The organism is Candidatus Beckwithbacteria bacterium (assembly GCA_012797845.1).
In the GTDB taxonomy this organism is placed as follows: domain Bacteria; phylum Patescibacteriota; class Microgenomatia; order UBA1400; family UBA1449; genus JAAZOH01.
Genome location: JAAZOH010000002.1, coordinates 1 through 57,671, shown reverse-complemented (window position 1 = coordinate 57,671; position 57,671 = coordinate 1). Strand labels below are relative to the sequence as shown.

The following is a 57,671-nucleotide window of genomic DNA, read 5'->3' as shown; positions in this document are numbered from 1 at the left end:
TGAGCTAAGTTTTGATAATTACCAGCTGTAAATAAAAAGCCGTTTTTACCTTCGATAATTTGCTCAGTTAGGCCACCAATCTTAGAAACCACCGTTACTGTTTGGCTCATTAAGGCTTCTTGAACTACTAAACCATAAGGTTCTTCCCAAACCGAAGGAACCACTAAAATATCGATTCCAGCCAACATTGTCGGCAAATCGCGCAATTGATAAGGGCCATAATACCTAATTTTTTTAGATCTTTGAAACAGAGTTTGATAGTTGGAAGTAGCAGGCCCATATATAGCTAATGTGACATTTTTATTGCTAAGTTTTGCAAATGCTTTAAGCAAAATCTCAATTCCTTTAGCTTGGGAAACTGTCCCAATAAAGCCAAGTACTATCTTATTTTGATTGGTTTTAGCTAAAGCTTTAAAAGGTTGAATTCCACAGGGTACAACTTTGTTAGCAGTAAAACCATGTTGGCGATAGAACTTTTGGATATGCAAAGAATTAGTCAAAACCATGTCTACAACATGATTGATAATAAAACGCCAATAATATTGGTGCCAAATGACCATACCTCTAGCATAGGAGTATTTTAAAAAGGGAATGTTTTGAACAACTAATCCTAGAGCTGTTAATTCCTGTTGCCAAAAACAGTATTGGCTACAAAAGCTTAGCTGTCCATAACAGGGGTAGGTAATAGCCGGGCACAAATACCAGTAATCAATCAGGTCTAAACAGGTTTTTTTACCTAAGATTTTAGTTATAACCGGAAGCAAGCCACTCAAACCAAGTAAATGGCGAAAATGAACTAGCTTGGGTTTTTCTACTAGTAAAATTTTTATAAAAGCCATGCATAGGATTGGTTTGAAAAGCAAAGTCTGCAAGAAGAACTGAAAGCGGTTGTGTGGAATTGGCACTAGTAATCTATAGATCAAAACTCCTTTGGACTGTTTCTTTTCCAGGGCAAATTTTCCCAGCTTTGTTTTTTTAAGGGTAAATAAAACCACTTCTTGATTTTTGCTTTGAGCCAGGGTTTTACAAATTTGGATAGTGTGGTTTTCTAAGCCACCCCTACCATCAGGAGGAATTCGATAGGCTACTTGCAAAGTTTTCATAGACTGTTATCACTGCGGATTCGGATCAAATAATTCCAGTTGAAAAGTCCGACAACTAGTACAATAGCTGCAATCAAAACCCGAGCCCAAATAGCTCCCAAGAGCCCAAAATAAAAGATGGCAGCGTACAAAATCAGGATAAAGAAAATTTGCGGAATAACGCTGGTTGCATATAAAAAGTTTTTAGGAAAAAGAGTGACTTTTGCCTGACCAAAAGCCTGTAGTAGGAGAGCCGGCAAACGGAAAATAAGGGCCAGCATGGACAGCTGGGAAATGGTAATTGAGCTTATGTATTTTGGGAAAAATATTTTAAAAAATGGAGGAGCCAGTAACCAATACACTATGACGCTAAAAGCACCAACCACCATGAGCTCTACTATGCGCCTTGGCAAGCTGAGTTTAATTTGACCCAAGGTTTTTTCGGCAAACTTGGGTAGAGCTAAGGCGGTGATGTTACTAAAAACCAGCAGGACTTTTTCCAACGGCAAAATACCCAAAGAGTAGATGGCTAATTGAGCCGGGCCTAAAAAAGTAAAAAGCAAAATCCGATCAATTTGTGAAGAAATAATGCTAACAGCATTTAAAACGCTTAAATGTCGACCATAAACAATCATAGTTTTGGGCCGAGTTTTATCTTTGGCTGGAAATTGCTGGTATGTTTTGTAAAGAAAAAATAGTTTGAGCACTGATTGGGTAATCACATAAATAGCAAAAAAGATAATTGGGTTAGAGCTTATTTGTAGAGTAATAACAAAAAGTAAGCATAAAATAATATTAAAAATTGATTCATATATGGCAGTAGTTTTAAATCGTTTTTTGCCGTGCAAAAAAGCTTCATAGAGTTGGGGTGAAAAGTGAATGGGGAAAAAAAGCGCCATAACCAGCAAACCAAAAACTAGTTCTGGCTGGTTTTGGAAATAATAATAAATTGCCAAAGCTAAAGTAGCTAAACTGCCTAATAAACTCCATTTAACTTTGTCCCAAAAAGCAGGCAGTAAAATGTTGGGTTCTTTTTTGGCTGAAGCTTGGGTCACAGCCGCATTCATACCAGGTAAAGAAGCTAAAACTACAATTCCCAACACCGACATTAAATAGTTGTAGGTACCATACGCTGATTGGCTCAGCTGTCGGGCCATTAACACTGCTACCACTAAAGAGGTTAGGTTGTTGACTACTTGCCGACCAATTTGCCAAAACGAACCAGAGATGACATAGTCTAGGTCGATAGTGATAAATTTGGACAAAAAAGGTTTGAGAGTTGTAGTATAAAATGCTCGTGCAAACATATGGTAAGATTATTGTACTATGGTAGCGTAATTAACGCGAAAGGAGGTAAAGGAGCATAAAAGTAGCACGAGCGCAAGGCCCCGAGTTCATCTAGGGGAGACGAGGAAGAAGGTCCCGAGTTTATCGAGGGAAGTCGGACAACTAGCATAAGCTGGTTAGCATCTGCGGAAACCTTCTGGGTCAGACTTAGCCCACAATGTAATAATTAAATCCAAAAGTAATTTTGTGACAAAGTTATTACTAAAAGTCAGGAATTTACTCCAGTTCCAATTTCTAATTTCTATCTAATTATTTTTAATACATCAAATTGTGATTTGATATTTATTTTAATATTTGAAATTTGCAATTTGAAATTTAAGGTATGTGTGGCATATTTGCAATTTTTAATGATTCAAAAAGTCAAGCTGGCCAAACGGTTTTGACTGGCCTTAAGGCCTTGGAATATCGGGGTTATGACTCTTGGGGTTTAGCAGTTTTACAAAATGGAAAACTAAAGTATGAAAAGCATGTGGGCAAAATTGGTCAAGCCGAAACTAAATATCCTCAAGGTCACATTGCTTTAGGTCATACCCGTTGGGCTACTCATGGTGGGGTAACCATAACGAATGCTCATCCGCATTTTGATTGTAGGGGCCGGATTGCAGTAGTGCACAACGGCATGGTTGAAAATTACAACCAGCTGAAAGCAGGGTTGGAAAAACAAGGTCATAACTTCACATCCCAATCAGATACTGAAGTCATTGCTCATTTGATTGAGGAACAGCTTAAACATAAACCTGATTTTGTTACAGCTACTTTGGAAAGTTTTATCAAGCTGCAAGGTTCCAATGCTATTGTGGTTTTTGATACTCAAAGTAAGCAGCTGATTGGCTGCCGTGATGGCTCGCCCTTGCTACTCGGAATTAATGGTAAAGAGCAGTTTTTGGCTTCTGATCAAAATGCCTTAGCTGGCAAAGCTAAAGAGGTAGTTTACTTGGATGATGGTGAAGCTGTAGTTATATCTGAAAACGAAGTTGTTTACTTTAAAGTGGCTGATAAAAAACCAATCCAAAAGAAAAAGCAGGCAAATCACCTGGGCAACCAAAAAATTGCTAAAGAAGGCTACCGGCATTTTTTTATCAAAGAAGTGAACGAACAGGCTACGATTTTGCCAAAAATTGCCAAATCTGAAGGTAAAACTTATCAGCTCGCAGCCCAGCAAATTAAAAAAGCTGATCAAGTATTGCTAACTGGCTGTGGCACCGCTTATCATTGCGCACTGCTAGGAGAGTATTTACTAGCCAAACAAGGTGCCTTTGGTAGAGCTTATATGGCACATGAGTGTCGGTCTTTTTTAGACTTTACTACTGAAAAAAGCGTGATTATAGCTTTTTCTCAAAGTGGTGAAACTGCTGATGTACTTCTGGCAATTAAAGCCGCCAAAAAGAAGGGTGCTAAAGTAATTGCTTTAGTTAATGCTCAAGGTTCAACTTTGCAACGTCTAGCTGATTTGACTATTCCAGTAGCTGCTGGACCAGAGATAGCTGTAGTTTCAACTAAAGCCTTTACCTCGCAACTAGCTCATATGGTTAGAATTACTCAGTATTTAAACGGAAAATTTCAGCTATCTGACTTTTCTAAAATTAGCTCATTTTTGCAGGCAAAGCAGATGAATCAATTGCAAAGCTTAGCTAAAAAACTAGCAAAAAACCACCATATTTTTGTGATCGGCAAAGATTTAAATTATCCAGCTGCTTTGGAATTTGCTTTAAAAATTAAAGAAACCAGCTACATCCATGCAGAGGCTTTTGCAGCCGGTGAGCTCAAGCATGGAGTTATTAGTCTGATTGAAAAAGGCACCCCGATTTTTGTCTTGGCTAATTTTGATCAGTACTTCAGTGAAATTTGCTCTTCAGCAGCTCAAGTTAAAGCTAGGGGTGGGCAAGTAATTGGCGTTGGCCCTAAAAACTCAGTTGAGTTTGATACTTGGATCCAAACCCCAGACTTAGGCGAGTTGAGTGTTTTTGGCAATATTATGGTGGGGCAATTACTTGGCTATTACTTGGGTTTAGAACGAGGGGCTGATCCGGACAAACCTAGAAATTTGGCAAAAAGTGTGACAGTAAAGTAGAGGTGATAATAAGGGGCCGCGTGTTGCGCGGCTCTTATAAATCTATTCCAACTTAGAAGCTTCAAATTGTCTTTGTGCGTCCTTTTGAGCTTCTGGTGATTGTTTTAATCTTTCAATTTCTTGCGAAATAGCTGTTCTTTCTTTAGGGTCACTCACAAAAAGAAGTTTTGCTAATAAATCTTGTATTTCACTACTTACTGCAGAACCTTCAAAACCAATTGGTTTTTGACCTTCTTGAGAAATAGTATTCATATATATTTATCTTTGTACTATCTGCATAGTTACTTCATCATAACACTCTGGCACCATATCTACCGGAAAGTTGTAGGGGTCAGTTTTTTGACAAGAAATAGTACCATTACCATCTTGAACAATAACCCAAGCTCCATTTTCTTTAGCTCCTAAAAACCAACCACCACCCATTTCCCCAGCAAATTTAACTCCACCAGAAGCATAGTCACCATCAAATTTGCCAATAGTTAGATTCACATCATCATAGACTTTATTATGAAGCTGAGCCATGGCTTGAGTCAGAGCTATTTGGGCAACTTGTTGCTTAGTTTCCATTCGAGCCTCTTCACCAGGCTGCTCATCATCTTGAGCTTGTTCATCTTCAAAAGTAACTTCTTCTGGGGTTGAGCTGGGAGCGGGAGTTGCTTTAGCTGCTGATTCATTTGCATCTGAAGCCGCTTTTGGAGTCATATTGACAATTACATCACATGAAGCCAACATCAAACAACTGATGGCTAGAATCCAAAAATAGCTTATCTTTTTCATAAAAATCTCCTTTTCTAAAAATTACATTTTTACATGTTACTCTTTCATATTATCATATAACTTATTGGCGAATACATAATTATCTTAAAAATAAAGATATGAATGAAGCTCCTACAGTTGATACAGTTAGGTTTGATGAATTTCCTTGGTCTTTAGAAGTCGATGGTAGTATTCATAATCTTGTTTTTACTGTTTTTGATATGGGTTACATAGTAATAGATCATCAAGAGCAAAGTCAGATATCTGAATCACTTAGAACTATGTTTAAAAAAAACCTGATTCGTTTTCTAGAAAAACCTTATTTTGCTGATGATTTTCCATCACAAGCTAAGAGAGAAGTTTTTTTTAAAACATTAAATACATTTCCTACTTTACAAACCTATCTTCAAAAAAATCGCATAAAGACAAACTCTATATCTGTATTATTAGCTGGAATTAATGTAATTGAGGAGACTGAGCCAGGTTTTTTAAATGAAATTTCTGAAAAATATCCAGAGTTATTGGAAAGGATCAATAATTTTAGAGAGGGTTTTAGAGGAAAAAGAGAAGAGAGGACTCAGGAAGAATGGTGTCAAGAAACTACTCAACTAGTAAAAGATATACTTGAACAAGTTTTTGGATGCACTGTTATCCAAAATTCAGCTAATTCAAGCGGGTTTTTAGAAGGCTTAAAAAAGGCCCTAGAACAAGATAAACCATAATTATTTTATAAATTTATAAAAAAGAAAAAGTTTTATGCTTGAGGCAATAGCAAACGCAAATACTGGAAATAGACCAGAGTCATATTTAAGCGATCATGGGGAAATAGAATATTCAGATTTTGCTGATCCTGATAAAGTGGGTTTAGTTATCCATGATAGAGGATATTGTTTTCAGGGTAAAAGTAACTATCCAGGAATTAATATGTTATGTACTTTTCTGAGTTCGTGTTTAATTTCAGATAATCTTGCAGGAAATCATCAAGCGCGTCTAACATGGCGGCATCAACAATCTCCTCAACCCGAAGATGCTCTTGCAAACAATAGAATGACATTAAATTCACTAGGTGGTCTTTTAATGGCGCTAAAACAAATTCATTTTATAAATGATGTAAAAATTCTAGAGCAATTTAAAGATATAAAGCTCAAATACGAATTTCTTAAAGAAATAGTAAGCAAAAGAACTAAGTATGATCGATTTACTACAGCTCAAAAACTCGTTTTAGTAAAGTATTGGAGCCAAGTTATTGTTTCCTTTTTAGAACTTCATGGTATTCAAGCAACTCTAATCCCTGCTCCAGAGAAGCCTAGTTCTCAACAATTTTTACAGTCTGAACAAGAGTTGGAGAAAGTGGCTTAGAAAGTTCTCCCCCGGCTCCAGCTGTCACTTCTGAGGTGGCAATTTGGTCAACTATATCCATACCGTCAGTAACTTTACCAAAAATCACATAATTTTTTGGTAAATCATAATCCTGATGCATGATGAAAAATTGGCTACCATTAGTATTTGGACCAGCATTAGCCATTGCTACAGTTCCACGAGTGTACTCACCTTCAAACGATTCATCATCAAATTGATAGCCTGGTCCGCCAGTCCCATTCCCGCTAGGATCACCGCCTTGGATCATAAAACCTTCAACTACCCGGTGAAAATTTGTACCATCATAAAAACCTTTTTTAGCAAGACTAACAAAATTATTGACGGTAATTGGTGTAGCTTTAGCATTTAAAGCAATTGTAATATCGCCTTTATCAGTTTTTAAAATAGCGGTGTAATTTTTTTCTGCATCAATTTGCATGGCTGGTGCTTGACTCATAGGTATCTCCTTTGGGCTTGGACTGGGAACTTGGTCTGCATCAGTCACTGAAACAGAACAAGCGGTTAATAATAAAGTAGCAGCAAAAGCAATTAGGGTTTGCGGTTTCATAGCTAGATTTGCTTTAATAGTATTTGACAATAATATCCTAATTCATTTTTGAGAACAACTGCCCATGAAATTTCGCCCCAATCCTACTTTGTATGAAATTAATACTCGTGTTTGGCTGAGAGAAATTACCAAAGAAATCGGTAAGTCTATCACGCTCAATCAGATTCCTGATAAGTATTGGCAACGTTTCAAAGACCTAGGTTTTGACTATCTTTGGCTAATGGGAATCTGGAAACCAACCAGATTGGGTGTCAGTGTTTCAGCTTCGCTAACATATTTGCATGAAGATTATTACCAAGCTTTGCCAGATTGGACCCAAGAAGATGTAATTGGCTCACCATATGCCATCCGGGATTATGACATCAACCCAAATTTAGGTGACTGGAATGAACTTGATCAAGTCCGGGAAAAACTACACAAGCTAGGTATTGGAGTAGTTTTGGATTTTGTACCCAATCATACGGCTTTAGACCATAAATGGGTCAAGGATCATCCGCAGTACTACATTCAAACTACAGCTGAAATAGCTGCTCAAATGAAGGATGATTATTTCCCCGTTAATCTTGGTGACGAAGAGTTTTATATTGCTCATGGCCGTGATCCCTATTTTCCACCTTGGACCGATACTGCTCAACTTAATTACTTTAACCCCGAAACTAGAGAAGCACTACTTTTTACGTTAAGCGAAATTGCCAGCCATTGTGATGGCTTACGCTGCGATATGGCTATGTTGGCTCTTAATGATATTTTTGCCTCTACTTGGAAAGCTCAATTAGAACAAGGTGGCTGGACATATCCTGACTGCGAGTTTTGGGACACAGTCATTAGCGATGTTAAAAAAGATTTTCCTGATTTTGTTTTTATTGCTGAAGTCTATTGGGAGAGAGAGCAACAGCTTCAGGGATTAGGTTTTGATTTTACCTATGATAAAAAGCTTTACGATATGCTTAAAACCGATCATGCCTCAGAAATCAGTATGTATCTGCAAACCGAAAGAATGAGCTCTAAATGGACTAGGTTTGTCGAAAACCATGACGAGCCTAGAGTTGTAGCTGAGTTTGGTTATATCAAATCACCTGCTGCTGCCACACTAACAGCTACGCTACCTGGTATGCGTTTATTGCATCAAGGTCAGTTAGAGGGCCGCAGCCATAAAATACCAGTACAACTGGCTCGAGCTTACGAAGAACCAGTACACAAAGGTTTATTAGCATATTATGAAAAAATATTAGGACTTTTAAATCAAGATGTGTTACACAGTGGTAACTGGCAAAAGCTCACTGCTCAAAGTGTGGGTAAGTTAAATCATCTAGATATTATTGCCTATCAATGGGAAAAAGATGGGCAGCGGGTTATTTTTGTGATCAACTATTCTTCCCATGATAGCCAAGCCAATATTAGATTGCCGGATATAAATAACCAACAAGAGAAAACAAAGTTTTTGGAAAAACTGTCTGAAAAAGAGTTTGTATATAAAACCCAAGATATTATTACCCATGGTTTGTATATAGACTTAAAACCCTGGCAGGCGCAGATTTTTGAAATTAGCTAATAAAGATGATAAAGTTATCTTTGTATTTAACTTATGGATGAATATTAAAAAATAATTTTATTAAAAAGAATATTTATGAATTTAAAAGATAAATTTTTACAATTAAAAACACATTTTGGGATTTTCAATAAATATAAATATTTATTTGTTTTTTTAACATTTTTTTTAATTGCGTTAATATTATATTTTTTATTTTTTAATAAGAAAACCGAAAAACAAGCTGAGGTTTTTTACCAAAATTTGGAAGGAGAAACGATTATTGCTAGTGGATTTAATAATGATTTGAATGGCTGGGCAATTAATTCCAATGATGAACAACAAGTTTCATTTGATAGTCATATCAAAAACGAAGGTGATTTTTCTTTAAAACTCACTTCTGATGGAAGTGCTGCTCAGGTAATTAAAACCTTTGAATTACCACAGCAAGGTATTTTTTCCATAAAGTTTTATGACCCGGGAACCAATGATGTTGGCGGTTTTTTAATGGCTAGAGATGAAAACAAATATGTGATGCTGGGAGTTCATCCAACACTTGCACCAAATTACTATTATTACAGAACTATAGATAATAGTAGCACTAAAGGAATTTTTACTGGAGTAAAAAGAAGTACAGGCTGGCATAGTTTTGAAATTATCACAACGGATAGAGGCACTTATGCACGTATTGATGAAGTTAATTTGAGTATGGCTACAGCATTAGAAGGCAATCAAGCAATTAAACCTGATATGACTAAAGTTTCTAGTTTGGTTTTAGCAATAAACTGGGCAAAAAAAGATAAAGCAATTTATTTTGATGATTTTAAACAAACTCAAATTACTGCCTTTGATCAAGATATGCGTGGCCAAGCTTTATCTTATATTGACAAATATATTGAAGATTATGCTAATAGCAGTAGAAAGTTCACAACTAATTTTATAGATAAAGACAACGAAAAGATTGTTGGTGGCCAAAAAGATTTGAGTATAAAAAATGAGTTTAAAACACCGTTGCGAATCTTGTCTGATTCAGCTTTAGTTTTTGCTGTCAAATATCGTGAAAATGAAGATCCTATAAATTTAAATAGGGCAATTAATAGTTTATCTGAAGCCACTAAAACTTTTAAAACATTTGATTATCAAGCAAATTGTACTGACATTAACGTAGCCAATTGCAACACACTCCATCTTCAAGCTTATTCTTATGGCCTTGCGGCTTGGCTGTTGTGGCCAAAATTACCTGAAGAACTAAGACAAGATATTAAATCTTCACTACAACGTAATGCAGAATTTATTCTAGATAATGTTCCCCCGTTAAGTAATAATAAAGATACATTTGTTAATGATTCTAAAGGTGAAGAAAATGCTGGAAGAGCTGCAATTTTAGCTTTAGAAGGATTAATGTTTGACAATAGTAACTGGCAAGAAAAAGCTAAGGCTTACGCTTTTCATTCACTAACTAGAAAAGGTGATAATAATTCTTATGAATCGATTAGTACAAATAATGTTTATTCAAATTATTTATTAGATAACCATAATTATCATCCTCATCCTCAATATACCTGTGTAACAATTGATATGTTGGGTCAAGGAGCTCAACTTTATTATAAAATGAATAAGGATATTCCTTCTGAATTTAAACATAATGTTGAACCTGTTTATCGAGCACTTAAGCCCTATATTGATCCCATTCGCTATATTTTTATAGGAACCAATATGCCTAGTAGCTTTGGAGGTAGAGATGATTGGAATATTGATGGGACAGAATGTATTAATCAATATTCTTATTTAAATTTTCTTGATTCTGAAAAATATCATAACGATTACATTGATATTATGATGTTTCATCACTTGGTCAAGCCAGACTATCTCGCTTTTCCTCAAGATTCAATTCCTTTTTGGTCAGCACAAAATCGCTATATGACTGATAATGAGATTTGGCTGTTTAATGCAATTCGGGCTAAAAAGTTTGCCATAGAATATCTTTGGTACAGCAACGATATGGTTTTATCTTCTGTATCTGGCGAAGAAGCTCCTATTTCCACACCAACTCCGATGCCCACACCAACTCCGACTCCTATTTCTACATCAACACCAATGCCAACACCTACTACATCTCCGGTTACAACTAATCTTCTTCCAGCTATTCAGTGTGTTTATAATTTCGGAAGTAGTTCAGTAGAAGTCCCATTTGTAGCTGTAAATGACTATGTTTATCAAACTAATAATACCAATCAAATAAAAGCAGGAGGAAAAGCTGAAATTATGGTATTTGCTCCTGAAGATGGATATTACCAAATTCTTGCCTTAGTTAAAGCTTCTAGTGAATCATCAAATTCTTTTTACATCAATATAGATCATGAGCCTGAGAGTGACTATATGTTGTGGGATATACCAGTAACAGGTAATACATTTGCAAATAGATATGTTTCATGGCGAGGCGATGGTGACTGGCAAAATAGTGAATTTAATCCGAAAATATTTGGTTTGGCTAAAGGGTGTCATTCATTAACTATTCGTGGTAGAGAAGCTAATACGTTGCTTGATAAAATATGGCTGGAAAAAGTGAATTAAGGAAAGTTAGTAAATACCAAAATTATAATTTGATATAAAGTCAGCAATATTGATCAGCCCGGACTTTACATAGACCTAAAACCCTGACAGGTGCAAATTTTTGAAATGAAGTAATTCTAAATTAATCACCAGGAGGTGTTACAGGTTCTTGATTTAGTTTTTCTGTTGCCAGTTTTATTTGTTCTTCTATAAGGGTGACAGGATTTCCTTTAATTTTACAAACAGCTCCGATGCTATTTAAAAAATTTTGTTCTTCAGGCGTTTGGTCCATTGTTCCTGACACAAGACAAACATGATTAAAACCCACATCTTCTCCAAACAAGGCTCGTGCTTTCTTTAGTGTCTCAATACCACTGATTCCTTTTAACCGTAGATCAGTTATTATTAAATCAGGTTTAATAGAATTATTAGTCAATTTTTCTAATGCTTCTTCTCCACTTTCCGCTACTATAATTACTGCTTCTTCATTAAGTCTTCTTTTAAGAATTGCTTCCATTAGTTCTCTTATATTTAAAAGATCTTCAACAATTAATGCACTTCCAATACTTTTTTTTATGGTTGTTTCTTTTGATTTTCCATCTTCTGGTCCACTCATAATGATTAAATAATTTTTTAACTTAATAGTAATTTTGCTACAATATGATGTATGTGTAAATAATTAATCTAATTATATGACAAATAAATCCTTTAAATTTAAATAAGTATTTTATGTCAATTCTATAAGATACTTCTCTAAGTTAGTAAAAAGCATTGCATAATGTTCTTCAGAACTTCCGATAGATAAATGATAAAGTAATTGCCAAAGACAGTGAATTACAAGCCTTTTAGAAAAAAAACTACGCTCAGAATCTTTTAATATCTGCTCAAAATCTATTAGTCCCGGATATCTCTCTTTTAGTTTATTAAAGCGGGGATGAGTTTTTAAAAGATTAAATGAAGCAACAACATCAAAATCTGTATTTTCTGATGCATCATTCCAAAAACTGTCAGGGTCAGCTTTTTGAGCTTCTCTTGCCTCAAGGTATAAATAGTATTTTAATTTTCCCAACGCAACTCTTAAGTTTGGAGAGTCTTTTATTAATTGCAAAACTATTACTAGATCGTTTCTCGATATAGTTAAATAACCACTAAAGGGATTTGTAGTCTCATTTGGTTCTTTTAACACCGCTAGCACTATATCATGCCCTATTTGATTAGCGTCTATATCTTGATCTGAAATAACTAAGCCATATTTATTTAAATCCAAAATGCTTGAAGGGAACTCTTCTAAGCTTAAAATAGTTGTTTTGAAACCAATTTCTTGCAGACTCAGTCCTAATTCAGAGTCTGCGCTTTGAATTAATAATATTTCTTCATATTGAAAATCTTTTTCTTTACCAGCCTCGCTTTGGTTAAATTGAGTTTCCATATTTTAAGTTTGAAAATAATATACTAATTTTTACCAATAAAATTATAAGATGTCTATACTTTTTGTTATTCAGAGAGTTTTGAAAGTCTTGCTATAATTTATAGATAATAAAGATTTAATTATATGCCCTCAAAAAAACCTAACAACTCTATTCACACTGTTCCTAAAAAATACAAATCAAATATTTTCTTTCCAATTTTCTTGGTTTTTTTACTAATAGGATCACTCTTATTTCTGACAATTAAATATACCAAGGGGGTTGAGGCTGATTTTAACCCCGACTCATTTACCTCTATTTTTAATAAAAAAATTAATGAAGTAGTTGAGGCTTTTGAACAGGCTTTTGCTCCACAGCCAGAAGATGATAAAGCCTCAGCTTTTAAAGCTATTCCGATTCCGCCAACTGGAACTCCAACAGCTACTACAACTCCTAAACCAACAGCAGTTCCAACTATTGCTCCAAAAACTACTAATCAATACCAGTACAACTATCAGGTTCAAGCTACACCGACACCAACTCAAGTTTCTCAAAATAACTCTTCTGATTTTGACTTTGAAAAATACAAAGCCGAGCAAGATAAAGCCTGGGAAGAAAAAGTAGCTGCCCAACACAAAGCCTACGAAGATAGGGTAGCTGAAATGAATGCTAGCCATGATGCGGCCGTCCAAAAAATGCAAGAAGATTTAGAGGTTTGGAAAAAAGAACACGGTTTTGAGTAATACTGACTACTGTATAGTCAAAATAATTATTTCAGAATCTGGTAATGAACCTTCCCAAACTACTTGAGGAGAAAATATATAAGTTCCCATTCCTTGATCTTGACCAGCAGATAAAATTGTTAAAGGTTCATCGCTTGTTTTTATTGGCAATTGATTTAAGCTGCTGGAAGGCATTGTCCCTTCTTCATCTTGTCCAGCAATAATGGTTATAGGCTCTGTATTAGAAATTGTTGGGCAACTTTCTGGTAAGCCAGAACATTGCATTGACAAAGACCATCCTGCTCCGGTTCCTCTAGCATCAGAAACTTTGATATTAAATTCACCTTCTGAAAACGATGGACTTATTTCTAAAAATCCAGGCACTATATCTATAATAGCTGTATTATTATCAGTTGCTGGATTTTGAGCAGAAGCTTCAGAAGCTGGTTGTGCAATACTTAGTAAAATAATAAGTATTGGTTCAGCTATTTTGCTAAGCACTTCTCTTTTTCTGCTTCCTAAAAATGACGTCATTCTTTCCATATGGTCGTGTATTTTATCATCTTGAGATATCAATTAATAATTTATATTATTAAAGCTTGAAAAGCATATGTTGTAAAAAAATAAAAAGTATTATAATAAAACAAAATTTACACAAGTGAAAAAAGCTTTAATACAATACTATTTTCTCTTTTCTCTTTTTACCTTTTTATTTTTTAGTTTATTTGTTTTCCCTAAAAAAACTTACGCCTATCCTCAGAGCGAAAAAGTGTGTTATGCCCAATGCGCTACCTACAAATTTGTCTGGCAAGGTTCTTACTGTTGGGATTTGTTTCAGCAAAATTGTTCTGTCGGTAAATTTGGCAGCATCAGAAAAGCCATTTCTTTAATGAAGGATGTGTATGATGCGGCTAAAAAAGGTGATATTAGCAGCTTTTCGGTAGATACGGTTTTTAATGCTTGGTTTGTCTGCAAGCCTTTGATCGAGAACTGTATCGTGCCTCAGCTGCAAGATTGTCACAATGTCTGCGCTCAAGATGAATTGTATTATGCTCCGGATATTTCCGTCGGCAGTCCGTATGGTAATTTTGTCTATCATGGTGTGGTTTACAATGATCGCGATCACACTCTGACTTTTAAAGTAGTTAACAATGGCAAAGCTTATGCTGCCGATATTGAGGCCGAGGCTAGTTGGGGGCATACCCGTAATCGCGATGGTCAAGTTTCTGGTGGCGGGCAGCTTTTTAAAGAAACTATTCCTGAACTGATTTATTTTGGAGCACGCAATGGTCCGCCTAAAACTGCCGGCGATATTGTGGGTGATTTTTTGATTGAAGAAAGTAATTTTTCCAAATATTTACAATTCTTAAAATCAGATGCTGATAACTACAATGTGCCATTTCTCTGGCTCAAAACCATTCCCTTTACACCACCCGAAGGCGAGCTAACTAAAGTCATTTTTAACGTTGATCCTTCGCAAATGATTCCTGAATATTATGAAACTAATAATACCTTTATCCTAACCATTGATAAGTTGCCAACCCCACCGTCATTCCAAATTGATAATTTTACCCAAAGATTGGAGCAAAACACACTCAATAATTTTTTGATTGATTTTAATATCAAAAATACTGGTGAAGAAAATGGGGCAGTGACAGTTAAAATTTTTGAAAATAAATATAATGGTAATTTTGACCAAACAGCTATTTGGCAAAGCACCCAAACGGTTCAGGGTTTAAACCAGTTTAATTTTAATACTTTTATTGCTCCTGATGTTTCTACTGATAATGCGTACTGCGGCAAAACTAAAAACTATGAGCTGGTCGCTTTTGATAACGGTCAGAAAGTTAGCTCTCATGAATTTTCCTTGCCACTGTATTCTGGCTCGGTCAGAGGCAATGTCAAAGATTTGTTTGGCAAAGCGGTGGCTGGAGCCACGGTTACCGCTAGCACTGGTCAAAGTACCACCACTAGTAAAAATACCGGCTCATTTTATTTACAAGGCATTAATCAGCTCGGCAAAGTTACCATCACTGTGACCCATCCGGACTTTAGCCAAACGGAAACGAAAGAGCTGGAATTTAAAATGGGCGATGGTCTTAACCCTTGTGATGAAGGCAATCTGACTTTAAATCAGGTTGATTTTACCCTCAAAGATCAAGATGTCTTGTTTACTATCACTATTAAAGACCGTAGTGGTAATCTGGTAAATGCCCATGTCATGGCTAGTAATCAGGATTGGCGTTTTGATTCCGATGTGCCTGGGACTGGACCTTTGCCAGGCATGCAGCCCGGTGAGTACTTTTTTACTATCACTGCTCCTGGCTATAAAACTATTGGCCAAACGGTTAATGCTGTGCCAAACAATCAAAATTTGGAGTTTGTAATTGAACCACTTAATGGCCGGCTAACTGACGGAGGGATAAATATTTTTAGTGAACCTCAACTGCTCTGGCAACTTGACCGCGGTGAGGAAATTTTTAGCCAAATGGCTGCTACCAAAGATGGCAAAATGGTTATCCTTTACACGACTAAAAATCAAAATCTTTCCGGCAGTGTTTATTTTTTGGATAGTTTAACTGGCAATCAGATCAGAGTAGTGCGCAATACTATCGCTACTGGTGGTCAATCCCATGCCTGTTTGGATACTTCTTATGACGGCAATACAACCGCTCTGTTTAGTCATATTGGCACTTTTGGAACCACTAAAAATAGTCGTAATTTTTTAAAACTATTTGATAGCTCAGGCCATGAATTTGTTTCTCAGGAAATCAATGATGTTGGCAGCGCCGGTGAGTGTGATGTTTCTCCTGATGGTTTTTATATCTATCCTTTCAGGCTAATGAATAAAGGTATGTACACCTACACCAGATTTGATATTGAAGGCATCAAAAATAGCAAGGCACCTATGTCTTATCCAGGTCTACTTCACTTTACTACCAGTAATAATGTGATAGTTGATTGTCCAAAGGGCGGCGGTGAGTGTCTGCAAACTTTTAATGATACGGTCATTACTAATCTTGGTAACGTTAATGGCAATGTCAGAGTTATTGATAGCAGCCAGGATACCAGTAGTATTGCCATAATAACTAGTGACAAGGCCTATTTGTTTAGAAATGCTAACAAAACCTGGGAAAAAGATGTAGTGACGAAAGGTCACCCTTTAGATATTTCGGTTTCACCTGGAGGAAAATATGCCATTTATTCCACTTATGTAAAAGACCAAAATCACCGCACAATCCGAATTTTTACTGACAATAATCTAGACAAAACTCCGGCAACTTTACCAAGCAATCGCGAAGAAGATGCGCTTTTTGTCCATGCCAATGATAAAGGCTTATTCTTTGCCACCCAGGAGGAGAAAACTATCAAATACTATCAAGTTGGCGATTACTCAACTGATTACAATCCGGCTACACCCGAGCCAACTCCGACAGGCAATCGTACAAGCAACAATATTTCTTATTATGAAAATGGCACTTGGCACAATATGGGTGAAGTGACATACTACCAGCTTTTACCCGGCCGGATTTATATGGCCAACACTACGCTAACTTTAAACGTCGAAGAGCCTTGGGGTCGTATGACCTTTTTGGAAGGGACTGTTTTTGGAACTGACAACTATTTGCACCCAGTGCTTTTAAAAGGCCAGATTACGGCTGACTTTAGTTCTCCTGCCAAAATTTATGCCATCAAGTTTGACCGTTTTGATATGGATTTGTTTGCTAGTAAATTGGCCGCTTTTACCGCTGGGACTTTAGATTCTAATGAATATTTTTTAGTCAAAAATGTGCATACCAAATTTATTGTCAGTAATTATGAAAATGCATTTAACGTCAAAGTTGCTGACGGTGAGGTAGAAGTTTCTGGTAAAGACGTTGCTCAAAAAATTGAGGCTGGTAAACAAATCAGTATTGATCAAGATAATAAAGTCACTGAATCAGTTTACTTAGGTTGGAAACTCTATGCCATCATTGCTGGAGTTTTAGTTTTAATCTCAGGCATTTTATTATTTATCTATCGCAAAACTAAGGTTGGCAAAACGATTATTGGGATTTTAAATAAAACTGCCAAACTAATTTTAAAGTATGGCAAAATTTTAATCATTTCATTTTGGAAATATTTTAAAAAGACTTTAGCTTTACTTTATAAAATAGTTAAAATTAACTTGCAAAAAAATACTAAAAAAAGAATTAAAATATGTCAGTTTTAGAAAATTTTTTCGATTATTTTCTTTCAAAAAGTGAACATCTTAGAGAAGAGACATATAAAAATTATCATGAAACAGTAAGAAGAATTGTTCTAGATGAGAAAAACCCAAAAGCAAATGTAATGTTAGCTATACAGTTAGCAGCAATTTATGAACTAAGATTCTATAAAAAATACTACGATGTAACATTAAGAATCATGGAAATGCAAAACGATGCTTGGAAGAGTAGTGAATGGATAAGCTACTATAAAAAAGAGTTTGAAGAAACAAAATCTTTTATTTTAAAGAAGCAAAATGTATGTAATCAAAAATTAGAATTTTTTTTAAGCATCTTAAAATATTCAACATTCGCTTTTCTTATTTATTTTATAATTTTGGTTATTAATAAATTAGCTTTAATGGGTGTTAACTATTTGTTTAAGTAATTATTTATTAAATGATCAATAAATATTTATTCAAAAAATGTTTTATGAATCTAAAAACAGTCGTCTTTATACCACTTATTTTATTTTCAATAATACTCAGCGCCTGTACTATTCCTCGCGATCAGAAAGAGCAAACTGATGTATCTGAAAATACGAAGCAGGTTTCCAGCCCCACTCCCAGTCCAACTGCCACACCACAGCCAGAAACCCAAACAAAACTAGATACTCAAGTTGATTTATGTACCCAAATCAGTGCTGATTTTGTGAGCCAAGCTACAGGGATTGCTATTGCCAAAGCTAAAAACATCAATGACACGCAGATTAATGCTTGCGATTATTATTTGACCGATGAGAAAAATTCACCCTATATTGCTATTATTGTCAATAAAAATTTGTCGGTTACCAAACAAAAAGAGATTGCTGCCAAAAAATTTGTTTTAAAAACTGATCCCAATATTAGCGGCGATCATTATGCGGTCTGGGCTGATAACGAAAGCAGAATTGTAAATATCAATCTGATTTTGGATGATAATAATTTTATTAGGATTGATAAAAATGTTGAGCGGGCTATTGATAATGAAGGTTTATTAAAATTAGCTAGTGCTGTTGCTAAAAAAATATAAACTGTGTCACCCTGAGCAAATTTGCCGACTGGCAATAACCGAAGGATCTTGTCAAAAAAGATTCTTCACCCACTAAAGTGGGTTCAGAATGACATTAGAAATTATAAAGGAGGAAATATGGATCCAGCCAAAGCCGTGGTTTTTGGACCAATTGTTATTTTTTTTGGAGTTTTTCTGCTTCTAATTATTGGTTTTCTTGCCTTTGTGGTTAAACTGCTTTTAAAAGCCAAAGCCAGTGCTTGGGTAGGCGAAGTAGTCGAGAAAAAACATAAAGTTATTGATGATTTTGATGAAGGTGAACAACATCGTTTTATTGTAGTTTTTAAAACTACTGAAGGTAAAACCTTGAATGTCGAAGTTAGTCATGATATTTGGGAGGATTATAAAGTAGGGGATAAAGCTGAGAAAAAAGCCGGAACGCTTTGGCCAGAAAAACTTAGTGAATAAATATGAAAAAAATTGTAATTGTTATTTTAGTTATTGCTGTTCTCATCATTACTATAGCTTTTTTGCGATTTGCACTTGGCGGAAATGAAGACACTTGGCTTTGCCAAAATGGTCAATGGGTGAAGCATGGCAATCCAAGCTCATTAATGCCTAGTCAGCCTTGTGAACCATAGCCACTCATAAGTTTCACCGAAATTTCATTTTATAAGACTATACTGTAAGTATGGTCAAGCTTCATTTGGTCAATATTAAATGTCAGGGTTGTGCTAGTAGCATTAGTAATACTTTAGAAAAGCTTGGTATGACAGATATTAGCGTTGACCCTGAAAAGCAAGTAGTTCAATTTACTGGTGATGCTCAAACAGCTAAGGTCAAGCTTTTGCAAATGGGTTATCCCGAAGCAAGTAGTCCTGAAGCTAAGAAACTGGGACCCAAAGCTAAATCCTATATTTCTTGCATGATTGGTCGGACTATGTAATTAGTTTTGTTTTTCTTTTTTAATTAGTTCAATTTTATATACTTTCTTCTTTTTATTTATTATTTATAATAAAACGATGATAAAAAAATCTCAGATCAAAGAACTGGTTCGTAGTTCTTATTCTCAGCTAGCTCAGGGTTCAGGTTGTGGTTGTAAATGCAGTTGTAGTCCGGTCAGCAATTTTGCCCTACAGCGTCAAACATTGAAAAATGCCTACAGCCAAACAGAAATGGATTCTACTCCTACCGGAGCAAATTTGGGATTAGGTTGTGGTAATCCTACTGCTATTATTTCCTTGAAAAAAGGCCAAACAGTAGTTGATTTAGGTTGTGGCGCTGGTTTTGATGTATTTTTGGCTGCTAATAAAGTGAGTAAAACTGGAAAAGTTATTGGCGTAGATTTTTCTCAGTCAATGCTTAGTAAGGCTAAGACCAATGCTCAAAAGGGTGGATATACAAACACGCAGTTTTTAAAAGGGGATATTGAAGATTTACCAATCAAAGACCAGGCGGTTGATGTAGTTATCAGTAATTGTGTGATTAATTTAGCTCCAGATAAAAATAAGGTTTTTAGTGAGACCTATCGGATTTTGAAAAAAGGTGGCAGATTGATGGTGTCAGATGTAGTTTTGCTAAAGCCACTGCCTCAAGCTTTAAAAAATGATAAGGAGTTACTGACGGGATGTATTGCTGGAGCAGTGCTCAAGGAAAAATATCTAGAACTGATTAAAAAGGCTGGTTTTACAAAGATTACAGTCCACAGTCAAACCTCTTCAGCAATCACCGAATACGCAGTCAGTATTTCTGTTTCTGCCCAAAAATAGCTAGTTACGGTCCGGTAGAGATGCTATCAATTTTCCATTGGCCATCTTCTTTAATTAAGCCAATCCAACGGATATTGGGATTATCACCCCAGCCATAATTTGGGATTGGAGCCGAAGGATCATCTTTAACATACGCTTCAAGGCTAACTTTATATACTTTCTGGTTATCGGTCCAGTTGGTTTCATCCCAGGCTTCCATATCCAAAATATTGATACTAGTTATGGCATTAAATTGGACTCCCCAAGCTTGCTTAGTACTATCATCTGGTACGGCAGTTTTGGACATCAAAGCAATGGCTTCGGGAATTTGTTTTTGATCAATCAATGAGAAAAATAAGGTAATTAGTTCTTCTTCCGGAGCTAATGTGCCGTGGCTTTGCAAATTTTCTTCTTGCCTAGGCGGCACAATTGTCGACACATCCTGTTGTTTTTGATTTTGCGCCTGATTAGCATTGTCTGTATTGTCTGGACTACAAGAACTAAACAGTACAGCAATAATGAAAATACCGGCGATATAAAAATATGGTTTCATATTATTCCTCACTAACTATGTTTATATTGGCTGGCACTTTAAATTCGGCAGTCGAAAAAGTTTTAGTGGCACAAGATTGTCGATTGGCCTCGATTACTGCAATCACATCTTCTGAACTCCTGATTGATTTACCATTCATGGTAATGTCATTATCTTTATTTAAATTACTCAGATTAGTCAAACTGCCAACTTGTTTATTTTCATCCCAGGTCCACATATTTTGACCTTTGGCTAGCATTTTGTAAGCTTGATCTTCTGGTTCCATTCCCATAGTTTTAACAGAAGTACCTTGAATAAAAGCTTTGATTTTAGTACCAGACTCATCTGCGTAAACACATTCCAGTCCATACCCTTGATCAAGGGCTTGTTTAAGTGTCTTAAAGTTGTATTGAAACTGCGACTCGGAAATGCCTTTAGCCCGCTGCTCATCTTTTTTTTCATTACAACTAGCTAAAACTAGTAAAAATAAGAATAGTAAAATAATTTTTTTCATACATTTTAATCAGAACAGACAACTTGGGCCCAGCCTTTATACACATAAGCCTTGCAACCCAAAACTATCAGCCAATCTGAGCATTGGCCATCAGTTTTAAAAAGCCGGCCTTTCATTCCTTCTCGCAATTCTTCATTAGTCAAATCGGCTAAGCAGACTCCTTCACAGTTATCACTGCTAGTGCAACTTTTACCACCATCTTGGGTTGGTAAATTACAGGAAGCTACAGGCCTGATCCCCATTTTTTTCCAGGTGCCATTTTGGGCCAGACAACTTTGTTCATCTTTGGGGATTGCGATTTTAGTGGTAGTCACATCTTTGTGAATTTGAGTTTCAAGATCAGGCAGATATGGGTGATAAAAATTCCGATCAATCTGCCAAGCCATAATTAAAAGCATCAAAATTAGCAGTAAAACTAGGAAAATAATTTTGATAATTTTAAATATCTTTTTTAGCATTTTAGAAAAGAGTGTATTATTTTTTATAAATCAACCGATTTTCAACCTGACTATCAATATTCTGATGGTTTCGCAAGTATTCTTCAAGTACTGCTTGGGCCGAGCTCGCTACTACTTTGTGATCCGGTAAGGTTTGGATATATTTTTTATCAATGCCTAAGTAGGTACTAGCATTATTGTAGTGATAGCCCTGCATGGCAATTTTGTATAGTTTAGTGTCTAAAACAGTTTGATCAGCAATTTTCAGGCCAATAAGCTGCTGCTTGGCATCACTATAAATAGCTTCAACTCCAACATTGACTTGGTAACATTCACCCTCACCATCACGGTTAGTGGGTCGCATAATGTGAGCAAAAACTTTTTTCAGCTCCTCTCCACTTACACTAAAACGGTGCAAGCTGTCATCATAAGGAAAGCAGGCTCTTAGATCACCAAGGCTGACCATTGGTCCAAGCTCAGCCACTCTGATTGAACCAGAACCCACAAACATGACATCGCATTCCGCATTTTGGGCAAAAATATCAGCTATTAAATTACCAAGTGAAGTTTCAATTTCTCGCTTCGGATGAGTCAGTTTTCGGGCCAATTTACAAACCAAAGCGCTATATTTTTGATCGACTTTCTTTTTGTAATCATTAATATAATCAAGCAGGTTTTGGTCTGGTTTAGCCAGTTTATTATTAATCGGAATCAGCTGCCATGTATACTTGATAATACTATTAGTCTCATCATCTACTTCAATATCAAAGCGGCCAATCTGATTGGTTCCAACTCCAGCTTGAGCTATCAAAATTTTATTGACTTTTTTAGGATGATCTAAAACTGTATGTGAGTGGCCCCCGATAATCATATCCACTCCCCATTCACGTTTGAGCATTTTAGCTAAAGCTATATCTGAGTCAAAACCAATATGAGTTAATAGAATAGTCAGATCAATATCATCTTTTTTATAGGCATCACAAATTTTCCCAACTTCACTACTAGCTTCTTCCAAGGTTACAAAACTACCAACCAGCTTGTCCATAGCTAAAGCATCCATGATTTTTTCCGTGATAATACCAGTAAAGAGAATGTCGAAACCAGCTTTATTGATAATTTTATATGGTTGCATCAGCCGCCGCATATATTTTTTAATATAAAGGTTGGCGTTTACAATTGGGAAGTTAGCCATTTTTTCCAAAAAAAGCAAGTGGGGTAGGCCATAGTCAAACTCATGATTACCCAGCGCTACTACATCAGGAGCTAGATAGTTCATAATCTCCATGGTGGAAATACCTTTATACTCAGCATCAATCAAAGAACCTTGAACCATGTCTCCAGAAATGACGTAGAGGACGTTTTCTTCTTCGCTTCGGACTTTATTAATATAGCCAGATAACAAAGCTAAGCCACCAATGAGTTCGCCTTTTTGGCCTGAAACTTCTGCTAGAAAATCACCATGCATGTCATTACTATGGAGAATGGTAAATTTTTTAGTTTTCATAATAGAAAAATAGATAGTATGTACCAGTATAGTAACATTATTTCAATAATTTTATGTTACCATAATTGTAATTATATATGAGTAAAATATTTAACTATTTTTATAATCTACTCCCATATGTGATCCTACTAGCAGTAATTGCTTTTTTAGCCAAACCAATTTTTCATGCTGGCTTATTTATTACCCATGATGATGTTCAGGTAGTTAGGATAGATTTGATGACCCAGGCTTTGCAAGCTAGCCAATTTCCAGTGCGCTATATTGATCAACTAGCCAATGGTGGTGGTTATTTATTGTTTAACTTTAATTCTCAACTTATTTATTACACCGGAGCTGGCCTACATCTACTGGGGTTAACTTTATTTCAGGTAGTTAAGCTATTGTTTTTATTTGCCTATCTCATTGGGGCTGTTGGTATGTTTCTTTTAGTTTTTAAAATTACTGATAAAAACCAATGGTTAGCTGTTTTAGGAAGCATATTATTTATCACTTCAACCTATCTAAACTATGATTTATTTCATCGGGGAGCTTTAGCTGAGCTAAGTAGTTTTATCTTACTGCCTTGGTTTTTTTGGGCCTTATTTAATTTAAAAGCAAAACAAAGCAAAATCTATTTTTTGATGGTAAGTTGTTTTTGGGCAGCCATCATTTTAGCTCATACTATTATCGGTCTAGCTTGTTCTTTCTGTCTTGGAATTTTTCTGCTTTTAAACTTAAAAAATAAAAACTTTATTATCACTTGTGTTTTGGCTGGTTTTTTTGGGATTGGTCTGGCAGCCTATTTTTTCTTGCCAGCCATCTATGAGCAACAATTTACTATTTATAGCCAAACCGAATTTGGCCACACTGCCTATAAAGCTGCTTTTTTAGAACCACTACAACTAGCTGGTTTAACGCCAAGTGGGTGGGGGATTTTACCTCCACTTCTGGGCATAAACTTATTTATCGGCGGATTTATAGCTTGTCTGGTTTTAGGTTATAAGCTTATGCACAACAAATACCAAGGTGATAAACAGCTAGTTATTTTTGCTATTACTACTTTTCTTACTTCTTTATTTTTTATTTCAGCTCAAAGCCAGTTTCTTTGGGATTTGATTCCTTACCTTCGTTTTATGCAGTTTCCTTACCGGTTTTTGACGGTGACCACGGTTTTTGCAATTATTTTGATCATTTTGCTGGCCAAGAATTTCAAATCTACTGTTTTAAAATATGGTTTACCGTTAGTGCTTATTGTTTCTGTTTTTTTACTTCATCAGGATTATTTCAAGCCAGTTGGTTATAACTATGCTTCGGTTTACCGCGCTGAAGGCCTCTGTCCAACCACCACTTGGCAAAATGAATATTTACCAATCTGGACTAAACAGTGTTTACCCAAGGTTAAGAAATTGGCTTTAATTGATTATGGCAAACAGGATATGCAGATTACTAATCTGCAAAGCTCTCCTGATCAACGCCTTATTTCTTTTACTAAAAAAGGTAATGCCGGAACTATAACTATAGCCAAATATTATTTTCCAGGTTGGAATGTATATATTGATGAGACTAAAACACTCATTAAAGCTAGTGGAAAATACGGATTAATTACCTTTTCAGTAGATAAGGGGACACAACACATTCAGGTCAAATTTGAAAATAGTTTTGTAAGAGATTTGGGTAATATTATCAGCCTTTGTTCGCTGGTCATAGTTGGTTGGATGCTATGTTCAAAAAGGTTTTTTCATTTCAAGTTTTTCTAAATTTTCCTGAGCTTGGGTAAAGTTAGGATCACAGTTTAAAGCTTGCTCAAATAATACTTTAGCTTTAAAGTAGTCACCTTGACTAGCTACAATTGAGCCGTAGTTATTGAATGTTTGAGCAGAACATAAATCTAAATCTAAAGCTTTTTGTAAGTAAGTCTGAGCACTTAAAACTTCCCCATTTTGAAATTGTTTGATAGCTTCTTGATTGTATAAATCAATAAGTGGCGGTAAAGCTTCTTTAGTATTGCGATGCCAAGCTTTTTCATAATAGCCCAGGGCCATGTGAACTTGCTTTTGCTGCTGATGCAAAAGACCTAGGTTGTAATAGACAAACCCCATATCATCTTGCAAAATAAGGGCTGATTTATAAGCTCCAATAGCCTGATCAGCTTGGCCAGCTGCTTGATAAGCTGAGCCTAATTTATACAAAACCATAGGGTTTTGAGCAGAACTTTCAGCTGTCTTTTGCCAAAGCATCAGTTCATTTTGCCAATCTAAATTTCTAAAATAAGTTCTGATTCCAAATAAAATTATCACGACACTAATTACAATAATGCCAAGTTGCTGATTTTTTTTAAGTAGGTAAGTTCCTAAATACGCTAAAGCTAAACAAATACCAAAGGAAGGAATATATAAGTACATTTCCCGAAACAAAGTGTAATTGGGAACTATATTAGCAACCGGCAAAAGTGTCAGAAAAAACCAGATGAGAGAAAAGCTGACAATTGGATTTTTTTTGAAAAAATAAAAAACAGTAACTAAAAATAAAGCTAGAAACCCCAAGCTCAACAAAAAGACAGGCTGATACCAGTGTTGTTGAAGGGCTGCCAAACTTAGTAACTGATAATTAGAAAAAGTAAATAAATTTGGATAAATATGATGATCCAGAGTTAAGTGATAAGGAAATAAAGTGGTTTTAAACGCTAGCCAAAAAGCTTTAATAACCGCCAAAAAGGTGAGATAAAAACTGTTTGCCAAATATTGAGAACGGGCTGGAGTATGAATAATAAAAATTCTGATACATCCATATAGAGCTGCCAATACAAAATAGGGGATTGTAATTTTATAGTCAGCTTTTTTCTTAAACGTAAAAATCAGCAAAAGCAGTAGTAAAGGCAGAGCCAAAGTCATTTCATGACTAAAAAAAGCCAAAAAAACCAAGGCATAGCTTACATAAAGAACATACGCTTTTTTCTTTTTTAAAAAATAAGCAAAACTTGTTAAAGCTCCAAAAAACAGCATAAATCCAAAAGCATCAAAACTGCTGGTTATATACGTAATTGATTCGGTGTGAATTGGATGTAAAGCAAAAAGCAAAGCGCTTAAAAAAGCTAAAAGCGGTTTTTTAAAAAACGTTTTAATAAAAAAATAAGTAAGGAAAACACTAGCTAAGTGAATTATTAGAGAAAAAATATGATAGCCAAGAGGATTAACGTTACTTAAGCTATAAACTAAAACGTAAACTAAACTACGAACTGGTCGATATACTCCCTCATTACCAGCTGGAACCTCGCCTTTTAAAAGCTGAGGAATTTTTTGAAAATTATGAATGCTTTGCCAATTGACAACAAAGTCATAATCATCACCTAGGAATTGATTTGCAAAAATATTGCTATACGCAAAAATGGTAGCCAGAAAGATTACTACTAAATACAGTGCGTTTTTATTCTTAACCATGCAATGCATGATTTTACTATAACGTAAATATAGTTAGTCTTGCATTAGGGTTAGAGGATTAAAAAAGTTTTATTCAACGAACGTTAAGGCTTTGCCTTGATGGTTGGCCCGCCCGGTCCGGCCAATTCGATGGATATAGTTTTCATAGCTCTCAGGCAGATCATAATTGATCACATGAGTAACCCCGTCAATATCCAAGCCTCTGGCAGCTACATCAGTAGCCACTAAAATATTAACTCTGTTTTGGCGGAAACTTCGTAGTGCCCGTTCCCTTTGCGGCTGGGATTTATTGCCATGAATTGAGTCGGTCCGAAAACCACTGTAGTTTAGTTTTTCAGATAGTTTTCTGACTCCATGCTTAGTCCGACCAAATATTAAAACTTTATTAAAACCATCTTGACGCAACAGGTTATTTAAAACCTCTAATTTGTTTTCCGATCCCTTGAATTTAACAATGTCTTGATCAATGGTTTCAGCTGTATCAGTGTATTTAACCGAAACTGTAACTAAGTCTTTGGAAAAACCATGAATTAGCTCTAAAATTTCCCCTGAAGCCGTAGCTGAAAAAAACAAAGTTTGTCTCTGGCTTGGTAAGGAGCTAAGAATTGTTTTAATATCATGAATAAATCCCATATCAAGCATCCGGTCAACTTCATCCAAAACCACTGAGCCGAAACTGGAAATATGTAAGGCCCTTTGGTTGATTAGGTCTTTTAGCCTTCCCGGAGTTCCAATCACAAAGTTATATTTTCTGCTCAGATTATCTTTTTGCTGGTACATACTGGTTCCACCAATACAAAGCACTGAACTAATGCCAGTCTGACTACTGAGACTAAAAAATTCATGTTGGATTTGTAAAGCTAGTTCTCTGGTTGGAGCCATAATAAGCACTTGTTCACTGGGATTTTGCAAGACTTTATTGAGTAAGGGAATCAGGAAGGCACCGGTTTTACCGGTACCAGTATTGGCAATTCCCAGTAGGTCCTTGCCAGCTAAAATGTGAGTGATAGTTTCATCTTGAATTGGCGTTGGTAGGGTATACCCTTTTTTAGAAATATTAGCTTTTAAGCTTTCATCAATAGCTAAGTTTTCAAAATTGGTTTTGGGCTGATAAATCTCATTTTGGCCTACATCTCTGGCTCGGTGAATAAATTTAGAAATATCGGAAAATGTTTTGATATTCCGCTTGCCACCATTGCCATTAAATTTGGGTCTTTGGGAAAAGCGGTAATTACCCGATCGTTTTGATCTTTGATACATATACTATATACAAATTAAAACTAGCAATAAAAATATCACAGTTGTAATCTATACAAAACTGAACTTAGAATATTCTAAGTGGGGAGTAATTCTATTCCAAATGGAATGAACTAATTTATTGAATACAGAAGAATAGGGAATTGATCCAAACTATCTATTTTAAATCAGTCGAAGCAAAAAAAATGCTTAATTACTCGGATTTTTAATTATGAGGTATTATAGCACAGAAATACTAAAATAATTTGCAAATTGAAAAATTGATCAATAAATACTGATAAACTTTATTTAAAAACCAAATTAAACAATTCTCTGGAGGCAGTTCTAAATTTGAGCTCATCTTCGTCTAAAAGATACGTCATTACCAATCCATAAAACATAATTGTAATGGTTTCTTTGGTCCACTTCTTTTGACTGTGATCCAGTTTTCTTCTCACATCTTCAAAGTAAGCATCAAAATCTTTAAGTAATTTATGCTCAAATTTTTTTTCTTGGTTAAAAGCTAGGCGTACCCCGGGTTGTAAAAAGATAGAAATAAGCAAACGGATTACACCTTTATTTTTTACAATATTGTCACAAAATTCCCTTATAGCAAAGTTGATCCGTTCTTCCGGAGTGCCTACAATTTCCTGATTAAAAATTTTTTTGATTTGGGCAATTCTCTGTTCCAAAAGAAATTCCATGATTTCTTTTTTGTTCAAAAAATAGTTATAAATCAAGCCTTTAGAAATTTTAGCTTGGACAGCAATCATCCGCATGGTAGTACCGTGATAGCCATAACGGGAAAAAGCTTTTAAAGCAGCGTAAAGAATTTTTTCTTTTGATTGCTCTCTGATAATTTCGTTTTGAGCTTTTGTTTTTGGCATAAATATTTGACAAATTGCTAATAGTATTATATTATACCTTTTTTGTTGACCAAATGGTCAATGAAAAAATAAATCACTATGAAAAAGAAATCTTTTTTACATAACCCATCTTTATTTTTAAAGCAAACAGCCAGTGCTTTCAAGAACACTATTGTAAAACATTCTATTCCTGCTTTTTTTTCTACGCTTTTAATTTTATTATTACTGGTCATTGGCAGCAGTTATCTTAACCGTTCAGAAGAAGAGCCAGTCAAATCAGCTCAGACTAAAACAGTTTCTGTCTATCATGTTGGTAAAGCTCCTCGTTTAAACTTTCAAGCTAAAGTCGACAAAAAGGGAGTGCTAACAGTTGTAGCTCAATCTGGAGGTATAGTTCAAAATATTTACCATCAAGAAGGTGAGTCGGTCAGTAAAGGTACTTGGCTCATTGCTTTATCCAGTAATTATCAGGGAGCTAGTGTCGCTTCTTTGCAACGCCAGCTTGCTCAAACACAGTACGATCACATCAATGCAACGTATGATACTCAAAAAGAAATTATCGCTAAGCAACGTGATTTAGCTAATAAAAGTGATGAGAACTCCGATGAGTTACGTTCTTTAGCTGATCAAACTCTAACTGATTTAAAAGATCAATTATCTACGAATGAAGATATTCTCAACATTATTAATGACAATATAAAAACACTGGAAGAGCATAATGATAATGCGGTCAATGATTCTTTGATCTTAGAAACTAAAATATTAAAAAGCCAATATTTAGCTGGAGTTGATGAGCTCAAATCAGCTATTCGTACTGCTGAGTATCAAGTAGATGATGATAATCCACCAGCTCAACTTTCTAATATCAGCAAAGATGTTACTCTACGACAATTGGATTTACAGGAAAAAGCCTTGGATTTAAGCAAGGAAGTAAGTCGGCTATCTTTAGCTATTACTCAAGTTGCTGAATCTTTGATGTATCCAGCTGCTCCATTTTCTGGCCGGATTGAAAAAGTGTATGTCCAGCCAGGCCAAGCTGTAGCTGCAGGGACTCCCATTGCTTTAATTTCGGGAGATGTTCAAAACAATGTAGCTCTGATTAGCCTTTCAGATTCTTTGGCTAAATCGGTTTCTCAAATGGAGCCATCAATTTTTACCATTGGCAATCAACAAGTTTCACTATATCCCTCTTACATCTCTAAAGAAGCTACTGACGGTCAGCTATACACGGTCTTTTATAACTTGCCAAATGAATATTGTAGTAGTGTGACTGATGGTCAATATTTGTCAGTTTCTATTCCTATTGGCTATCCGGATACAGGCAGCGCTATTCCATATGTTCCCATTGATGCAGTTTCTCAAACCCAAACAGAAACAGTTTTATATGTGGCTGTAGGGGATAAAGTGGAGTACCGCAACGTCAAGCTTGGCAATGTTTTTGGTAGATTTGTAGAAATTAGTAAAGGCTTAAAAGATGGCGACGTTATTATTTTAGATAGAACTGTCGTTTCCGGCGATACGATTAAGTATGAAAGATAGTACTTCTACATATCTTAAAAACTTACAATTCCATAAAAAACTGGAAGAGATGAGTATTGCCAGTTATTTTAAAAACCCTAGACTACTCATTTTATTGGTCCTGGCAGTAGTTCTGCTCGGTGGCTATAGTTTTGCTAATTTAGCCAGAACCCTTTATCCTAAAATCAATATTCCGGTTGTGGTGGTAACTACTGTTTTACCTGGGGCTAGTCCAGCAGATATAGAATCTTTAGTTACTATTCCTATAGAAGATAAGATTAAAGGATTGTCCGGTTTAAAAACTTATCAATCAACCTCTCGAGACTCAGCTTCTATCGTTTATCTGGAATTTAACTCCAGCATGGATGCAGATAAAGTCAAAACTGACGTTCAATCGGCGATTGATGAAGTCACCAATCTTCCTTCTGATACCCAAGCTCCTCAGGTTGTTAAATATGATTATGAAAATCAACCGGTCTGGACCTTTGCTTTGATTGGTAAAGGGGATAGCGCTAGTTTGATTAGGTTTTCTAAAAATTTAGAAAATAGAATTAAAGCTTTGTCAGCTGTTGATAAAGTCGAAACTACGGGCCTAGAAGAGCAAGAAATCCAAATAGATATTAGACCAGAAGCCATAACCTCATATAAACTAAATCCACTCTCTATAGCTCAGTCTGTCCAAGCTGCGCTCAATGCTATTCCGGCTGGAACTGTGAATACAGATCAACTATCTTTTTCAGTCAATATTGATCAAGGTATTACTTCCATTGATGATTTTCGTCAGCTCAGAATTACTATTGATAATAACAATGTAGCTTTAGGTGATATTGCCGTTATTTCGGAAAGATCAAAACCAGAGCAAATCCAATCGTTCTACATTACTCCAGAAGATAAAAAAGCGCATTCGGCGGTTACCTTCAATGTTTACCGCAACGACAATTTTACGATCAATCAATCGGTTGAAGATGTAAATACTGCAGTCCAGGAAGAGCTATCTAAATATTCTGGTCAGTTTTCTATTGTTTCCACTTTTGATCAAGCTGATGAAGTTAATGAACAATTTAACCGGCTAATGCATGATCTTATTTTTACTATTATTCTCATTGTAGCTACCTTATTTACTTTTGTTGGTTTAAGACAAGCTTTAGTAGCTTCTATTGCTGTTCCGTTATCTTTTTTGATCACTTTTATTGTCATGAAGTTTACCGGCCTTACTTTAAATACGGTTTCTTTTCTGTCATTGCTTTTGGCCCTTGGGCTTTTGATTGACGACACCATTGTGGTGATTTCTGCTATGACCATGTATTACCGAACCGGTAAATTTACCCCTTATCAAACCGCTTTATTGGTATGGAAAGATTTTTTGATTGCTATTATCACCACTACTTTGACAACTATTTTTGCCTTTCTGCCGCTTTTGGTTTCCACTGGGATTATTGGTGAATTTATCAAACCAATGCCAATTGTAGTTTCCAGTTCTTTAGCAGCTTCATTTATCGTGGCTATGTTCATTACCATGCCATTTATGGCAATTATTTTAAAACCGAATTTTCCGCCAAGAGTCAAAACTTTTTTCAATATTATTTTGCCACTGGGAGTAATTGGTACATTTTCTTACTTTTTTCATCAAAGCCCATTATTTCTATGGCAGCTGTTAGCTTTAGTAGTATTTATGCTGATTGCTTACCTAACTAGACCGGTTTTACTACCTCTGTGTCAAAATTGGCTAAAAACTAAATCCAGTAAAAGCAAAATAAATATAAGTAAATTAAATTCGGGATTGATTAGTTTTGAAACTATTACCGAAAAATATAAACATCTCATTGCCAGTATTATTGCTTTTAAAGGCAGAAGAGAAAAAATTATTTTTATTATCTTAGCGTTTTGTCTGTTTTGTTATAGCCTGGCTGGGTTTGGTTTTTTGGAGAGTGAATATTTTCCTAAAACAGATCAAACCGTAGTGTACCTTAATTTAGAATTACCTGAAGGAACTAATTTGGAAAGTACTAAAAAAGAGGCTCTTAGTTTGATGCCTAAAATTTTAAAAGATACTCCTGAAGTTTCTTTTATCTCTTTGGATTTGGGTAAGATTTATACCAGTGGAGTTAACTTTACTGGCACTGGCAATAATAAGGCTTTCTTTACAGTCAATCTAACTCCAAAAGAGGATAGGGGTATTAGTTCTGCAGAAATTGCTAATGGCTTGCGTAAAAGCTTTACTAATTATAGTAAAGGCAAACTAGCAATCGTTGAAAAAGCTTCTGGACCGCCTTCCGGGGGTGATGTAGAAATCAGTTTTTATGGCGATGATTTAGCCCAACTTGATCAGTATGCCCAAAAAACCAGCGAATTTTTAAAAACTCAAAACGGTATAGCTGATGTAAATATCAGCATCAAAACCGGCACCAGCAAAATCACTTTTGTTCCTGATAAAACTAAAATGCAGCAATATGGCTTAAGTAATAGTACAGTTGGATTTTGGCTGAGAATCTTTGCTAGCGGCTATTCGGCTGGAGATATTCGTTTGAATCAGGAATCTGATGAAACCGAAGATATTACTATCAGATTACAATCAGGAATCCAAACACCTGAAGAAATTAGTAAGCTCTATATTCCTACTTCCCTTGGATATATTCCTCTATCTGAATTAGGCAGCTTACAACTCAAATCAAATCCTTCGCTCATCTTAAGAGAAGATGGAGCTCGGACTATTTCGGTATCAGCTAGTATTACCAAAGGCTATTCTATATCTGATGTGAACCAAAATTTATCAGATTATGTTAAAACCAATTTTTCTTTCCCAGATAACTATTCATGGACTATTGGCGGAGTAACTGAGGATAATCAAAAATCAACTCAGTCAATCATGCAGGCTATGATCATCGCCATTATCTTAATCACTTTAACTATGATTGTTCAGTTTAAATCTTTTAGAAAAGCTTTGATCGTTATTACTATTATTCCACTCTCTATTGCTGGAGTGCTTTTAGTTTTCAGTCTTATCAAAATCCCCATGTCTTTTCCAGCCATGATTGGAACTTTAGCACTCTTTGGGATTGTGGTCAAAAACTCAATCTTGGTGGTTGATAAGATCACACTCAACTTGGAAACTGGAATGCCATATACCGAAGCTATTATTGATGGAGCCGCTAGCAGACTGGAAGCTATTGCCCTGACTTCTATTGCTGCTATTTTGGGATTAGTACCAATTACTATTTCAGATCCACTGTGGCGAGGTGTGGGCAGTGCTATTATTTCTGGGCTTAGTTTCTCTGGAATTATTATTCTATTTTTTATTCCTACCGTATATTATTTCATTTTTGAAAAAGATACTTCCCACAAATAAAAAAATTAATTTGAACTTTCTTACTCACTTTGGTTATGAATATGAAGCATAGCTTTAATACTGTGTTTGATTATGATTTGTTTGAGTAAGAAAATTAAAAGCAGTAAATATTAAGGAAGAGGTTTCATTTTTGCTTGACGCTTTTTTTCAAATTTAACTAATAATCTTAATATGAAAGTGGTAAGTGGGTTTGCTTCGCCAAAAACTCAAAAGTAACCAGTTTTAATTGACTTATAACAAATATCCTTTGTTATTATAAATATCTATTTTATATTAATATTCTAAGATTCTTCGAAACTTTCGCCATTATTTACCCTCATTGCTATACTATCAAATAATTCGTCAGGGGTACTATAAAATAGTTCATGATAACCTTTAAGACCATATACGACACTTTGAGTGTAGGGGTCTACTCTCGCCGTAAAGCTAATTTCTATAGGACGTTCTTTTCTTGCAACTGTTTCTACAAGATAATGTTTACCTGATAAAGTTATAAATCCTTTTCCTGAAGGTTTTTTGTATTCAGGAAAGATTCGTTTACCACCATTATAAGTACTCATTCCTCCTGCAGCTAAAGCCGCCTGAATAATTGATGCGGAATCAATAGTCTCTTCAGCTATATTTTCAGGTAACTTAATATTTTCTTCTGGTAAAACCTGCTTACTAGTTATTGGTGCAGGAACGGCATTAGCTTCATAGCAAATAATCCTTATACTAGATTCATCCACAGTTTCTGAAAGATCTGGTGATAAAAGGTGGGTACAAGATGCTATTTCTAATTCTTTTACTAATGGTTTACACCAAACCTGATCTGCTAAATATTCAACTATTTCAACTACTGCACTGCTTTGCAAAAAATCAGCTATTTCGGCATAATTAGGATTCTGCCTAACTCCATCTCTTAACTCTTTAAACAATTTTTCTTTTAACGTAAATTCCCAAATTTTTTGCTGTACTCCTTGTGCTTGTTGTTCTAGAGATAAATCTCTCAGTTTTCTTAATCTTTCTTCAAATAACATACAAAAAAAGCTGCATCGTGGCAGCTAGATTCCTAAAAAATTATTTGACTAATTATAACATAGAATAAGTTTGAACTTGCAGTAATCTTTAGAATAGTTTGATATAGTTGTTTTTGAGATAAAAGATGTGCGGGATTGACGGGACTCGAACCCGCGGCCTTCCGCGTGACAGGCGGATGCTCTAACCAACTGAGCTACAACCCCAAAAATTAATCTTCTACTTGTTCATTTGGGTCAAAAATATGGACGGTAGCTTCGATCAAATGAATGCTAATTCCTATTGCTAAAATCATCTCACTAAATTCCTCAAGTAATTGGTATTTCCATGGTCCATGATGAGAACGAAGCCAAACATACAATACAATTAAAAAGAAGTTTGCAAAAAGATAGGATTTAGGAATACAGATTTTTTTCCAAAGTTGATATTTCTTAGGCAGGATATAGAGGTCTTTACTTATCCAATCTACAAGCCAAGCCAACATTCCATATAGCCCAATTGCAAGATATGCTTTATAAACAAAAGGCCATAACGCTTCTGAATTATGAAGATTGATTTCAGCTTGACGATTATGTTCGGCAATAGCCGCTGGTGTTTGGAAATGAAAAATTCTTTGCCCCCAAGAAATTTCTTCCAAGGAAACAAAAATGAAGCCTATTCCAACTACAATACAAAGAAGGCTTAAAATTTTATGAAACGCAATAGAACGATTAGAGGAGGTTTTTTTGGCTAAAATAAAAGCTGTAATTCCACTAGCAAAATATCCTAAAGCTGTAATATTTTCTACTACTGAATCTTCTTTGACAAGTTCTTTATAAACAAGCGGTTCTGAAAAGTAAAGCAAACCTGCAAAAATACAAAGTGCGCAAGTAACAATTGGCACTAACTGCTTCATATAGGTTTCAATTTTTTCTTTTGAACAATGAACAAAACCAAAAAGCATACATGATAAAGCTATATAGGGAAAAACTATATAATGAATCTTATAGTTGGCAAAAAAATAATTTGGGAATAATGGCCCTAATTCTTCTAGAAAAAACGCAAACGCTCCTAAAATCCCAAAAACTATAGGCAGAAATATTAGGTTACTGGAAACAAACTGCTCCGAAAGTTTAATTTTATATTTCTTGCTAAGAAAAATATGAAATAAAACTATAAGACAAGAAAAGGCCAACGGTGGAAGATAAACATTTTTCTGCATAAATCCTGAATAAGAAAAAAGGTCTGCAAGAAAAGGAAGAAAGCTTAATAAGTAAGATAATTTTAGAAAAAATAGAATGTTTTTTTTAGATTGAGTCATAATTTATCTACCCAGAGAATGCACGTATTATTTATCTTGGAAATATTTATTTTAGGCTAATTGTATTTTCTTACAAGTAGCTGAAATGAAATTTTATACCTATAAATAGAGTATTGATTTTTTGTTTAGAAAATATTGAGAAAAACTATATTTAATTAGGATTTGTTTAAGCAGCGAAATTAAAAGCGGTAAATATTAAGGAAGAGGTTTCATTTTTGCTTGACGCTTTTTTTCAAATTTAACCAATAATCTTAATATGAAAGTAGTAAGTGGATTTGCTTCTCCAAAGACTTGAGGTTTATTGCGAAGATTTAAAAGCAACCAATTTTTGTCATAAACTTCGTTACTTGGAACTACCAATAACAAACCAGCTCTGCCAAGTTCTAAAGGATGATGGCCATCACTACCTGCCGTATATATAGTATTTTGAAATCTAGCCAATGAATTTTCACTTCTCTTATTAAAACCAGGCAACGCTCTTGCATTAAAGATTTCAATTGCTACAGGCACTCCAGCCTCCGTTGCATAAGCTATTATTGCTTCAACTTCTTCTCCAGCTCCATGCCGCCATAATTCAAAAGGATGGGGAATGGAAATAATTCCTTTTTGCTTGGCAACTTCTTGAATTGTTTGGGAAAGATTTAATCCAGAACTTACTGGTTCAGATAAATAATAGGCTAATAATTCTATATTCTTATCATTTTGGTTTGGAGTACCCGTGGTTATTTCTATACCTGAAATAACAGTAATACCAGCAGATTGGCTTAGGATTGCATCTTGAATAGGGGGGATACCATCCATGGTATCGTGATCAGTAATTGCTACAATTCCAATACTTTGCCTTAATAGTTCGGTTACAAAAACATTAGGAGGAGTAATTCCATCTTTGGAAAAATTTGTATGGGTATGCAGATCAGCTCTTAAAAGCCTTTCGTGAGTCATATATATGTATATGAAGACAATATAAGAAGCGGGGTTGACGCAAATTATTTTGAACCACTCCTGGCATTTTTTAACAAATTAATGATCGCTTACGAGGCAGCCGAGGAGGAATATGAAAAATAATCCCTTACCTGCATCAGCCTTGTTTGATGAGCATACTTTTTACAGGCAGTTTATCTATGACTTACAGCATTGTCAAAGGGAAGTTATTATCGAAAGCCCTTTTATTAGCAGTGCTAGAATGAAATTCTTGTATCCGGTTTTTGAATCACTCGTTAACAATGGAGTGAAAGTCTATGTTTTTACCAGAGATCCCAAAGAGCATCGTAGACCTATGGCAGAGCAGGCCGATTATGAAATTACCAGGTTTGAGTATCTAGGAGTGCAACCCTTTATTTGTAAAGGTAACCATCACCGCAAGTTGGCAATTATTGACCGCACTATCTTATGGGAGGGGAGTTTAAATATTTTATCCCAAATAAAAAGCCGGGAAATCATGAGGCGGATTGAAGACGAAGAGTCAGCTATCTACATGGTGAAGTTTATCAATTACGAAAAGTGTATTGGCTCTAGATAGTTTAGGGTTATATAATCGGCACAAATGACCATTATTACTGATTTGCCACCAGCAGAAATTCGAGAAGTTAAAAAGGAAGATGATGCTCAAAAAAATAAGTTTGTTGGCTATTTAGAGCTCTGTGATGATCAAGATCCCAAACCTTTTTATTGCGAACTACCTGATGATTTTTTGAAAAGACCAGAATCTGAGAGAGTGCTTTCAATTACCTCTAGCTCAGTTACTGCTTCTGGAGCTACCACAACCACAACTATGCCGTTTGCATCACCTTCTCCTGGCCCAGATGAATGGTAAATTCTCTGTTTAATTTGGCACTAAATTTTTCTAGCTCCTCATACGTGGGTAAGGTTTGGAAAAGGTAGTTAAATAGCCTTTCTCTACTAACTGTATTATGGTCATTAATAATATGTGTAGGAATCTGATTACTTGGCTGACTAATTTGAGGATGTTTGTTTTTATCATTCCTGGCATTCTTTAGAGTTATGCTTCTCTTGGCTTGTAACTTTTTCTTTTCCCTTTCTAGCTGTCCTATTGTTACCTCAATTGCACTTAAGGCAGTTTTTGAATAGAGCATGTTAACCTTTTCAAGGTTAAGCTTAATTTCTGTATCAATTTCCTGTAACCTGGTGTCAATTAGCAGCCGATGCTTGTTTCGTAATTGTTGCTTTTGCTTCCATTCGCGCTTAAACAGTTTTTGGTAGTAAGAATTATACTTTTTTTTAATCCTGATTCTGCTTAAAAAATTGATTACTGTTTGGTTGAATTTTTTCAGAGGTACACGGTAGTAATGGCCACGTTTGTTGCAATGGTAGGCAGGATAGTATATGCCCAATCTGCCTCTAGAAGCACTGGCAAAGAACGGCTGTCTGCAAATAGGGCATAGCACCAGTCTTTTATATGGATACAAATAGGTTTTGGAACTTTTGACAAAGCGCTTAAGCATGGCTTTACCTTTGATAAGTTGCACCTCACCATTTTGCTCACAGATTAGCATCTTGTCTTTATTAGCCTTATTGAAAAGGTCAATTGATACAAGACCAGGGAACACGCATTTTACTGGCTTATTAGCCGTCCATTTTTCGCAGTTGATACCAGCATAGATTGGTTTTTTAAGTAACCTGTCAAAATTTTTTATAGTTAAGGCTTTGCCGCCCTGATACCCAATTACTTTGCGCTTATCTTGCGTATCCCGAACATAGTATCTTCGTGTCTTAAAACCGGATAAGTTAACGTGTTGGACAATTTCATGATCAGATAAAAAACCTTCAGCTTTTAGCCGGAACATAGCAATAATCCATTTTGATTCAACCGGGTGGGGGACTAAAATATTCCGCCTGCCATGCACTGTCTCAATTTTTTGGTTTTGGTACCCAAGCGGGGCAGCCCTGACATAGTAACCCAGTCTGACATACCTGATTTCAGCCCCTATCATCCGGGTCATAATATCCCTCATTTCATCTTTTCCCCGTTCGGCTTCTAAAAGCTCGGTTTTTTTCGTAGGATTGTACACACTCCAGGAATAAGCTACACTTAAATGTTCCAAGGTGTTAACACTTTGGTTGCTGATGACACCATATAAATCGATTAACTTAACCCCGTGTTTTGTAAGGCGAGTTTTCATCAAGTCATACAGTGATGAACCACCTCTGGTAAATCGGTCAATTGATTTGATGATAAGGAGCTGGATATGATTCTGAGCTTTTATGCAGTAGTTAATAGCTTCCTGGACAGGCTGTTGCTCTTTAGAAGCTGAGTCCATGAAGACAAAATATTTCTTAATCCTGATACTTCTTGCCTGAGCATAACGTTCGATCTGTTGCTTTTGATCCTCAGGTGAATCTCCCCGCATACTTTGGGTTACAGTGGATACCCTAATGACAGCCACAGCATTTTCCATACGTATTATTATATAATTATTGATATGTCAGGCTTAACTATCCATATAGGGATAGAGAGAAAGATTACTGGAGGTCAAATAAGTTATAATATAGCAATGAAAAATAATAAGTCAGTAAAAAATAAGGCTTTGAGTTTAAGTCAAGAAGAAGTTTTCCTCAAAAAGTTCTCGTGTATTCATTCGCAAACATTTAAGAAAATACTGGAAAGTAGAGTAGTAGCTTTAAAATATGCCAAAATAGGCTTAGAGGAAAAAGACCCAGAAAATCTTACGCCAGATAATATTGAAAAAGTGGCTGATATTTTAGAATCAGTAGCCAGAATTATCTTAAAAAAGCGGGAGGGAAAAAGCAGCCAGAAGAAAATCACGAAACACTAAAAAGGTAAGATCTCACTTCCTTTAATTTTTAATACCTTACAAACTTGTTCTAATATTTCTATAGAAGGATTAACAACGCCCCGCTCAATGCGGTAGTAATAACTGACGTGAATACCCACTTTATCGGCAACTTGCTGCTGCGTTAAACTTCTTTTTTGTCTTGCCTTTTTTAGTTTTTTGCCGACTTGAATTAGAGTAGCTGTAGTCATATATAGTTTTAATTATATATGGATAATTTTCATTTGTAACTGCTTTTCAAAAGACAAGCTAATTGGTTATCCGACATTTCTTCCCATAGATACACTTCATACCTAGCATCAAGACTTTCAAGAAAGCTTAAGTAGCCATCAATATCGGTTCTATATCTTTCTGATTCTGCGATGGCTCTTAATTCCAGATGATGTAAGGAATCAACTGTATGGAATTGAGTTAAACCAATAGTTGAAGTAATTAAATTATGGGCAGTTGGTGAAGCATTTAAAAAGTCTTCAGCGCTAGGTATGGTTGCTTTTATTGGATCTTGTCCGGGAATTTCGTAATGAGAATGAAGTAAGACATCAGCATCTGGAGGTATTAACCAAATCGGGATTCCCCAATCACTAGCTTTTACAAGGTACCAGATACTAGACTTGTATACAAAACCTACTTCAATATGTCTCTGTGTTGGTATCCACATCAAAAATTCTTTACTAGGAGCTTGTGGTATTTGCCTAGTTTCTAACTGTCTAAATGGAGCAGCTAAAAATGATTGTAGCTCGGCATAGTCATATAGTCCGATTGATTGCTCACTATCTTTCATGGTAAATAAAAATTAGCATACTTATAGTATTGATTATAAAAAGCTAAACCTAAAAATAGACTTAAATTAGAACCAAATTATATCAGAAGAAGGTGGTAAAGTATAGATTATAGGACTTAATAAACTAACTTACTTAGCTAAGCCTGCAGATAACTCTTCCTTCATTTGTTTGACTATTTTATCAATACTTGATTGCAAGTTTTTTTGTAAACTTCTCAATGTCTGCATATCTTCTTTCGTAAGTTTATTATCATTTGACGGTATTTCTCTAATAATAATCATTTCATTCAATATTTTAGTAATATCTTTAAATTGCTCTTCAATTTTATTGGAAAAATATAATGCGTTAATCCAATAATGATTTTTAGTTTTATGAAAAAAAACACGAGCTTTTCTTACATTAAATAATTCTGTATAGTTTTGCATTTCTTTTTGTAAAGCTTTAGAATCACCCATTAAACTAATGAATTGTTTCAATTCATTTTCTGATGCGTTCCTTTCTTTAAGATATTTCGAAATTTCTGTTTCTGTATATTCTGTAAAATCTGGATATGTCTTTAAAGCTTGAAATACTGCCAAACCTTCTGTTTTTAATAAATATTTATTTAATTTGGCATAGGCTTTGTGTTGTTTAGCAACATAAAGACGATAATGTTCAATTTGTTTAGTGTAGGTATTATCAATCTCTGCTTTATGTTTATCGACTCCCTTTTTTACTTCACCTCTTATTTTATTTTTTAGAATATCCCATGTTATTATTACTATTATTAAAAATAGTCCTATTAATACGATAGCGATTGGACCATATTTTATTACCAAATCATCAATAAGTTTCTGTATATGAGGTTCTAATTCGGATTTGATTATTTTTTCCATAGTTTATATAAAACCTGAGTTTTATATCATTTTAAAATAGTTGTAAACCTAATTATTTTATCAATCTGGAAACTTAATTAATTTGTTTAAACTTCAGCATAAAGTCTTTTTTGAAAGTCAAAATACATATCGCGGATTGTATTAACATCACCCAAAGATTGTTCGGCATTAGCTATAGCTTGATATTTAAGATTTAAAAGAATTGGTAGTTTTTCTTCATCTAATTCTTCTACACCTTTTTCTTCATACTTTGATAAAACAAAGTTTAAAAATTCTATTTGCTTATCATCAAGTCCTTCAAAAATATTTTTTCTGTTTTTATCAATTCTTTCTTGTCTAGTAATTAAGGGTTTGCTAAATGATAAATAAATTAAAACATCAAAAAGATCGCAATTTTGAGCGTTGACTACTTTTTGAATATTTTCTAATTGTTCTAAGTCTATGCCTAACTCAAATAACCGACTCAAAAACTTTTTTCGGGTTGTGGGATTGGACCAAATCTTTCGTAGTTCAGCTTCATTTTTAAATAAATCTGGTAAAGCTCCATAAATCTTTTTGATAAATTCTTCAGAAGACAACGGTTTGCCATCTGCCCCCCAAAATGAGGTGGAAAGCATATGTTGAATATCTCGTTCTTTACCGTCACGTAATTTTATCTTTAACATTTTCTTGGGTTTACAAATACAAGGTGACTGACCACAAACGGGACAAATTCTAGGTGGTTTTTCGCAAATACATGGCGATTGACCACAAACGGGACAAACTTGGGGTGATTTTGGTTCACAAACACAAGGATCTTGACCACATTTTTTACAAATTTCTGGGATCGGTTCACCATCCCATTCTGGATCAGAAAAATGTTTGTAGGCATCAACAAAATCATAAATAGTAAAATAATATTTATTATCAAATAGTCTAGTGCCTCGACCAATAATTTGTTTAAATTCAATCATAGAATTAATCGGCCGCATCAAAACAATATTGCGAATATTTCTGGCATCAACTCCGGTAGATAATTTTTGGGAAGTAGTTAAAATAGTGGGAATAGTTTTTTCATTATCTTGAAATTCGCGTAAATATTGTTCACCTCTGGACCCATCGTCGGCAGTTACTCTGACACAATAAAGGGGATCATGACTCTTTTTCATTTGATTAACTAAATCTCTCACCGCTAAAGCGTGAAGTTGGGTAGCACAAAAAATAAGTGTCTTTTCATTTTGGTTTATTTCATTCAAAACTATCCTGACTCTTTCAGCCTCTCGTTCTTTTATTTCAATAATGCGGTTAAAATCCGGTTCTTCATAAACTTTGCCTTCTTCAACTTCGCCTTCAATTATCTGATCATCAGAAACATACACATAATCATCAAGCGTGGTTTTAATCCGCTTAACTTTAAATGGAGTTAGAAAGCCGTCGTTAATACCTTCTTTAAGTGAGTAAATATAAACCGGTTCGCCAAAATATTTATACGTGTCAATATTATCTTTTCGCTTGGGAGTAGCCGTCATGCCCAGTTGTACCGCGGGTTTGAAGTAGTCCAAAATACCGCGCCAATTACTCTCATCATTGGCCCCACCTCGATGACATTCATCAATAATAATGAAGTCAAAAAAATCTGCCGGATACTCCCCAAAATAAGGAGTGTTATTTGCTCCACTCATGAATGTTTGAAAAATAGTAAAAAAGATACTGCCATTAGTCGGTACGCAGCCTTTTTTACGGATATCCAAAGGATTAATCCTCACCAGCGCATCTTCCGGGAAAGCAGAAAAGGCATTGAAAGCTTGGTCAGCTAAAATATTGCGGTCGGCTAAAAATAAAATTCTGGGCCTGCGACCGCCATCACGGTTTAAATTCCAGCGGGTTTGAAACAGTTTCCAAGCTACTTGAAAAGCCACGGCAGTTTTGCCAGTACCGGTAGCCATGGTCAGCAAAATTCTGGTTTTCTCCTCAGCTATAGCATCCAAAATATTGTTGATTGCAATTTCTTGATAATAACGACTTCCAAAACTACCTTCATTGGGAATATTGGAAAATTTGATTTTCCATTCATTCTGATCCGAAAAACTAGCTTGCCAAAGTTCATCCGGGGTAGGGAAGCGCTCCAAAGTCCATTCCTTACCGGTCTTCATATTCACTTCGTAAATTTCTCTGCCATTGCTGGAATAGGTAAAATCAAGCTTTAGTTTTCTGGCGTAATTTTTGGCTTGATTAACGCCTTCTGATACCGGCAGCTCATCAGCTTTGGCTTCTATAACTGCAAGTTTGCGGTTTTTATATACCAAGATGTAATCGGCAATTTCCGGCTTTCTATCTATTAAATTCCCCAGTATTCTTCCTTCACTTATCCGATATTCCCGTAAAACTTTTGACCCTTCAACTTCTCCCCATCCAGATGATTTTAACTTTGGATCAATATATTCAGCTCGAGTTTCGGCTTCGTTCATATAAAAGATGGTTACAAACTTTCACACTATGTTCTTCCTACTTCTGCTTCTTTCTTGGCCCGCTCCACCATAAAATTGACAGCTTCATTCGTATTTATATTCTCAATTTTTATTTCCGGATATTTATTTTTAAAGACCCGATAAATTTCATCGGTAAATGCCTGACCTACTGTCGGCACTTTATCAAAGTCCATCACGATGACTTTAAATTTTTCCAGTCCTGCCAAAACTCTGCGTGCTTGAGAGCGGGAAATATACACCCCACCCATGGTGTAGAGCCTCACTTTTATTTCCGTTTTGTCAAAACCATAGTCTCCATCATTACTCACATTGGTATACTCTTTAAAAACATCATTGAGATGATGTTTGTTATCAATACCGATTTTAAAAGTAACTCTTGTTCCTTGTTTTTGTCCCTTGGTTTTGCCGACAAACAGATCATCAATGGTATTATCTGTCATAAGTTGGTAACCAAAACTATCCAAAGCAAATTGATCTCCAACTTTAGAAGTAAAGAAGATTCCCTCTCCAGAGTGGAGCTTGGGCGCTGTTGTAGTTTTGCCCTTGAGCAAATCTTGAATCGCTTCCAGCTCAGATTTGAGGCCTCTTTTATTCATGATGCTTCTAAATACTCCTATACCAAAATCATCAATCACAAAGGAAAGCTCTTTCTGATTTAAACTGACTTTTACTTTAATAGTTTTAGAGTGCGAATGCTCAATAGCGTTATTGAGCATTTCTGAAAAAGCGTATTCAAAAATACTTTTGATATTTTCCGGCAATTGATCAAACAAGGAAAAGCTGGTTTTTATCTCATCAACAATCTTATGCTCTTCCAGATTAGTATTTTTAAAAGTTTTAGTGTAAACAGCAGCAGCAGATTGAGGATTTTTAGCTAAATAACTTTCAGTAGCATACAAAGCACCTCTGGTTGAGCCAACTTTGACAATTTCATTTTCAGAAACCAGCTGGGCTAAAAGTCTGGCAATATATTGTCTTGACACACCAAAACTAGCCACCAAATCAGAGCTTTTGACAATGCCTTTATCTTTTATGGTTTTAAGTATTTCTTCTTTGTTTATCATATGTCAACTAATTGTAAACTATGGCTTCTCTTATGTCAACTAGTTGGTAAATAATTGTAAACTAACCCATGTCATTCCGGACAGATTGAAAGCCTGATCCGGAATCTATCTTTATTTTTACAACTCACCACTAAACGCTTTATTGAGAACTGATTTCTTAAGCTCCTCCAAATCCGCCAATTTCTGCCGATAATTTTGTTCTAATTTTTTAGTTTTCTCTGATAAATCATCCAGCTTAGCGACTATTTGCTTTTGCTCAGTAAGAGATTTTGGAAATACAACTTTAAAGTCTTTAAAAACTTTATTCATATTTGCTCTCGGCATTCTGGCTCCTGTACATGTAGAATTAATTCTTTCTGTAGTTGATCTTTTTATAAGCCAGTAAAATAAAAACTTTTTATCCAAACTATTATTTACTCTAATCGGAAATATTTCCGTCGAACAATGTCCTTCAAAATCTGGTATCAGTACCTTATTTAAATAAGGTCTTAATCTACCATATAAAATATGTTTATCATTAAAATAAAAAGATGAACTCTTTACACTTTTTGGTTCAAATGATCCGATAAACTTCCCAGAATTAGATTCAATATCCTCCATCCCAATATATGGAAGGTCTTTTCTACCATTTTTATCTTTATTTATTTCTGCAACCTCAAATAAGTTTTTAGTTAACCATTCATTGTTTCCTTCATAGGAGTATTTCAAATACGATTCAAACAACTCTTTGCTATTTTCCAGATTTTTTTGAGTATTTGCTTTGACTTTCTCAATCTGTCCAAAAACCTCATCCAGAATTTTGACTATGCGACGTTGTTCGGAAAGGGGAGGAAGGGGAACTTTTATTTTATAAATATCATTCCTATTAATCCCAGGCTTCACACCTTTTGCTAATTTTGGGAGTTCAAGATTTTTTAAAAGGTTATATAAAAATTTTAAATCATATTTTTTAGCATCAAAAGTTGTAAAATAAGTAACATCTAATGGCCAAAATTTTTCTTCCACTAGATTAATTTCACCAGCAGAACCTTTCCTGCCAACAATAATAGTGGGCTTATCATAATAAAATTTATTACTCCAGCTTTTAATTCCATTGGCGCCATAAATCGGATATCTACCATCAGTTTTTCTATCAGATTTAGGTAATGGTTTTCCATATTCAAGTTTTATTACTTCGCCTAGTTTTTTTGTTTGCCAGTTAGGATTCATCATATTGAACTGTTATATTTCCTTCCTCGTCTTCAATCATTTTTACATCTGAAATTGTACCTAAAGCCTTTCCCTCTCCAATACGACAACCAAGTTTAAACATATTGCTAAGTATTTTTTTAGCTCCTTTAAGTTTATTTTCTAATGTATTTTTGGATTGTATAACTTCTTTTAATTCTTTATTAAGTTCTCTAAATTCAATATCAACATTTTTAAAACTTACCTTGATCTTTTTAATGTCATTAACTCTGGGACTAATCAAAAGTAAAACTAAGGTTAGAAATGCAAAAAAATAAGCACTGGAATAATAAAAAAAGAAAGTAAAAATTATCAAAATTACAGTTATTATTGTAGTAATATTTTTATTAATCTCGGTTATTATTTCTTGATGATTAATGCTCATACATATTCTTTTTTATTTAGCGTAAAAACGTATATCTTAATTAATTCTTTAGTTATTAAAATTTTTTATAAAAATTAATTAAAACTTTGATATATGTCAATAATATCTTTAAAGATATTAGGTTTTTCTTGAAGTGCTATATCTACATACGCTTGTCTTATTTTCAAAACATCATCATGAAAAACATTGGAACAAAATACAGAAAATATTTCTTTGCCACGGAAATCAATAATCCACTCATCAGCTTGAAGTGAACGTTCTAATTTGAGTTTTTCTGTAGTAATCCATTGGTCTAGTTTTACTTCAGAAAGATCGATATTGATTTTTGACAAAGATTGTTTTACTCCACTTATCATTTCTATTTTTATTTCTTCAGAGCTTTTTTTATCTATGTTCCGAACAGTAGGAATGTCTAGGTTGTGATTAAGTACTAAATAATCTTTTATGCTTTGCAAAAGATTTAAATTAAACATTTTAGAAGCAATTTTTTTTAATTCGGAAATAATATAGGTAGGGGTAATTTGTGGATTTATTGTAGTTAGACACAATCTTTCAGCAACCTTAAATAAGGTTCCTTCATCAAAAAAATAATTTTCTATATGTCTTCGTTTCAAACATTTTAATTTCCCACTTTTTTCTAATTCATTGATCTGATCATTTGCTAAACCATCACGATCCCTAATCATATAAAAGTCTATACCAAAAATTGCATTTCTTATTTGTTCTTCTATGATATTTAGTGTTCCTATACTCTCAACGGAACCTATTGGAATTACTTTAGCATCAGGAAGATATTTTTGGGCTATAGAATGGTAAGTCATTCGATCAATACTTGAACTATCTCCTTCAATAAAAATAAGTTTTTTGCCTACAGCAAATAAACCTAGATTTTCGCCTATAAGTTTTACTAATGTTTTATGACTATGATCAAGCTCACTTAATTTATGAGCCTGGTTTTGTCCAGTTTGTTCTGCATCAATAAAATATACATCTCCGGTCGAATAATAAGTTGAAATAATATCTGCAGAATGAGTGAGAAATATAAACTGATTTGTTTGTTCGCCAATTGTCTTCAAATTTTCTATTAATTTGAAAGTAAGGGTAGGGTGTAAATGTAATTCAGGTTCATCAACAAGAATAACTGAATGTTTAATATCTTTCCTTTCAATATCAAATATTATTTTGATAATTTCCTGTTCACCAGAACTTAATGCCTTGAAAGGCAGTATTATTCCCTCATCAGTTTTGTATTTAAATTCGCCTGGATTAGCTGGGTCTATGTCTTGTAATTCTTTATCTTGTAGTAGTTTCTTGAATATAGCTTTGTATTTATCTAGTGGATGTGGCAATTTTAGTAATATTTCGCGTCCCTTTTTTTCTTGGTTGTTTTTTACTTCCTCAGCTAATTTTGTATTATATGCAGCCACTTTTTGATGAATATAATTCATAAAATCTTGCCATCTATTTGCAAAATTTTGACAATAAAACGTGCTTGGTGAATCTTGGTCATCTGGATCAGAGGTTTGATAATTTATTTTGTTATATTTTGTAGTTGTAATATTTCTATCAGAATCAATCTGAACTAATGATCCAACATATTTACCCCGACCAAAACTACGACTTTGCATGTATTGATTTAATATTTGATTTGACTGTCCCTGAATCACATTAATTGAATCATCATTAAATCTCTGTTTTTCTTCATCTTTAGTGGCTCGAATCTCTAGCGACATTTGAGGACTACCTTGAAAAGTTTGAATAATAGCCTCTTTCAGTCTTGTTTTACCTGAACCATTCGCTCCAGCAATAATTACAACATTACTTAAGTTCTCTATTTTTAAATTTTTAATTGGAGGATAATTTGCAATACTTATCGTTTGTATTCTCATAGAACTATAGTAAGTTTTTAATTTCCAACATTATATTTTTATTTTCTAAGTCTAACTTTTCCATCTCTTCCAAAATCTCATTCGGCTCGCGCAACACCACCTCATCATTTTTATTTGGATTTTTGACTGACAGATCATAGGTTTTTTCGTCTACGTCTTTAATATCTACTGTCCAGGAATTTCGGCTATCAGCTTTGTCTTTTTGCAAAGTCAAAAATTCTGCCAAATCATTTTCATTGATCGGATTGGTTTTGCCTAAGTTGCGGTCAAGGTTAAGCTGGTAAAACCAAACCTTCTGGGTTGCTGAACCTTTTTGGAAAAATAAGACTACGGTTTTGACTCCAGCTCCGGTAAAAACGCCGCCTGGCAAATCCAAAATCGTATGCAGGTTGCAGTTTTCTAAAAGCAGTTTGCGCAGGGAAATGGAAGCATTGTCGGTATTGGACAGAAAAGTATTTTTAATTACAATCCCGGCTTTACCTCCTGCTTTTAGAGATTTTATAAAATGTTGCAGAAATAAAAAGGCGGTTTCACTGGTTTTGATCGGGAAATTCTGCTGGACTTCTTTGCGTTCTTTGCCGCCAAATGGGGGATTGGTCAGCACCACATCAAAGCGGTCTTTTTCCTGGATATCCAAAATATTTTCAGAAAGGGTGTTGGTATGCAAAATATTGGGGGCATCAATGCCATGCAGGATCATATTCATAATCCCGATGATATACGCCAGCGATTTTTTCTCTTTACCAAAAAAGGTTTGCTTTTGCAAAGTTGTGACGTCATTGGTCGACAGTGGCCGCAAGTTGCGCATATACTCAAACGCCTCGATCAAAAATCCGGCCGAACCAACCGCCCCGTCATAAACTTGATCTCCAATCTGCGGATCAACTACTTTGACAATAGTTTTAATCAGTGGTCTTGGTGTGTAGTACTCGCCACCATTACGGCCGGCATTACCCATATTTTGGATTTTGGCTTCATAAAGATGCGACAGTTCATATTTTTCCTGCTGGGAGCGGAATTTCATCTGGTCGATAATGTCTAAGACATTTCTTAGGGTATAGCCACTTTGAATTTTGTTTCGCAGCTGGGAAAATATTTCTCCGATTTTATATTCGATTGTATCTGGGCTTTCAGCTTTTTCTCTAAATTTTTTGAGATAGGGGAACAGTTGACGGTCAACAAAGTCTCTAAGGTCATCACCAGATAAAGCCTGATTGTGATCCAGTTTACCATCTTGAGTTTTTGGACAAGCCCAAGATTCCCAACGAAATGCTTCATCAATTAAAAATCGATATTGCTTCCCAGCCAAGGCAGCTTCAGTTTTTTTATCTTTTTCATAATCATCCAAATATTTTAAAAACAAAATCCAGGAGGTTTGCTCGATATAATCAAGCTCGTTACTCACTCCTGCATCTTTCCATAAAACATCATCAATATTTTTGAAGGCTTGTTCGAACATGGCTACTCCTTATAAAACTTTTCATATACTTGTTTAATTAAAAACATAGCATAATCGAAGTCATTTTTAGATAGGATAGTATATCTACATAACTTACCCCAATTATTTTCTTTCCATGGTCGTAGTTTTATTTTATTCTCTGGATCATTTAGATCTTTTTTATCAACTCTTACCAAGTCTAACTCCAGTTTAGATTTATAAACATTTAACGTACAAAGATTATATGACCCAATTTTGTATCCTACATAAAATTTATTAAATTTTTCTTCAATTCTTTCATCTATTTCTAGAATTCTAGGTCTTAAAGATTCAAATAAATCTCTTGAGTTTCTCCAATCTACTTTAAAAAGATCGCTAATTGTATACTTTTTAACCTCTTGTGAAACTTTGCTTATGGTTTTATTTTTACTAATTGTCTTAATCGATTCTGAAGCTTGGGGTGATTGAAGTTGGTTATATAAAAAAGTGTTATTGCTGTATTTTTTAACTTCCCAAAGTTCAATTGGTAAATCTTGAAAGTTAATAGCCTGCTGTTGATATTTGGTAAAAGAATTAGCGATAAAGATAACCCGTGATTGTGACCAATCTATATTCTCTCGCTTAAGATTTTGATTAGTCTTTTCATTGTATTCCAAAATAAAGTCAGCTTTATTATTTAGCATTAAAGCTAAATAAGCATAGCCTTGATCAATAACAGAAAAACTTCGATCTTTTTTATATTCAATAATCACAAAGGATTGAGTTTCTTGATCGTAAGCCAAAGTATCAATACGTAAGTTATTATGAGTAAATTCAGAACAAACAAATTGAAGATTAAAAATAGTAGTCAGATTATTTTCCGTAAGAGTTTGTATGTCTTTTTCCAAATCAATTTTAACTTCCTTAATTGATTCCAGCTTTTGTTTGTTGACTTTAAAGATTGGCATAATCCCTATAATTCTATATCCAAAGTTATATTTCCTCAACTAATAATAAAAATATAGTCTCTTAGCTCACTGCTTTTCTATTGTGTCACACGGTCAAGGCACAGCATCTGCATCCTTCAAAAAATCAGGACACAAATGCCGCACCTTGACTTCGTGTGTAGTAGGAATGGTTGAGCAGTGAGCTAGCTGCAAGCTTGGTGCTTAATTACTATTCCTGCAGTAGAGAAGGAGGATAGGGTTTATGAAATTCTCTCCTAAGGTTAAACAAAGTCTCGATCAGGTGGTCGAGAAGTTTAAGAATGGAGATTTATCTCCCATTACTAATACCGTCAGGATTCGGTTAGATCCCCAAGCTCCAGCTCGAAACTGGAGCTTAAGTAACCGGGTTCTAGCCTATATCCAGGCTGAAGAATTAGATTGCAGAGGTTTTAGACAATGGCAAAAGGCAGGTAGATTTGTCCAGAAAGGTAGTAAGGCTGTATATATCATCAGACCACATATGGTCAAAGATATTGATGGAGAAGCTGATCGGGAAGAATATACTTGTATAGGTTTTTATCCAGTACCGGTTTTTCCAGCCTCTGCTACCAAAGGGGAAACTCCTATTTCTCTATACACTCCTGCCAAATTACCCCCGCTTATGGATCTGGCTGAAAAACTAAAGATTAACGTTAGTTATACCCCTACCATAGAAGATAGGTATGGAGATTGTACTACTGATGGGACAAGGATCCGTTTAGCTAGTTTTGACCCCTCAGTCTTTTTCCACGAACTAGCTCATGCTATCCATGCCCGGATAAAAGGCAAATTGACAGCTGGGCAAAATGTTGATCAGGAAGTGGTAGCTGAATTTACAGCTGCAGTCTTAACTAATCTTTATGGATATGAAGACCATTCAGGCAGTAGTTGGAAATACATTAGCCTTTATGCCAAAGACCCACTGCTAGCTATTACTAAGGCTTTAGCTACAGTTGAACAAGTTTTGGAATATATCTACAGCATGCATGACATATCCAATATGTCTAGCATACATATGTAGTTGATATAGAAAGAGATTTATATTTTATTATCAAAAATTAAATAAAATTTACCTGTTGTTACTTTTGTAGCAGCAGGTATTTTTTTGTTCACTAACTAATATTTGCCTTGGGAACAAAGCATAAATTGGAGTTCCAGGTAGCCGTTTTCTAAAACCTGCCGTTGCATCGATAATCCTTGCGGTAGCAGAAAAATTTATCCAGGGATCCATCCATGTTTTATTAACACGAATTAAATAATGTCCGTTAGGATATTTTTTTGAACGTTTTATAAAGACAATGACCCCATTTGTATAAATTAGTTTTTTAAGTCTTGGTTTTAAGTATTTATAGTTATAGTTATAGCCTAAGTAAGATAGAATAGATACTAATTCTTTACAATAAAATCCCTGAGTTTGAGCTTTTTGATGATCGACTAATTTTAAAATTGCTTGATAGGATTTGTGGGTTAGCTGGGCAATACAAGCAAGACTACAACCGAGACTATCTTCTTGGGTAACAGAGTTCATAAACATTGCAAGAAACCCCGCCCTGTAAGGGCGTGGGAGGAATGCAATCCTTGTAAGCACAAAAACGAATGTTTTGGCAATTTGATAAACTTGAGAATATGGAAATTAAACATATTACTCACACTGCCTATGATATTACGTATCACTTTACTTTTATACCCAAGTATCGTAAGCGAAAACTGGTAGGAAACATTAAAAAACGTTTGGATGGCATGATTCGTTTTTGTGCGCAGATTAACAACTTTGAGATTGTGGAGCTTAACATCCAACCTGACCATATACACCTGCTGCTTGGAGCCAAACCCACATACAGTCCGAGTAGGATTATGCAGCTGATCAAAGGTGGTACCAGTAAAAAGCTGCGAGAACTGTTTCCAAGCTTGGAAGAAGCTGTCTGGGCAAATAGCTTTTGGTCTGAAGGGTACTTTGTTGGTACTGTTGGCCATAGGAATCTGAGTTCTGTGATTAAGTATGTACAAGATCAATAACATGTTTAGGAAACCACGGACTTTAGTCCGTGGAGGGTTCATATTGGTTCAACTCAAGTGTATTTTCTAAAATTCTAACGATTTCTCTAGATGGTAGCCTATTATTATTCTCTTGAAGTAATTTAAGTGCAGCTAATTCAAATTCAAAAATCCGATCAGTTGATATTTTTCTCATAACAATAAATATTTTTAGTATTTAAATATATAAACACTATATCATTTCTTCAAAAATACATTAACTTTTTCTAGCTCACTGCTTTTTCATTGTGTCACACAGAAAAAATTATATAGGGGAGTGTAAAAGGAGTTTGAATATATTATAGTTAGTGTAACTTAATCATTATCTACTATACAGGGAACTCCTATTTCTTCTAGTGTTAATCCTTGCGATATTCCTTTAAGTACCTGGTAGTGACGATGCATATATCCTATTATTTGTTCAGTTATTGGATGAATTTGTGTATCCATCTGTAAGACTGCCTCAAAATAAGAGAGTGACCAAGGAATATGATAAAGTTTTCTTTTTTGTTTAAACTCAGGAGATATTCTCCTTTTCATACTATAGCCGTGAAGAAAAGCAGGCAATACGGTTTTAAATGCAGTACTAAACTCAGGAGATAAATTAAGTTGACTCTCAATGATTGCCAAATCTACTTCAGCATCACCAGCATGTGCATCTTCCATATCCAGTATCGCAGATATACCCCATTTCTTTGTTGAATTAGCCATAACATTGAGAAAATGGCAATCACCATGTACTAAAACTGGAGTTGTGACTGAATCTAATATACCAATTTCTTGTTGCACTTTTTTTATTAAGATAGGCAATAGTACTTGGATATCAATGGCTTGATAGGGTCCAACTTGAATGTCCGAAGGAAGATTTGATACTGATTTTGCTCTTCGTAAAAATCTTTCCCAGAAAACATCACGCCATTCAGACCTAGGAGACAACTGATCCCCATTAATTTCTCCAAAACAAGGAAAATAACATTGGTGAATTCTAGCTAAATAATTTCCAAGTTGCAGAGCAATAGATTCTAAATCAATCTTAGATAATTCAGGTAACCGGTTATGTAAAACTGAATATAAGGTATCACCCGGAATAAGTTCTTTCACCATATACGTTATAAGTTGACCATCAATAAAAGTATCTCCTGAATCTAGGAGCGTTGGCACAGGTATTCCTGGTTGTTGCATAAGGATTTGCCTAATAAATAATTCCTTATCTCTTCTCTCTGGAGCATTAATGTAAATACTAGCAACTACTGGCTGACAATCGAAACAAGGAGAACAGATAACTTCGTTGATATTAATAATCCCCCCAGTTAAAGGATAGATGGTCGGTTCTTCACACTGAGTACATACGATATCTTTTTTATGTATTAGTGTTTGTGCTAGATGTTCAGGTGTTTCCATTTTTCAAATAAATAATATGTATATATTTATTGCGTATTATAATTTTCGTATTATAATAACACTAATTTAGTGTCCTATAAAGATAGTTATGAATAAAGAAACTCTTGCTGATACAACTGCTAGAGTTGCATTATGGCCTTATTGCAATTTATTTTGTAATTACTGCGGTGGTTCTTCTTATAGAAACGATGCGTTTCCAGCTGCTATGGAAGACTTTCGGAAAGCACCTATGCATGAAGGAAACCTCAGTTCTGATGATCTTCTAACTATACTCAGACAGCTACATGAACAGGGTGGAATGACTAAAATGAGAGGCACAGGAGGAGAACCATTATTGAGACATGATTGGGATAAAATTATTACAGAAATAAGCGAAATGGGATATAAAGAAGTGGATATTACTACTAATGGAATATTGTTAACAACTTACTTAGAAAAGAATGGTGGTTTACCAAAAGGATTAAATGTGCTTAAAGTGAGCCTGGACACATGTGATCCAGACAGTTTTCGGGAAATTACAGGAGGTGGAGATTTACATAAAGTATTGGAGGGAATTCGTGCTTCTAGCCAATTAATATATACACGCATAAACCGGGTATTATTACGAAGTGAAATGACCCCCTCAGAAATGGAACGTTTTATTGATTTTTGCCAGGGTTTAGGTGTTAAGCAAGTCCAATATTTAGACTTGGTACATTATCCAAACTTGGACAGAAGTGATAAATCGTTTTGGGAACGAGAGTTTGTTGCGTATCCAGAATTCCAAACTACAGTAACACAACTATATCCAAAGGCAAATTTTCATACTACTAGAGATCAATTTGGTGTTGCTTTCCATCGAGCACTATTACCTAATGGTTTAGTGCTTTCTTTTAAAGATAGTCGTTACACTATGAGAGATTCAGAGTGTTGGGATTGTCCTATTTTTTGCCAGGAGGGAAGATGCCTTGTTCGAGTAGCTACAGATGGCAATATAACTCTTTGCCCTGATTACCAAGGGGAGTTACCTAGTTTTAATGCAAGACAAGCACTACAAGATCATTCATTTCAGGATAGGGTCCAAGAACTTCAAACTATAATTGAAAGATCAGAAAAAGTTCGTACAATTGAATTGTTTACTCATAAACATAATTTAGAATTACCAGCTATTCACCAATATGAAAATTAAAGCCATTATCTATGATTGTGTTGGTCCGCTGCTTATTAAAAAAAAGAGTTGGAGACCATCAAAAATAGTTCTAGCTATTGATCATAAATGCGGTAGCGCTTTAAATGACAAGATTTTTTGGGATGAAATAAAAAATGGATACGGTAATAAAATAATTGATGTACAAGCATTAGCTGACAAAATTGCAGATGGATATAAGAAAAATATACAAATGTGGGAGTTTCATAACCAGATAAAAAATATCTATAAAACTGGGATTATTAATAATGGTACATTTACTATATTTGATAAATGGAGTCATAAATTTAAATTTGCTGATAATTTTAATGTCATGCTAAATTCTGCTAAATTAGGAATTAAGAAACCGGATAAAAAGATTTTCGATATTATGTATAGACGATTAGGTGTTAAGCCAGGTGAATGTGTATTCATCGATGACAGTAAACCAAACGTTATTGGTGCTAGAAAAGCGGGATTACTCTCAATTTTATATAATCCTACTAATCATCCTCGTTTTATAAAGGAATTTAAGAAACTGAAATCTAATTCTCTGTCCAAAATTTAATATTATGCCACTGGGTAGAGAAACACTTCACCCAAATACTGAACAACTAGTTCAATCTATTGTTGATGGGGAGAGAATTAATTCTCCGTTTGTAGCTTCTGCAATATTCAATCTTGCCAGAATACAGTGTGAAAGTTTCAGTAAAGAAACGATAGTAAGACAACCACCTAAAGTTGCTTTAGTCATCCCTTATCATCCTTTATATGAGATTGGAGGATTAGAAATTGGCACAAGAAAATTGGCACAAGGTCTTAAAGTACTCGGCCATCATACAGAGATTATTGCTAAAGGCATATATGAACATTCGGATCAAAGAGGGACACAAATTAGCCCCGAAGGAATAGTCGTACATGGCGTAGGAGCAGGGATTGAAGATATAATCAGCTATCTTTTAAAAAGACGTAGTGATTTTGATATTGTGCAATGGATGGAAGTATTTCCACCCATTCCAGAAACCCCTGAAACATATAATGATAAAGCTGAGCAACAATATCTAGCTTCAATATTATTAAGAACCTTAGGGATTAATACATACCTAAGTACTGCCACAAGTGGATCAATAACTAGAAGGGGAGTAAATCAAATTACTTGGCAATCGTCAAAAAAGCATCAACCTTTAAATGCATTACTCAATTGTGCTATGACAGGATACATAGGAGCTAATTCCGATATAGCTTTAGAGTATTCTGAGGCTGGTTTAACTAAACCTCAGATGAATTTTGAGATGGTACCATTCGGAGTTGATGATGAACATTTTAAACCTTGTTCAAAAAAAGAAAAGCAACACATACGTACTAGATTAGGAATTCCAATAGATAAAACCGTTATATTATTTATAGGTAGGTTTGTTCAACGAAAACAACCAGATGTGTTAATCAACATATGGAAAACCTTACCCTTAGATATCCAAGAAAAGGGCTACTTGGTTTTTATAGGTGGCGGAGCAGGACAAGGACAGCCAGATTCTATTTATAATGAAGTATGTATACAAATAGACAATTATAATAAACAAAGAATAACTCAAGGTCTTGGGGTTGGTATACATATTTTTAACAAAGTACCTCATGATCAAATGCCAACTTATATCCAGGCCTGTGACAGTTTTTTCTTTCCCAGTACAAGAGAAGGTCTCCCTTTGGTTATTCCAGAGGTCATGGCTTGTGGAAAACCAGTTTTTGCATCTAATATTCCAGGAATACGTGAAGTAATTTCTGATCCTGAAATAGGAATTATGTTTGATCCTAATAATCCAAAGCAAATTAGAGACTATTTAATTGACTTTATTTCCAATCCTTGTAAATATGCTAGTTTTGGAAAGACTGCTAGAGAGCATGTAAAAAGATATTGGAATTGGCATTCAATAGCTTCTAAATTAAGCAATGTGTATTGCAAACCTAATAAACTACACACGGTCTAAAGACCGTGGTTTTAATCCTTCTCTGGCATAATTTCTTTATTGTCTTTAATGTACTTTTTTATTTGTAAGTAATTGGTTTTACCTATGGTTTCAGCAAAGTAGCCATCAGCCCAAAAAC

The 57,671-nt window shown here is 34.9% G+C and carries 56 protein-coding genes and 1 tRNA gene (1 of these 57 running past the window's edge); 24 read left to right on the top strand and 33 right to left on the bottom strand.

Annotated elements, in window-relative coordinates; translation table 11 throughout:
• Positions 1–1,103, bottom strand: partial view of a glycosyltransferase family 4 protein gene (locus tag GYA49_00445; protein ID NMC35494.1) — the 5' portion only. The gene continues 148 nt to the left of window position 1, outside the view; the window shows 1,103 of its 1,251 coding nt (coding positions 1–1,103); it begins with the start codon at positions 1,101–1,103; its stop codon lies beyond the left edge, outside the window.
• Positions 1,100–2,389 carry an oligosaccharide flippase family protein gene (locus tag GYA49_00440; protein ID NMC35493.1) on the bottom strand — a complete coding sequence of 430 codons (1,290 nt, stop codon included), beginning with the start codon at positions 2,387–2,389 and terminating at the stop codon, positions 1,100–1,102. The genes GYA49_00445 and GYA49_00440 overlap by 4 nt, the downstream gene beginning before the upstream one ends.
• Positions 2,390–2,751: 362 nt before the next feature.
• On the opposite strand from GYA49_00440, the gene glmS reads away from it, so the two are divergent.
• Positions 2,752–4,500, top strand: a complete 1,749-nt coding sequence (glmS, locus tag GYA49_00435; protein ID NMC35492.1) for a glutamine--fructose-6-phosphate transaminase (isomerizing) — start codon at positions 2,752–2,754, stop codon at positions 4,498–4,500.
• Positions 4,501–4,542: 42 nt separating this feature from the next.
• Here glmS and GYA49_00430 read toward each other — a convergent pair whose 3' ends face one another.
• Both GYA49_00430 and GYA49_00425 read right to left on the bottom strand, forming a co-directional pair.
• The gene (locus GYA49_00430) at positions 4,543–4,752 is read right to left on the bottom strand and encodes a hypothetical protein (GenBank protein ID NMC35491.1); all 210 of its coding nucleotides are present in this window, start codon (positions 4,750–4,752) and stop codon (positions 4,543–4,545) included.
• A gap of 6 nt (positions 4,753–4,758) precedes the next feature.
• On the bottom strand, positions 4,759–5,277 hold the full coding sequence (locus tag GYA49_00425) for a hypothetical protein (protein NMC35490.1): 519 nt from the start codon (positions 5,275–5,277) through the stop codon (positions 4,759–4,761).
• A 98-nt stretch (positions 5,278–5,375) separates the two neighbouring features.
• Here GYA49_00425 and GYA49_00420 point away from each other — a divergent pair, with 98 nt between their 5' ends.
• Positions 5,376–5,978 (top strand): hypothetical protein, encoded by a 603-nt coding sequence (locus GYA49_00420; protein NMC35489.1) that lies wholly within the window; start codon positions 5,376–5,378, stop codon positions 5,976–5,978.
• A gap of 34 nt (positions 5,979–6,012) precedes the next feature.
• A complete protein-coding gene (locus tag GYA49_00415) occupies positions 6,013–6,615 on the top strand; it encodes a hypothetical protein (GenBank protein NMC35488.1) in 603 nt (200 codons plus the stop codon).
• Here the strand turns inward: GYA49_00415 and GYA49_00410 are convergent.
• Entirely contained in the window at positions 6,563–7,054 is a 492-nt protein-coding gene (locus tag GYA49_00410; protein NMC35487.1) for a peptidylprolyl isomerase, read from the bottom strand. The genes GYA49_00415 and GYA49_00410 overlap by 53 nt on opposite strands.
• A 193-nt stretch (positions 7,055–7,247) precedes the next feature.
• Between GYA49_00410 and GYA49_00405 the strand changes: the two genes are divergently transcribed.
• Positions 7,248–8,735 (top strand): alpha-amylase, encoded by a 1,488-nt coding sequence (locus tag GYA49_00405; protein NMC35486.1) that lies wholly within the window; start codon positions 7,248–7,250, stop codon positions 8,733–8,735.
• A 75-nt stretch (positions 8,736–8,810) separates the two neighbouring features.
• Entirely contained in the window at positions 8,811–11,285 is a 2,475-nt protein-coding gene (locus GYA49_00400) for a hypothetical protein (protein NMC35485.1), read from the top strand.
• Between the two features lie 121 nt (positions 11,286–11,406).
• On the opposite strand, the gene GYA49_00395 is transcribed toward GYA49_00400, so the two are convergent.
• Together GYA49_00395 and GYA49_00390 are read right to left on the bottom strand one after the other, a co-directional pair.
• Positions 11,407–11,880, bottom strand: coding sequence for a response regulator (locus tag GYA49_00395; GenBank protein NMC35484.1), 474 nt, complete (start codon positions 11,878–11,880; stop codon positions 11,407–11,409).
• Positions 11,881–11,991: 111 nt separating this feature from the next.
• Positions 11,992–12,693, bottom strand: a complete 702-nt coding sequence (locus tag GYA49_00390; GenBank protein ID NMC35483.1) for a hypothetical protein — start codon at positions 12,691–12,693, stop codon at positions 11,992–11,994.
• Positions 12,694–12,816: 123 nt separating this feature from the next.
• Here GYA49_00390 and GYA49_00385 point away from each other — a divergent pair, with 123 nt between their 5' ends.
• Positions 12,817–13,413 carry a hypothetical protein gene (locus tag GYA49_00385; GenBank protein NMC35482.1) on the top strand — a complete coding sequence of 199 codons (597 nt, stop codon included), beginning with the start codon at positions 12,817–12,819 and terminating at the stop codon, positions 13,411–13,413.
• A 6-nt stretch (positions 13,414–13,419) separates the two neighbouring features.
• On the opposite strand, the gene GYA49_00380 is transcribed toward GYA49_00385, so the two are convergent.
• Positions 13,420–13,935 carry a hypothetical protein gene (locus tag GYA49_00380; GenBank protein NMC35481.1) on the bottom strand — a complete coding sequence of 172 codons (516 nt, stop codon included), beginning with the start codon at positions 13,933–13,935 and terminating at the stop codon, positions 13,420–13,422.
• Between the two features lie 115 nt (positions 13,936–14,050).
• Here GYA49_00380 and GYA49_00375 point away from each other — a divergent pair, with 115 nt between their 5' ends.
• The 7 genes from GYA49_00375 to arsM all read left to right on the top strand — a co-directional run bounded on the left by GYA49_00375 (position 14,051) and on the right by arsM (position 20,398).
• A complete protein-coding gene (locus tag GYA49_00375; GenBank protein ID NMC35480.1) occupies positions 14,051–17,605 on the top strand; it encodes a carboxypeptidase regulatory-like domain-containing protein in 3,555 nt (1,184 codons plus the stop codon).
• Complete coding sequence (locus tag GYA49_00370; protein NMC35479.1) at positions 17,593–18,027, top strand: hypothetical protein; 435 nt, start codon at positions 17,593–17,595, stop codon at positions 18,025–18,027. The genes GYA49_00375 and GYA49_00370 overlap by 13 nt, the downstream gene beginning before the upstream one ends.
• A gap of 44 nt (positions 18,028–18,071) precedes the next feature.
• The gene (locus tag GYA49_00365) at positions 18,072–18,650 is read left to right on the top strand and encodes a hypothetical protein (protein ID NMC35478.1); all 579 of its coding nucleotides are present in this window, start codon (positions 18,072–18,074) and stop codon (positions 18,648–18,650) included.
• Positions 18,651–18,767: 117 nt separating this feature from the next.
• Complete coding sequence (locus GYA49_00360; protein NMC35477.1) at positions 18,768–19,097, top strand: hypothetical protein; 330 nt, start codon at positions 18,768–18,770, stop codon at positions 19,095–19,097.
• A 2-nt stretch (positions 19,098–19,099) separates the two neighbouring features.
• Positions 19,100–19,270: a hypothetical protein gene (locus GYA49_00355; GenBank protein NMC35476.1), complete on the top strand. Its 171-nt coding sequence runs from the start codon at positions 19,100–19,102 to the stop codon at positions 19,268–19,270.
• A 50-nt stretch (positions 19,271–19,320) separates the two neighbouring features.
• On the top strand, positions 19,321–19,575 hold the full coding sequence (locus GYA49_00350) for a heavy-metal-associated domain-containing protein (protein ID NMC35475.1): 255 nt from the start codon (positions 19,321–19,323) through the stop codon (positions 19,573–19,575).
• Between the two features lie 76 nt (positions 19,576–19,651).
• Positions 19,652–20,398 carry an arsenite methyltransferase gene (gene arsM / locus GYA49_00345; protein NMC35474.1) on the top strand — a complete coding sequence of 249 codons (747 nt, stop codon included), beginning with the start codon at positions 19,652–19,654 and terminating at the stop codon, positions 20,396–20,398.
• Positions 20,399–20,402: 4 nt separating this feature from the next.
• On the opposite strand, the gene GYA49_00340 is transcribed toward arsM, so the two are convergent.
• Genes GYA49_00340 through GYA49_00325 form a run of 4 tightly spaced genes read right to left on the bottom strand, consistent with a single transcriptional unit; the run spans position 20,403 to position 23,364 of the window.
• A complete protein-coding gene (locus GYA49_00340; GenBank protein NMC35473.1) occupies positions 20,403–20,930 on the bottom strand; it encodes a hypothetical protein in 528 nt (175 codons plus the stop codon).
• Position 20,931: 1 nt separating this feature from the next.
• A complete protein-coding gene (locus tag GYA49_00335) occupies positions 20,932–21,423 on the bottom strand; it encodes a lipoprotein (GenBank protein NMC35472.1) in 492 nt (163 codons plus the stop codon).
• 5 nt (positions 21,424–21,428) lie between these two features.
• On the bottom strand, positions 21,429–21,881 hold the full coding sequence (locus GYA49_00330) for a hypothetical protein (protein ID NMC35471.1): 453 nt from the start codon (positions 21,879–21,881) through the stop codon (positions 21,429–21,431).
• Positions 21,882–21,897: 16 nt separating this feature from the next.
• Positions 21,898–23,364 carry a bifunctional metallophosphatase/5'-nucleotidase gene (locus GYA49_00325; protein ID NMC35470.1) on the bottom strand — a complete coding sequence of 489 codons (1,467 nt, stop codon included), beginning with the start codon at positions 23,362–23,364 and terminating at the stop codon, positions 21,898–21,900.
• Between the two features lie 77 nt (positions 23,365–23,441).
• Between GYA49_00325 and GYA49_00320 the strand changes: the two genes are divergently transcribed.
• The gene (locus tag GYA49_00320) at positions 23,442–25,100 is read left to right on the top strand and encodes a hypothetical protein (GenBank protein ID NMC35469.1); all 1,659 of its coding nucleotides are present in this window, start codon (positions 23,442–23,444) and stop codon (positions 25,098–25,100) included.
• On the opposite strand, the gene GYA49_00315 is transcribed toward GYA49_00320, so the two are convergent.
• From GYA49_00315 to GYA49_00305, 3 genes are all read right to left on the bottom strand, one after another.
• On the bottom strand, positions 25,068–26,780 hold the full coding sequence (locus GYA49_00315; protein NMC35468.1) for a hypothetical protein: 1,713 nt from the start codon (positions 26,778–26,780) through the stop codon (positions 25,068–25,070). The genes GYA49_00320 and GYA49_00315 overlap by 33 nt on opposite strands.
• A 69-nt stretch (positions 26,781–26,849) precedes the next feature.
• Positions 26,850–28,040, bottom strand: coding sequence for a DEAD/DEAH box helicase (locus tag GYA49_00310; GenBank protein ID NMC35467.1), 1,191 nt, complete (start codon positions 28,038–28,040; stop codon positions 26,850–26,852).
• 281 nt (positions 28,041–28,321) lie between these two features.
• Positions 28,322–28,903: a TetR/AcrR family transcriptional regulator gene (locus GYA49_00305; protein NMC35466.1), complete on the bottom strand. Its 582-nt coding sequence runs from the start codon at positions 28,901–28,903 to the stop codon at positions 28,322–28,324.
• Between the two features lie 78 nt (positions 28,904–28,981).
• Here GYA49_00305 and GYA49_00300 point away from each other — a divergent pair, with 78 nt between their 5' ends.
• Together GYA49_00300 and GYA49_00295 are read left to right on the top strand one after the other, a co-directional pair.
• Positions 28,982–30,421 (top strand): hypothetical protein, encoded by a 1,440-nt coding sequence (locus tag GYA49_00300; protein ID NMC35465.1) that lies wholly within the window; start codon positions 28,982–28,984, stop codon positions 30,419–30,421.
• Positions 30,411–33,746, top strand: coding sequence for an efflux RND transporter permease subunit (locus tag GYA49_00295; GenBank protein NMC35464.1), 3,336 nt, complete (start codon positions 30,411–30,413; stop codon positions 33,744–33,746). Before GYA49_00300 ends, GYA49_00295 begins: the two co-directional genes overlap by 11 nt.
• A gap of 281 nt (positions 33,747–34,027) precedes the next feature.
• Here GYA49_00295 and GYA49_00290 read toward each other — a convergent pair whose 3' ends face one another.
• The 4 genes from GYA49_00290 to GYA49_00275 form a co-directional block, all read right to left on the bottom strand.
• Positions 34,028–34,765, bottom strand: coding sequence for a hypothetical protein (locus GYA49_00290; protein ID NMC35463.1), 738 nt, complete (start codon positions 34,763–34,765; stop codon positions 34,028–34,030).
• Positions 34,766–34,895: 130 nt separating this feature from the next.
• Positions 34,896–34,969, bottom strand: a tRNA-Asp gene (locus GYA49_00285).
• A gap of 5 nt (positions 34,970–34,974) precedes the next feature.
• Positions 34,975–35,964, bottom strand: a complete 990-nt coding sequence (locus tag GYA49_00280) for a hypothetical protein (protein NMC35462.1) — start codon at positions 35,962–35,964, stop codon at positions 34,975–34,977.
• A 294-nt stretch (positions 35,965–36,258) separates the two neighbouring features.
• Entirely contained in the window at positions 36,259–37,005 is a 747-nt protein-coding gene (locus GYA49_00275; GenBank protein NMC35461.1) for a PHP domain-containing protein, read from the bottom strand.
• Positions 37,006–37,117: 112 nt separating this feature from the next.
• Here GYA49_00275 and GYA49_00270 point away from each other — a divergent pair, with 112 nt between their 5' ends.
• Complete coding sequence (locus GYA49_00270; protein ID NMC35460.1) at positions 37,118–37,582, top strand: hypothetical protein; 465 nt, start codon at positions 37,118–37,120, stop codon at positions 37,580–37,582.
• A 24-nt stretch (positions 37,583–37,606) separates the two neighbouring features.
• Entirely contained in the window at positions 37,607–37,876 is a 270-nt protein-coding gene (locus GYA49_00265; GenBank protein ID NMC35459.1) for a hypothetical protein, read from the top strand.
• Here GYA49_00265 and GYA49_00260 read toward each other — a convergent pair.
• Positions 37,833–39,479 carry a recombinase family protein gene (locus tag GYA49_00260; GenBank protein ID NMC35458.1) on the bottom strand — a complete coding sequence of 549 codons (1,647 nt, stop codon included), beginning with the start codon at positions 39,477–39,479 and terminating at the stop codon, positions 37,833–37,835. The genes GYA49_00265 and GYA49_00260 overlap by 44 nt on opposite strands.
• 24 nt (positions 39,480–39,503) lie before the next feature.
• Between GYA49_00260 and GYA49_00255 the strand changes: the two genes are divergently transcribed.
• A complete protein-coding gene (locus GYA49_00255) occupies positions 39,504–39,857 on the top strand; it encodes a hypothetical protein (GenBank protein ID NMC35457.1) in 354 nt (117 codons plus the stop codon).
• Here the strand turns inward: GYA49_00255 and GYA49_00250 are convergent.
• The 10 genes from GYA49_00250 to GYA49_00205 form a co-directional block, all read right to left on the bottom strand.
• On the bottom strand, positions 39,854–40,066 hold the full coding sequence (locus tag GYA49_00250) for a helix-turn-helix transcriptional regulator (protein NMC35456.1): 213 nt from the start codon (positions 40,064–40,066) through the stop codon (positions 39,854–39,856). The genes GYA49_00255 and GYA49_00250 overlap by 4 nt on opposite strands.
• A 29-nt stretch (positions 40,067–40,095) precedes the next feature.
• Entirely contained in the window at positions 40,096–40,656 is a 561-nt protein-coding gene (locus GYA49_00245) for a hypothetical protein (protein ID NMC35455.1), read from the bottom strand.
• A 129-nt stretch (positions 40,657–40,785) separates the two neighbouring features.
• Entirely contained in the window at positions 40,786–41,532 is a 747-nt protein-coding gene (locus GYA49_00240) for a hypothetical protein (GenBank protein ID NMC35454.1), read from the bottom strand.
• Between the two features lie 86 nt (positions 41,533–41,618).
• Entirely contained in the window at positions 41,619–43,979 is a 2,361-nt protein-coding gene (locus GYA49_00235; GenBank protein ID NMC35453.1) for a DEAD/DEAH box helicase family protein, read from the bottom strand.
• 26 nt (positions 43,980–44,005) lie between these two features.
• Positions 44,006–45,064 (bottom strand): DUF4325 domain-containing protein, encoded by a 1,059-nt coding sequence (locus GYA49_00230; GenBank protein ID NMC35452.1) that lies wholly within the window; start codon positions 45,062–45,064, stop codon positions 44,006–44,008.
• A gap of 117 nt (positions 45,065–45,181) precedes the next feature.
• Positions 45,182–46,276, bottom strand: a complete 1,095-nt coding sequence (locus GYA49_00225) for a hypothetical protein (protein NMC35451.1) — start codon at positions 46,274–46,276, stop codon at positions 45,182–45,184.
• Positions 46,263–46,676 carry a hypothetical protein gene (locus GYA49_00220; GenBank protein ID NMC35450.1) on the bottom strand — a complete coding sequence of 138 codons (414 nt, stop codon included), beginning with the start codon at positions 46,674–46,676 and terminating at the stop codon, positions 46,263–46,265. Before GYA49_00220 ends, GYA49_00225 begins: the two co-directional genes overlap by 14 nt.
• A gap of 74 nt (positions 46,677–46,750) precedes the next feature.
• Positions 46,751–48,565: an AAA family ATPase gene (locus tag GYA49_00215; protein NMC35449.1), complete on the bottom strand. Its 1,815-nt coding sequence runs from the start codon at positions 48,563–48,565 to the stop codon at positions 46,751–46,753.
• Positions 48,566–48,569: 4 nt separating this feature from the next.
• The gene (locus GYA49_00210; protein ID NMC35448.1) at positions 48,570–50,024 is read right to left on the bottom strand and encodes an N-6 DNA methylase; all 1,455 of its coding nucleotides are present in this window, start codon (positions 50,022–50,024) and stop codon (positions 48,570–48,572) included.
• 2 nt (positions 50,025–50,026) lie between these two features.
• Positions 50,027–50,950, bottom strand: coding sequence for a hypothetical protein (locus tag GYA49_00205; protein NMC35447.1), 924 nt, complete (start codon positions 50,948–50,950; stop codon positions 50,027–50,029).
• A 241-nt stretch (positions 50,951–51,191) separates the two neighbouring features.
• Here GYA49_00205 and GYA49_00200 point away from each other — a divergent pair, with 241 nt between their 5' ends.
• Entirely contained in the window at positions 51,192–51,989 is a 798-nt protein-coding gene (locus GYA49_00200; GenBank protein ID NMC35446.1) for an ArdC family protein, read from the top strand.
• 48 nt (positions 51,990–52,037) lie between these two features.
• Here GYA49_00200 and GYA49_00195 read toward each other — a convergent pair whose 3' ends face one another.
• The gene (locus tag GYA49_00195; protein NMC35445.1) at positions 52,038–52,496 is read right to left on the bottom strand and encodes a hypothetical protein; all 459 of its coding nucleotides are present in this window, start codon (positions 52,494–52,496) and stop codon (positions 52,038–52,040) included.
• Between the two features lie 98 nt (positions 52,497–52,594).
• Between GYA49_00195 and tnpA the strand changes: the two genes are divergently transcribed.
• Positions 52,595–52,984, top strand: a complete 390-nt coding sequence (gene tnpA / locus GYA49_00190; protein NMC35444.1) for an IS200/IS605 family transposase — start codon at positions 52,595–52,597, stop codon at positions 52,982–52,984.
• Positions 52,985–53,317: 333 nt separating this feature from the next.
• Here tnpA and GYA49_00185 read toward each other — a convergent pair whose 3' ends face one another.
• Entirely contained in the window at positions 53,318–54,403 is a 1,086-nt protein-coding gene (locus GYA49_00185; protein ID NMC35443.1) for an aminoglycoside phosphotransferase family protein, read from the bottom strand.
• Positions 54,404–54,491: 88 nt separating this feature from the next.
• Here GYA49_00185 and GYA49_00180 point away from each other — a divergent pair, with 88 nt between their 5' ends.
• The 3 genes from GYA49_00180 to GYA49_00170 are packed head-to-tail and all read left to right on the top strand — an operon-like array spanning position 54,492 to position 57,553.
• Entirely contained in the window at positions 54,492–55,571 is a 1,080-nt protein-coding gene (locus tag GYA49_00180) for a radical SAM protein (protein NMC35442.1), read from the top strand.
• Positions 55,561–56,136, top strand: a complete 576-nt coding sequence (locus tag GYA49_00175) for an HAD-IA family hydrolase (protein NMC35441.1) — start codon at positions 55,561–55,563, stop codon at positions 56,134–56,136. Before GYA49_00180 ends, GYA49_00175 begins: the two co-directional genes overlap by 11 nt.
• Positions 56,137–56,140: 4 nt before the next feature.
• Positions 56,141–57,553, top strand: a complete 1,413-nt coding sequence (locus GYA49_00170; GenBank protein ID NMC35440.1) for a glycosyltransferase family 4 protein — start codon at positions 56,141–56,143, stop codon at positions 57,551–57,553.
• An 11-nt stretch (positions 57,554–57,564) separates the two neighbouring features.
• On the opposite strand, the gene GYA49_00165 is transcribed toward GYA49_00170, so the two are convergent.
• Positions 57,565–57,671, bottom strand: a 107-nt coding sequence (locus tag GYA49_00165; GenBank protein NMC35439.1) for an IS200/IS605 family transposase, incomplete at its 5' end; no start/stop codon positions are given.

What these genes read in the sequence shown, in the direction of transcription:
- GYA49_00300 (NMC35465.1), top strand. Translation starts at nt 28,982, where the DNA reads ATGAAAAAGAAATCTTTTTTACATAACCCATCTTTATTTTTAAAGCAA.
- GYA49_00290 (NMC35463.1), bottom strand. Translation starts at nt 34,765, where the DNA reads ATGTTATTTGAAGAAAGATTAAGAAAACTGAGAGATTTATCTCTAGAA.
- GYA49_00355 (NMC35476.1), top strand. Translation starts at nt 19,100, where the DNA reads ATGAAAAAAATTGTAATTGTTATTTTAGTTATTGCTGTTCTCATCATT.
- GYA49_00440 (NMC35493.1), bottom strand. Translation starts at nt 2,389, where the DNA reads ATGTTTGCACGAGCATTTTATACTACAACTCTCAAACCTTTTTTGTCC.
- GYA49_00350 (NMC35475.1), top strand. Translation starts at nt 19,321, where the DNA reads ATGGTCAAGCTTCATTTGGTCAATATTAAATGTCAGGGTTGTGCTAGT.
- GYA49_00415 (NMC35488.1), top strand. Translation starts at nt 6,013, where the DNA reads ATGCTTGAGGCAATAGCAAACGCAAATACTGGAAATAGACCAGAGTCA.
- GYA49_00195 (NMC35445.1), bottom strand. Translation starts at nt 52,496, where the DNA reads ATGAACTCTGTTACCCAAGAAGATAGTCTCGGTTGTAGTCTTGCTTGT.
- GYA49_00310 (NMC35467.1), bottom strand. Translation starts at nt 28,040, where the DNA reads ATGTATCAAAGATCAAAACGATCGGGTAATTACCGCTTTTCCCAAAGA.
- GYA49_00425 (NMC35490.1), bottom strand. Translation starts at nt 5,277, where the DNA reads ATGAAAAAGATAAGCTATTTTTGGATTCTAGCCATCAGTTGTTTGATG.
- tnpA (NMC35444.1), top strand. Translation starts at nt 52,595, where the DNA reads ATGGAAATTAAACATATTACTCACACTGCCTATGATATTACGTATCAC.
- GYA49_00325 (NMC35470.1), bottom strand. Translation starts at nt 23,364, where the DNA reads ATGAAAACTAAAAAATTTACCATTCTCCATAGTAATGACATGCATGGT.
- GYA49_00265 (NMC35459.1), top strand. Translation starts at nt 37,607, where the DNA reads ATGACCATTATTACTGATTTGCCACCAGCAGAAATTCGAGAAGTTAAA.
- GYA49_00275 (NMC35461.1), bottom strand. Translation starts at nt 37,005, where the DNA reads ATGACTCACGAAAGGCTTTTAAGAGCTGATCTGCATACCCATACAAAT.
- GYA49_00210 (NMC35448.1), bottom strand. Translation starts at nt 50,024, where the DNA reads ATGTTCGAACAAGCCTTCAAAAATATTGATGATGTTTTATGGAAAGAT.
- GYA49_00370 (NMC35479.1), top strand. Translation starts at nt 17,593, where the DNA reads ATGTCAGTTTTAGAAAATTTTTTCGATTATTTTCTTTCAAAAAGTGAA.
- GYA49_00250 (NMC35456.1), bottom strand. Translation starts at nt 40,066, where the DNA reads ATGACTACAGCTACTCTAATTCAAGTCGGCAAAAAACTAAAAAAGGCA.
- GYA49_00420 (NMC35489.1), top strand. Translation starts at nt 5,376, where the DNA reads ATGAATGAAGCTCCTACAGTTGATACAGTTAGGTTTGATGAATTTCCT.
- GYA49_00175 (NMC35441.1), top strand. Translation starts at nt 55,561, where the DNA reads ATGAAAATTAAAGCCATTATCTATGATTGTGTTGGTCCGCTGCTTATT.
- GYA49_00320 (NMC35469.1), top strand. Translation starts at nt 23,442, where the DNA reads ATGAGTAAAATATTTAACTATTTTTATAATCTACTCCCATATGTGATC.
- GYA49_00360 (NMC35477.1), top strand. Translation starts at nt 18,768, where the DNA reads ATGGATCCAGCCAAAGCCGTGGTTTTTGGACCAATTGTTATTTTTTTT.
- GYA49_00230 (NMC35452.1), bottom strand. Translation starts at nt 45,064, where the DNA reads ATGATAAACAAAGAAGAAATACTTAAAACCATAAAAGATAAAGGCATT.
- GYA49_00395 (NMC35484.1), bottom strand. Translation starts at nt 11,880, where the DNA reads ATGAGTGGACCAGAAGATGGAAAATCAAAAGAAACAACCATAAAAAAA.
- GYA49_00260 (NMC35458.1), bottom strand. Translation starts at nt 39,479, where the DNA reads ATGGAAAATGCTGTGGCTGTCATTAGGGTATCCACTGTAACCCAAAGT.
- GYA49_00405 (NMC35486.1), top strand. Translation starts at nt 7,248, where the DNA reads ATGAAATTTCGCCCCAATCCTACTTTGTATGAAATTAATACTCGTGTT.
- GYA49_00365 (NMC35478.1), top strand. Translation starts at nt 18,072, where the DNA reads ATGAATCTAAAAACAGTCGTCTTTATACCACTTATTTTATTTTCAATA.
- GYA49_00255 (NMC35457.1), top strand. Translation starts at nt 39,504, where the DNA reads ATGTCAGGCTTAACTATCCATATAGGGATAGAGAGAAAGATTACTGGA.
- GYA49_00280 (NMC35462.1), bottom strand. Translation starts at nt 35,964, where the DNA reads ATGCAGAAAAATGTTTATCTTCCACCGTTGGCCTTTTCTTGTCTTATA.
- GYA49_00335 (NMC35472.1), bottom strand. Translation starts at nt 21,423, where the DNA reads ATGAAAAAAATTATTTTACTATTCTTATTTTTACTAGTTTTAGCTAGT.
- GYA49_00315 (NMC35468.1), bottom strand. Translation starts at nt 26,780, where the DNA reads ATGGTTAAGAATAAAAACGCACTGTATTTAGTAGTAATCTTTCTGGCT.
- GYA49_00235 (NMC35453.1), bottom strand. Translation starts at nt 43,979, where the DNA reads ATGAACGAAGCCGAAACTCGAGCTGAATATATTGATCCAAAGTTAAAA.
- GYA49_00305 (NMC35466.1), bottom strand. Translation starts at nt 28,903, where the DNA reads ATGCCAAAAACAAAAGCTCAAAACGAAATTATCAGAGAGCAATCAAAA.
- GYA49_00380 (NMC35481.1), bottom strand. Translation starts at nt 13,935, where the DNA reads ATGGAAAGAATGACGTCATTTTTAGGAAGCAGAAAAAGAGAAGTGCTT.
- GYA49_00170 (NMC35440.1), top strand. Translation starts at nt 56,141, where the DNA reads ATGCCACTGGGTAGAGAAACACTTCACCCAAATACTGAACAACTAGTT.
- GYA49_00430 (NMC35491.1), bottom strand. Translation starts at nt 4,752, where the DNA reads ATGAATACTATTTCTCAAGAAGGTCAAAAACCAATTGGTTTTGAAGGT.
- GYA49_00385 (NMC35482.1), top strand. Translation starts at nt 12,817, where the DNA reads ATGCCCTCAAAAAAACCTAACAACTCTATTCACACTGTTCCTAAAAAA.
- glmS (NMC35492.1), top strand. Translation starts at nt 2,752, where the DNA reads ATGTGTGGCATATTTGCAATTTTTAATGATTCAAAAAGTCAAGCTGGC.
- GYA49_00295 (NMC35464.1), top strand. Translation starts at nt 30,411, where the DNA reads ATGAAAGATAGTACTTCTACATATCTTAAAAACTTACAATTCCATAAA.
- GYA49_00410 (NMC35487.1), bottom strand. Translation starts at nt 7,054, where the DNA reads ATGCAAATTGATGCAGAAAAAAATTACACCGCTATTTTAAAAACTGAT.
- GYA49_00400 (NMC35485.1), top strand. Translation starts at nt 8,811, where the DNA reads ATGAATTTAAAAGATAAATTTTTACAATTAAAAACACATTTTGGGATT.
- GYA49_00215 (NMC35449.1), bottom strand. Translation starts at nt 48,565, where the DNA reads ATGAGAATACAAACGATAAGTATTGCAAATTATCCTCCAATTAAAAAT.
- GYA49_00245 (NMC35455.1), bottom strand. Translation starts at nt 40,656, where the DNA reads ATGAAAGATAGTGAGCAATCAATCGGACTATATGACTATGCCGAGCTA.
- arsM (NMC35474.1), top strand. Translation starts at nt 19,652, where the DNA reads ATGATAAAAAAATCTCAGATCAAAGAACTGGTTCGTAGTTCTTATTCT.
- GYA49_00185 (NMC35443.1), bottom strand. Translation starts at nt 54,403, where the DNA reads ATGGAAACACCTGAACATCTAGCACAAACACTAATACATAAAAAAGAT.
- GYA49_00390 (NMC35483.1), bottom strand. Translation starts at nt 12,693, where the DNA reads ATGGAAACTCAATTTAACCAAAGCGAGGCTGGTAAAGAAAAAGATTTT.
- GYA49_00200 (NMC35446.1), top strand. Translation starts at nt 51,192, where the DNA reads ATGAAATTCTCTCCTAAGGTTAAACAAAGTCTCGATCAGGTGGTCGAG.
- GYA49_00180 (NMC35442.1), top strand. Translation starts at nt 54,492, where the DNA reads ATGAATAAAGAAACTCTTGCTGATACAACTGCTAGAGTTGCATTATGG.
- GYA49_00225 (NMC35451.1), bottom strand. Translation starts at nt 46,276, where the DNA reads ATGATGAATCCTAACTGGCAAACAAAAAAACTAGGCGAAGTAATAAAA.
- GYA49_00205 (NMC35447.1), bottom strand. Translation starts at nt 50,950, where the DNA reads ATGCCAATCTTTAAAGTCAACAAACAAAAGCTGGAATCAATTAAGGAA.
- GYA49_00330 (NMC35471.1), bottom strand. Translation starts at nt 21,881, where the DNA reads ATGCTAAAAAAGATATTTAAAATTATCAAAATTATTTTCCTAGTTTTA.
- GYA49_00220 (NMC35450.1), bottom strand. Translation starts at nt 46,676, where the DNA reads ATGAGCATTAATCATCAAGAAATAATAACCGAGATTAATAAAAATATT.
- GYA49_00340 (NMC35473.1), bottom strand. Translation starts at nt 20,930, where the DNA reads ATGAAACCATATTTTTATATCGCCGGTATTTTCATTATTGCTGTACTG.
- GYA49_00240 (NMC35454.1), bottom strand. Translation starts at nt 41,532, where the DNA reads ATGGAAAAAATAATCAAATCCGAATTAGAACCTCATATACAGAAACTT.
- GYA49_00270 (NMC35460.1), top strand. Translation starts at nt 37,118, where the DNA reads ATGAAAAATAATCCCTTACCTGCATCAGCCTTGTTTGATGAGCATACT.